Below are 55,680 nucleotides of genomic sequence, written 5' to 3' on the forward strand. Positions count from 1 at the left end.
GGGCGCCGGCGGACCACCCGGTCATCGGGGTCGTCTGGGAGGCGGCGACGGCTTACTGCCGGTGGCTCGGGGAACGGCTCGGCCTCGGTGTGCGGCTGCCCACGGAGGACGAGTGGGAGCGCGCCGCGCGGGGCGACGACGGCCGGGAGTTCCCGTGGGGCGAGGAGTACCGCACCGGCCTGGCCAATCTGGCGGACCTCGGTGTCGGTACCACGATGCCGGTCGGTTCGTTCCCCGAGGGCGCCAGCCCGTTCGGGGTGCTGGACATGGCGGGTAACGCCGACGAGTGGACCTCCACCCTCTACGCCCCCTACCCCGGCGCGCCCGCAGATGTGCCGAGCACCGAGGACTGGGCCTTCGACCGGCACATCACCCGAGGCGGCTCCTTCCGCCACGACCGGGACCTGGCCCGGTGCGCCCGCAGACACGGCGCCTACGAGCCGGATCTCGAAGCGATCGGCGTGGGCTTCCGCCTGGCGGCACCGGCCGCGTAGAACCGGACACGCGATCGAAGACGCGTGTCCACCGTCACGGGGGAGGCCCGACCTCGTAGCCCTGCTGGGGGAGCCGGCGGTCCTCCACCAGCATCGGGGCGTAGCGCGCGGGATCAGCCGGCCAGACGGCGCCAGCCTGCCGCATTCTCAGCTGGTGGCTGGTGGCTGGTGGCTGGTGGCGGGTGGCTGGTGGTGCCGGTCCGGGCGGTGGCGCCAGGTTGGGCGGGTGCAGTTCAGGGGGCTGTGTTCTGCATGAGGGATCGGGCTTGTGCGTGCTGGGCGGCGGCGACGGTGCAGGCGGCGCGCACGAAGGCGGCGACGGCCGGGGAACGGGCGTCCTGGGGCCAGGCGACGGCCAGGGTGAAGTCCGGGTGGTCGCTGACCGGCCGGTAGGCGATGCCGGGGCGCGGGTATCGCCGGGCTACCGAGAGGGGCGCGAAGAACACGACGCTGCCCGTCTCGACGAGGCTGAAGATCTCTGACAGGTTCGAGGCCGGCCTCGCCGTTCCGGGGCGAGGGGTGTGCTCGGCGGCCCGGTCGTGGTTTGTCGGGGAGCCGCCGGGCAGCTTCCGGCCGGCCAAGTCGTCCAGGCACAGCCGGGTCCGGGCGGCCAGCGGGTCGGCGGCGGCGAGAGCGACCATGACCGGCTCGGTCAGCAGCGGCTCGCTGTCCAGGCCGCGTTCGTCGAAGGGGGACAGGACGAGTCCCACGTCCGCGAGGCCGTCGCGCAGTGCCTGTGGCTGCTCGCCCAAGCCCCCGAGGACCAGTTCCGGTGGCAGGGACGCGTCGTCGGCGCCGTAGGCGTCCAGGATCTGCGGCAGCAGGCCGCCGTCGATGTCGGCCTTGAGCGCGATCCGCAGCCGCGGCGATGTGCTGCCTGCCTGTCTTGCCCGGTGGGCGGCCGCGGTGACCGCCTCCAGTGCGGTCCGGGCGTCGCGCAGGAGGACTTCCCCGGCTGCGGTGAGCCGCACCTGCCGGGTGGTCCGCTCGAACAGCGTCACGCCGAGCTGCCGTTCAAGCTCCCGGATCGCGCGGGACAGCGGAGGCTGCGCCATGCCCAGTCGGCCGGCGGCGCGTCCGAAGTGCAGTTCCTCGGCGACCGCGACGAAGTACCGGAGCTGCCGCACTTCCAGATCGCCCATACCTCCAGGGTATCAATGGCGACCAAGTCCGTCCTTCACCTGCGTCGTCGACGCAGGTTGACTCGGAAACCGGCAACGCCCCCCGGGCATTCCGCTCTCGACCGTTTCTCACGGAGGTAGATCATGATCGTCATCACCACCCCCACCGGTGACATCGGCCGGCAGGTCGTGGACCGCGTCCTGGGTGCTGGGGAAGCGGTGCGAGTGATCGCCCGCGACCCCTCCCGACTGTCGACGCACGTGCGCGCCCACGCCGAGGTGGTGCAGGGCTCCCACGGCGACGCCGACACGATCGCGAAAGCGCTTGAGGGCGCCGACCGGATGTTCTGGCTCGTGCCCCCGGCCGGATTCCGCACGAGCGACAGGGCCAAGGACCACTACCTGGAGTTCACCCGGTCCGCCGGCCAGGAGGCCGCGAGCCGCGGCATCCGGGTGGTGGGCGTCACCTCCCTGGGCCACGGACACCAGGGCGAGGCCGGACTCCTGTCGGCCGCACTGGCCATGGACGCATTGATCGAGGGCACCGGCGCGCACTACCGGGCGCTGGCCCTGCCGTTCTTCATGGAGAACCTGCTTCACCAGGCACGGGCGATGGCAGAGCAGGGGACGTTCTCCATGGCGAACGCCGCGGACCGGCCGCTGCCGACCGTCGCCACCCGAGATGTCGCCGCCGCTGCCGCGGAACTCCTCCTCGACACCTCCTGGAGCGGGCAGGCCCGGGTCCCCTTGGCCGGCCCCGACGACCTGACCCCCAACGCCATGGCCGAGGTCGTCTCCGACACCCTGGGCCGCACCGTCCACTACCGCCAGGTTCCGCTCGCCGACTTCCAGGCCGCGATGGTGCAGCGCGGCGCGAGTCCGGCGCTGGCGCAGGACATGGCGGACATGGTCGAGGCGCAGAACAACGGGATCTACGACGCCGAACCCCGCGACGCGCGCGCCACCGCCGCCACCGGGTTCCGCCAGTGGTGCCAGGACAGCCTCAAGCCGGCCGCCCGGTCCTGACAGCACGCCGGCCGATGTTCCGCCTGATGCTCGACGCTCCGGACGGCGGGCGACGTGCTCCTGGACGCCGCGGCGGTTGATGTCAGCGGCGGGGTTCAGCGCAGGGGGAAGCCGAAGGAGTAACCCTGCTCCTTGAGCCGGGGAAGGATCCGGCGCAGGGCCTCGACGGTCTGGGAGCGGTCGCCGCCGGCGTCGTGGAAGAGGAGCGTGGGCCCGTTGGGCAGTTCCCGTTCGACGGTGGCGACGATGGCGTCGGTGCCCGGCCGTTCCCAGTCCTTGGTGTCCACGTTCCAGCCCAGCGGGCGCATACCGCGTGAGGCGGCCAGCTCGCGGCTGTAGGGGGTGAAGGCGCCGCCGGGTGCCCGGTAGTACATGGGCCGTACGCCCCCGGACGCCTCGGTGATCATGCGTTCGGCGTCGAGTATCTGCTGCGACTGGTAGGCCTGGGACTCCTGGTCCATGGCGGTGTCGTGCGACACCGAGTGGTCGCACAGCCGGTGCCCGGCGGCGACCACCTGCTTCACGAGGTCCGGGTGCGCCTGCGCCTGTGTCCCCACCATGCAGAACGTGGCCTTCACCCCGTACTCCCGCAGCACGTCGAGCACCTGAGGGGTCCACACGGGGTCGGGGCCGTCGTCGATGGTGATGTTGACGCCGCGCGCCCCTTGGTCGGAGGCGTGCACGATGGTCGCCTCCACCGGCTTGATGTCACCGCCCGGCGTGGCCGACGCGGCCGCCTGGGGCGACGGGCTGTCCACGGTACCGGCCTGCGCGGTCCACACCGAGGCGCCGGCGGCCAGGACCGTCACCCCGAGTGCTGCCCCGACCATCTTGCCGTACCAACCCCGTCCGCCGCCGTGCCGTGCCATGTCCGCCCCGCTTTCCCGCAGTTCCTCGCCGGTCCTCGGTCGTCTTGCGACCACCTGGCAGGACGAGGGGCGGCGGCCAGGGGATGCGTCCGTTACCGATCAGGGACCATTCCGGGAGAGTCCGCGGACAACTTCGCGGGGGACAACTCGGCGAGCAGCGGCCGGAACGGGCCGACCTGGACGCCGTTGCAGGCCTGGCTGAATGGCCCGGTCCCCGCCGTTCGGAATCCGGCGTTCTTCCGAGGGCGAGCGCAGCTGCCGCGGGGCGCACTCCGCACCGTCACGGGCCGCGCCCGGTCCTGTACTTGCCGGGAAAGCCGTCGGATACGAGGTGCGGTCGGTCCTGTCCCTGATCACCTACCGCCTGAAGCCTCTCCGGCGACGCACGACCGAGGCGCCCGGCCGGGCAACGGCGGAGCAGGCGGACCGGCCCACGAACCGCCCGCCAGCACGCCGAGGCGGTCTTCGCCGCCGTGACCGCCGACCGCACCATCGGCCCGCTGACGACCTCGCCGTCCGCACCGAGGCGACGGCCGCGGCAGCCCTTGGCGGCGCGGCCACGTCCCCGCGCTTCCCGTCCTGGATCACCCCGCCAACTCCTCTGCCTGCAAAGGGAGATACATTCGCCCTCTCCGGTATCCACTTCCTGAAGCGACGAGGCCGTCATGACTCACCACACCCATGGGCCAGGATTCGAGATCGACACGTCCAAGCCGCACCCGGCCCGGATGTACGACTACTACTTGGGCGGCAAGGACAACTACCCGGTCGACGCGGAGGCCGCCGAACGCGTCCTGCAAGGGCTCCCGCACGGCCGCGGCCCCGCCCTCGCCAACCGGGCGTTCATGCACCGCGCCGTCCGTTTCCTGGCCGAGGAAGGCGGAGTGCGGCAGTTCCTCGACATCGGCACCGGCATCCCCACCAGCCCGAACCTGCACGAGGTCGCGCAGAGCACCGACCCGGCAGCCCGCGTGGTCTACGTCGACAACGACCCGATCGTCCTCGCCCATGCCCAGGCCCTGCTCCGCAGTGCTCCCGAGGGCTCCACCGACTACGTCCAGGCCGACGCCCGCGACCCCGAGGCCATCCTCGAGGCAGCGGCCCGCACCCTGGACCTGTCCCGTCCCGTCGGCCTGTCCCTGATCGCCCTGCTGCACTTCCTGCCCGACGACCACGCCTACGACAGCGTCAACCGGCTCCTCGCGGCCCTCGCACCCGGCAGCTACCTCGTGCTGTCCCACACCACCGCCGACTTCGACCCGGACAGCACGGCCCGCGCGCTGAAGGTCTACCGCGACCGCGGCGTCTTCCTCACCGTCCGCAGCCACGCCGAGCTCAGCCGGTTCTTCACCGGACTGGAGCTGATCGACCCGGGACTGGTCCCCGGCGTCCAGTGGCGGCCCGACCCTTCCCCGGCCCCGCCCACCACCGGCCCCACGGACCTGTTCTACGCCGGCGTCGCCCGCAAGCCCTGAGATGGTGACGGGCGTGGCCGGGATCAGGACCGGGGCCGGCGGAGCGCGGAGTCGACACGCGTGAGCCTGGCCGCCGCTCCAGCATTCACGGGCCACGGCCACGGCCACGACCGACGATGTCGGCCACGCCGTCAACTCCCCACGATCGACGTCCCCTCCCCGGCCACGCGCGACAGGCCCGGCCCGGTCGATCGCTCCGCCTCCGCAGCCCCCTACCCGAGATCAGGCCGTCCGTGAACGGCCTGGAACGTCCCCGCCGCGGTGAAGGCGTCGGTGATCGGGGCGATGAGCGAGGCGAGGCGGCGGGCACCTGCGTCGCCGATCGGCGCCCACAGCGCGGCGCAGTGCTCGTCCGTTTCCCCTTCGATGCGCTCGCGTGCCGCACGGCCGGCGTCGGTGACCGTGCCGTGGCAGTCGAGCCAGCCGCGCGCGACGAGACGTGCCGTCGCCGCGTTCCACTCCTCGTCGTTCCACTGACGGGTCGCTCGCGCGAGAGCTGCCGGGAGGCGGCCGGTCGCGGTGTGCAGGACGAGGCAGTCGCACGGCCCGAGGCCGTTGTCGGCGAGTACGACGAGATGGGCGTCGCCGCGCCACTCGCGCGCCACCGTGATCTGCTGCCACAGTGCGACAAGAGGCTCGGGGGGAAGCGCGACCGAGGCGTTCGCGGCGGCCAGCACCTTGCCGGCGTGGTCGGCACCGGCGACGACCGGGTCGATCAGTGAGCGCGCCTCGGCGAGGTGGTCGTCCGTGAGGTGCACGTCGACGCGCCGCATCGCCCGTCCGGCGGCCCGGAAGCGGGCGGCCTGCCACCGCTCGGGCGGCGCGGCGTCCCACACGCCCGCCATGGCCCGCACCGCCCGCGGGCTGAAGTTGTAGAAGGCCGCGGCCGTGACGTGCCACGGAACCGCGCCCATCGCGGCCGACCGGAAGGCCAGATACGCCGGCCCGCGGTCGGTCACGCCGAGCTCGGCCGCCTCCTGGGCGCTCTCGGGGACGAGATAGATGAACAGGTGGGCGGCACTGACGGCGCGACTGACGTCACGGACGGCGTCCAGGTCCATCGGGCCGTCGCCGGGGCGGGCGGAGTCGGGAAGGGCGTCGAGGCGCATGGCGGTGGTGTCTCCGGGAGTCGGGCGGCGCTGTCAGGCGGGTGTTTCGGCAGTGGCGGTCAACACCGCGCGTCCGAGGGTGTGACCGGCCATGGTGAAGCCGAGGACGGCCGGTGTGGCGTCGGCCGGGACGCCTGTCGAGGGGATGTCGAGGGCGTGCACCACGACGAGGTAACGGTGCGGGCCGTGTCCGGCCGGCGGGGCGGCGCCGAGGTAGCGGGCCAGGCGGGCGTCGTTGGGCAACTGGTAGGCGCCCTCGGGCAGCTGTGAGCCGGTGTCGTCGCCGGCGCCCTCGGGGAGCTCGGTGACGGTGGCGGGGATGTCGGCGACGGCCCAGTGCCAGAACCCGGACCCGGTGGGGGCGTCGGGGTCGTAGACGGTGACGGCGTAGCTCCTGGTGCCGTCCGGGGCGCCGCTCCAGGACAGCTGCGGGGATGTGTCCTTCCCGCCGGGCAGGCCGGAGGAGTGCTGCTCGGGCGGCCACGCGGCGCCGTCGGTGACGGTGGTGCTGGTGACGGTGAACGAGGCCGCCTCGGGGAGGCGGGCGAAGGGATCGTCGGCAGACACGGCGGTCGTTCCTTTCCGGACGAGGGCGTCCTCATCGGCTGCTTAATCGACTGTAACACCGATAATCGATTATCGAAGGGATCGTCTATCAGATCGTCTAGGATGGGCTCATGACTCAGACGGCGCACTCCCCGACCCCGCCGGGGAAGCAGATGCTCTCCGAGCAGGTCTACGCACACCTGCGGGACGCGATCATGCGCGGGGACCACCCCCCTGGCAGCCCCCTCAAGCCGCAGGATCTCGCCAAGGAGCGGGGCGTGAGCCTGGCCGTGGTGCGCGAGGCGCTCGTGCGGGTGGTCGGCGAGGGGCTCGCCGACCGGCTGCCCAACCGCGGTTTCGCGGTCCCGTCCTTCTCCGACCGCCGCTGGCAGGAGATCGCGGAAGCCCGCCGGACCGTCGAGCCGGTCGTCCTGCGCATGTCCATCGAGCGCGGCGACGTCGACTGGGAGGCCCGTGTGCGGGCCGCCCACCATCGTCTGGTGCGCACTCCGGCGTACGAGCCGGAGGAAGGCGAGTACTACACCGACGCCTGGGCCGAGGCGCACAGGGCCTTCCACCGCACGCTGCTGGAGGGGTGCGGCAACCGCGCACTGCTGGAGACCTTCGACCGGTTGTGGACCGCCAGTGAGCTGGCCCGCCGTTGGTCGGCGCACCGCAACCCCGGCCGGGACGGCGCCGAGGAACACCGCAAGCTGGAGGAGGCGGTGCTGGCCCGCGACGCCGACACCGCAGCCGCGGTCCTGGTCCAGCACCTCACCCTGACCGCGGCTGCTCTGACCGACGATCCCGGTCAGGCCACCTAGCCGGGCCTACGCCACAGCGGCGAGGCCGAGGTGGGAATCCATCTCCGGCTCGAACCGGCCGTAGAGGCTCGCGTGGGCCCAGAACAACGAAGCAGAGCCGGCCGGCCGGCGTCGGCGAGCCGCTTCTGCCACGTCTCCTCGCCGAGGACGTCCTGGAGCAGCAGGGTGTCGACGTGCACCAGCATGACGCCGGGGCCGAGGTAGCGCTGGTGCCACTCGGTCATGATGGTGGGCGGCCAAGAGCCTGATCAACTGTCGCCGGTTCCCGAGGACCCCGACCAGCTGGTGAGGGACTGTGGGCCGCCGCGGCGCATCGCTCCGGGGCCCACCGGTCTCGTCGCCGAGCCGGGTGGTGGTCTTGACGTGGTACCGAGCGAGTCCGCTACGACGGCCGCGGGGATTCGGCAGCGGGGAACCGGAGAACGGCTGCGAACGGCGCGGGTGTTAACTTCCTTCCCGTGGTGGAACACCAGGACGAGACCAGGGCGGCCTACGACGGGGTCGTCGAGCTGTACGCATCGATGTTCGCCAATCGGCTGGAGACGCAGCCGTTCTCGCGGAACATGATCGGCACCTTCGCCGAGCTGGTGCGCACGACGGGCAACCCGCAGACAGCCGACGTCGGGTGCGGGCCCGGACACCTGACGGCCATGCTGCACGACCTGGGGCTGGACGCCTTCGGGCTCGACCTCTCCCCGGCCATGGTCGACCACGCCCGGCGGGCCCATCCGGCGCTGCGCTTCGATGAGGCGCGCATGGAGGTCCTGCCGGTCGAGGACGGCGCGCTCGGCGGAGTGCTGGCCCACTACTCGATGATCCACACCCCGCCCGGGGAATTGCCCGCCCTGCTCGCCGAGCAGGCGCGTGTCCTGGCACCAGGTGGCCTGCTCCTGGTCTCGTTCTTCGCGACCGACGGACCGGAGCCGGTCCGCTTCGACCACAAAGTGACGCCCGCCTATAGCTGGCCGGTGGACCGGTTCGCCGAGTTGCTGGCCGGGGCCGGCCTCGTCACCTTCGCCCGGCTGCTCCACGACCCGGCCTCGGAGCGGGGCTTCCTCGATGCCCACTTGCTGGCCCGCCTCCCCTAGGGCCTGTTGCGAAAGTCCCGTCGTCCGCCCGGAGGGCGGGCCTGGCGGCGTCAGGTGCGTGCTCTCGGCGTGCCGGCCCCTGGCCCTCGTACTGGATGTACTTGGGTCAGGGGCCGGTGCGGCGAGAGTGCGTGCATGGCGTCGTCGGGCAGGCGGGACTTTCGCAACAGGCCCTAGAGCACGGCCTTCTGCCGGTGGGCTCGACTCCGCCGGCGCCGAGGAGTCCCTCCACGGGACTGCGGAGGAGGCGTCGTCCCGTGGAGCTGCGGAAGGACGGGCGACGGAAACAGCCAGGTGGTGCGTCACCGTGGACAAGGACCTGTGCATCGGCGGCGCGCGGTCCGCGTCGGTTCGCCCCCTGGCCGGCGACCAGCACGGCGGAGGCGTGCCGGTCGCCGTCACGGTCCGTTCTACGGGCGGCAGGAGCGTTCCGCCGCGGACCGCCCCTAGAAGGGTTCGGCGGCCCGCAGGAGGGCCGGCGGGAGGTAGGGGGATTCGACGCGGATGGCCCAGCCGCGGCGGCGGGCGTGGCAGGCCAGGGCGAGGACGTCGAGGTTGACGGAGGCATCCGGATCGTCGGCGCGGTCGGCGACTTGGTAGTGGGCGCGGTGGGCTTCGAGCGCGTCGGCCAGGGCCAGGTTGAAGCTCTCCTCGTCTCCCTCCACGAGCTGCGACAGCAGCACGGCCGGCGGCATGGCGAAGCCCCAGTTCTTGGCCTTCTCGTCCTGCTGCAGCGCCCGCCGCGCGGCCGGCTCGGGGTCGGCGCCCTTCAGGTAGGCGTGGAGGGCCTCGCGGTACGCGGTGAAGGCGGAGCCGTCCGGGCGGGCGAAGGCGGGCCCGGTCAGGACCAGCGGGGCGAGGTCCTCGCGCGCGCCGGTGATCAGGGCGAGGGCAGTGGCCCTCTGCCAGGTGTCGGCGCAGGCTTCCGCTCCCCGCTCGGCCGGGTAGCGCAACGTGCGGCCGCCGATGGTCACCTCGGCCTCGGTGCCCGGCTCGGCGAGTGCGATGCGGAACAGGGCCGCGCCCATCTGGGAGGCCAGCCGAAGGTTCGCGAGCTGGGCGTCCGTCACACCGCCGCCGGGGTCACCCGCGCGCCACTTGAAGAGGCGCTCCTGATCGCCCATGACCCACCCGAGCCGCGAGACGTCGAGGGGTTCTCCGTCGGCGGAGGTGAACGCCTCCCGGACATCGTTCTCGTACATGGCCGCGGTCTGCGGGTGCACGGTCCGCTCGCAGGCGGGCCGCTCCACCACCAGCGGGCCGACGGCGAGCTCGGCGACCGCGTCCGGCCGCCGGTCCCGGCCGAACCCCGCGACCCGCGGGCCTCGGGTCTCGAAGCCGGTGATCAGGGCATGCGGGAGGTACTCGGTGCGGACAGCGGGCGCCCAGCCCAGGGTCCGGTACGCGAGCGCTGCCAGGGCGATGGGGACCAGCGGCAGAAGGCTGCTCGGGGAGGCCGAAGGACCGTGCAGGGTGCTGTACCTGCTCAGCAGGCCGGCCAGTGCGGTGTCGAAGGCTTCCCGGTCCTCGGCCGCCAGCGCGCGCAGAGCGCGCAGCGCCATGCTGTCCGGCCGGTCCAGCAGCGCCTCGCCGGTCTCCTGGGCGCGGGTGGCGATGCGGTGCAGGGCGGCGTCGATGGCGGCGAGCTTGGCCTGCGCGCTCGGCGGATACTCCTCGTCGTCGCCGGTGTCGTCCAGGACCACGGCCATCAGTCCGGTGGCGAGTTCACCGGCGGGCGTCCCCTGCACCCGCCTGGCGAACTTGTCCCGGGCGAAGTGGAAGGCCTCCCCGTGCCCCTTCGCCCTGTCCCTCAGGAGCGCCAGGCAGAGCGCGTCGGTCCACTCCCCGACCGTGACGCTCTCCTCGGGGGCGTCCTCGCCCGGGTCGTAGCTCATGCCGAAGTTCACGTACTCCAGGAAGACCCTGAAGCCGCAGTGCGGGTGGTAGGCGCTGTAACAGACGGCGCCGGCCGCAGCCTCGGAAGCGTCCGTGAGGGCGGCCTCGGCCTCCGGGGTGTCGAGGCCGGGTGTCTCGACGGAGAGAGCGCCCAGGTAGGCGAGGAACTCGTCGGCGATCGACTGCCATTCGTAGGTGGCCATCCGGCCGGCCCGCGACATGGACCGCACCTGACTGCCGATCCGGTTCGTGAAGTCCTCGCGTGCCGCCGACACGGCGGCCCCGTCCACCTGATGACGCTTTATCCGCACTGCCCTGCTCCTTGATCAACTGGGGAGAACAGCCTAGGCGCCGGATCCGACAGGAGGGGCAAGGAACCCCGGAGCACATCCGCCCCCGCAGTGCGCTCCCGGGCCGCGTCGGCCCCTTCGCCGCGGCCGCGATGGTGTCCGCGCCGGTCGGGTCGTGTCCGTGGCGAGCCGGGGGCGTCGGCGGCGAGGACCTGGCGGATGAAACGTCGCTGCCAGGGCTCGACCGCACGGGGGCGGCAGTTCTGCTACACCTACGACTACAACCAGTACGGCAACAAGTGGTACTGGGTGAGGGACAGCGAGAACAACATCGGCTGGATCTACTGCGGCAACGTGACCGCCGGCTGCTGAGCCGGCCACCAGGAGAGTCGTCGGCCCGCCGGACACCGGCGGGCCGACACACCGTCACCACACCGGCCGGCACAGGGCGATCCGGCGGGCCGCCCCCTCCCGGTCGCCGCCGACGTGCGGCACGAACTCCCTCCCCGGTCCCTTCCATGCGCTCAACGGGCCAACCGGACTTTCCCATGGCGGCCCGGTCGACTGCCACGGACGCCCGCAGCATCGCCCCGTCGTCACCGTCGGCGGGACCGCGCCGGTAGTACAGTCGAAGCGCCCCGCCGCCGCGTCCTTCGAAGGACCGGTGTGAGTGTCCGGCCCGGGCGCCCTCTCGGACTGAACTGGCCGGTCACCTGGTAGGACTCCCTTGGGTTGCTCTGGCTTTTGGGCGGAGGACGAGAACAGCCCAGCGGCCGTCTCCGGATCGGGCTGTACCTGCCGCCGGGCCTTCTACGACCCGAGTTCGGGCTGCGCGCGCCGGCGGGCCGGCGGCGCGCGCGCAGGAGCCGGGCCCGGGCGGCGAGCACCGCCACGGAGTGCCGGACGGTGTCCGTTGCCTCGCGCGGCCCGGCCGTCAGCTAACGCACGGTCCGCCCTACGGTGTCGCGGCCGGGCGCCGGCCGAGGTGAGCGGCGGCCGAGGCGTCGCAGTCCTGGCACGCGAGGCATCGGTAACGGCCGAGAGAGTGATGGCCGGCCTTGCAGCAGCGAAACGGGGCAGCAGCACTGGATGCAGACCCAACCGCGTTTCACGCTGGCCGCGACCACTCTCGATGCGCCAGACGCCCATGAGTTGGCGCAGTTCTATCAAGGCCTGCTCGGGTGGCCGATGCGGAAGGAGGAACCCGGCTGGGTTGAGATCGCTCCGCCCGACGGCAGCGCCGGGCTGTCGTTCCAGACAGAGCCGCTCTTCACCCGCCCGCGGTGGCCTTCCACACGGTCCGAGCAGCAGATGATGATGCATCTGGACATCGAGGTGAACGACCTGTCCTCAGCCGTCGAGCATGCTCTTGCCCTGGGGGCGACGATGACGGACTTCCAGCCTCAGGATGATGTACGCGTCCTGTGCGACCCGGCGGGCCACCCGTTCTGCCTCTTCGTGCGCACCGGCTCGAGCGCCTGACAGGCTGGGTCAGGTGGTGAGTCGGCGGTAGCTGATGAGCGCTGCGGCGATGCCGGCGAAGGCGAGGAAGTGCTCGGCCTTGCGTTCATAGCGGCGGTGCAGGCGTCGGCATCCGGCCGGCCAGGACACCGTCCTTTCGACGACCCACCGGTGACGACCCTGCCGCTGTGAGGACTCGATGCCTTTGCGGGCAATCCGATGGCGGATGCCTCGCTTGCGGAGCCATCGGCGCAGGTGGTAGTAGTCGGTAGCCCTTGTCGGCATGGAGCTTGGCCGGGCGTCGGCGGCGTGGGCCGCGCCGGGAGCGGATCGGTGGGATTCCGCGCACCAGCGGCCGTTCGACCAGATCCGTCATGCACTGCTCAACGAACGGTCACACGTTCGGCGCAGGTCGGCGTGTACGCCCAGCGCGTCATCACCCCGCGCGGCTCCACGGCCGTGTCCGGGCTGGAGCTGATGACGGCGCTGCGCCCGCCGACCAAGCCGGAGCGCGACGCGGAGACCGGGAACTGGGTGTCCGGCTACAACCCGGGCTCGCTGGGGACGGAGCCGATGGACCCGGCGCCGCCGGAGGCCACCCCGGAGCACCCGGTCGTGGTGCACTCCGGCTGGACCGGAGGGTTCCTGAACGAGGAGGCGTACCAGTGGGTGCGGTCGGTGGACACGCTCACCGATGAGGAGTGCATCCTGCCCTTCGCGGTCGGCCTGGACCTGAACACCGCCTTCCTCGCCGCCGCGGCCCGCCTGGTCGTCGGCCTGTCCGCCCCGGACCACTTCCACGGCCCGACGTTCAACCCGAAGATTCCCGGGAGCTGGCTGGTCGACCTCTCGCACATCGAGCTGGACCCGCGCCTGCCGTCGCCGTTCACGCCGGACGGCACCCGTCCGACGGGCCCGGCCTGGTACCAGACGCACACCGTCGCCTACGCCCAGCAGCTCGGCTACGACGTCCACCCGATCGAGGCGTACCTGCGCCGCGAGACCGGCGCCTACCTGGACCCCTGGCACGACCGCCTCAAGACGGCCTACGCCGACACCCTCGCCGACCTCGGCGTCACCCCCGACATGGGCGATCGCGCCTTCCTCGCCGCGATGGAGCGGCACAAGCAGACCGACCCGGCCCTGGCCGCCGTCCTCTCGGCGATCAAGGCCACGGTCAAGGGCGGCATCGGCAAGCTCCGCGAGCGTCCCCAGGGCAAGTCCTACAAGGCGGGGGAGCGGTGGCCGGCCCTGGATCGGCCGACCTGGCGCCCCGACATCCGTGCCGCCGTCATCTCCAAGGCGCGGGTCAAATGCACCGCAAGCTCAGCAACATGGCGAAGATGACGGGGCTGTTCCCGCTGGCCGTGCTGTCCGACTGCGTTGTCTACCCCTCGCCGGGCGATTCGCCGCTGGACTTCCTGCCGTACGCGGCCTCGGGCAAGCCGCAGCCGGGCGGGTTCCGTCTCGGGCCTACGCCGGGCCTGGCGAAGCTGGAGGGCGTCCAGTCGATGCTGTGGGCGGTCGACCTGATGGAGAAGGGCCTCAACCCCGCCCGTCATATCAAGGGCGGCGACGCCGTCCTGGATGATGGCGAGTAGCCCCGTGGCCACCGACACCGGCCGGTCCGCCGCTTCGGGCGGATGCGTCCGAAGCGGCAGGTCGCCGCTACAGGCCGGCGAGGAACTGGAGCGGCCCCTGGACCGCCTGGAGGCGTGCACGGAGTCCCTGCGGGTTTCCATGCGCACCCTCCGCACCTTGCCGCGGTTCGGACTGTGGTGGCACGACCTGCGCGAGACGCGCGAGACCTGGTTCCGGCTGGTCGACCCCCACGGCCAGGACCCCACCTCCGAAGGGAGCTGAGTACCGCCGTGGAGATCCACGACGCCATCGAGCGGGCCGACCGGGAGGGCTTCACCCGCGAGCCACCCAAGACCCTCAAGGGCCAGATCGGCTACCTGCTCAAGCAGTTGGGCAGCGCGAAGGCCGTTGCGCAGGAGATCGGTGTCACCGCTGACTCCGTCAACCGCTACCGGCGCGGCGCCCGCAAGCACGCCCGCGCCGATGTCGCCGCGAAGATCGACGACGCAGTACGGCAGCGGTGGCAGCCGCAGGTGCGCAAGCGCCGGCAGCGCCAGGCCGCCACCACGGGCGGGATCACCGTGGAGACGAGGGCCCGGTTCGGCTACACCGCGCCGGTCGGCACGACTGATGACGGACGGTTCCGGCGACTCACCGTGCACCTCCCTCCGGAGTACGCCCGCCGTCTGTTCGAGGCCCGTGATGCCGGTGCCAGCGACCGGCAGATGCGTGGGATCATCGCCGAAGGGTTCAAGGACGTCTATTTCCAGGACGGCGGCGGTCGCGCCATGGGACTGTCGGACGTGGAAATCAATGACATCGACTACCTGGATATCGAATACTGATCAGGAGTGAACGCCTGATCCCTGAAGTTCCGCTGAGCCGAAGCACGATAGCTGTCACCAAGGCAGCGTGTCGTCACCAGGACCCTCAGCCGGAATGCACCGGGCTGGTGCGACTGAGCGACCAAGGTTGCCGGTGAGCTGCGAGTCGGCCGTTTGAGCGTTCCGATTCTTCGGCTTCGGGACAGGCGGTTTCGAGCCGCTGCGCCTTGTAGGGCAGTGGTCCGGATTCCCCTCGACCTGTCCACGCAACTGCTCAGGCGAAGCCGCGGGCAGCGTGGAGCACCTGGAGTTCGCTGTAGCAGCTCGCCCCAGGCCGCGAGCCCGGACCAGCTCGCTCGCGTATCCGCAGGTCGGACCGGCATGCACGTGATGCCAAGCTGTGACGGCGGCGGAGACAGGCGTCAGTACCGCGAAGAACAGGCCGGCGGTGGCGGCGGTTCAGACGGTCGCAGTGATCGCTCGGGTGACGGCCGTGATCGCCGGAGTGGGGTGGCCGCCGAGGCGTGCCACGAGCACACGACGGATCTCGGAAGGTGCGCCGTCGACGCGCAGCAGGCTTACCCCCGGCGGCAGTACCGGTGAGAGGGGGGAGGGCACTGTGGTCACGCCGAAGCCGCCGGCGACCAGATGGAGTTTGGTCAGCCAGTCGCGCGCGGAGTGGATGATGCGCGGCCGTCCGGGCAGGCCGGGCCAGACGCCGAGCAGCGGCTCACCGCCTGATGACGGGGTGGCGATCCAAGCGGCCTCGACCAGCTCGTCGACGTGCACCGTGGTGCGCCCGGCGAACTCTCCGGTCGAAGGCACCGCCACGACCAGTTCGGTGTCCGCGACGGCCTCGAGGTGCAGACGCGGCGAGTCGCCGTCGAAGGGCCGGTGGGGTGGGCGGGATGTCAGCACGGCGAGGTCGAGCGAGCCCGCGCGCAGCGCCCGGATCAGGATGGGCGTGGTGCCCTCGCGGGTGGTGACCGTGATCTGCGGGTCGGCCGCCGCGAGGTGTGCGAGTGCGGCGGGCAGGATCGCCGAACCCGCGCTCAGGACTGCCCCGAGCCGTACAAGTTCGGTCCGTGGAACGGTCCCGGTGAGCTCACGCTCGGCCGCCGCGAGCGAGGCGAGGACCGTGTGGGCGTGCCGCAGCAGGGTCAAGCCGGCGGGAGTGAGCCGTACCCCGTCCGGGTGGCGTTCGAACAGGGTGGTACCGACGCTGCGTTCGAGGGCGGCGGCCTGGCGGGAGACGGCCGACTGCGTGTATCCGAGCCGGGCAGCTGCCGCGGTGAAGCTGCCGGACTCGGCGATCTGCCGCAGGACCCGCAGTCCCGCGCTGGAGATGTCCATGCGGGATACGCATACCACAGATGCCAGATCCTCGCTTCCTGCATGCTGGTCCCGCTTCTAGTGTCGATCTCAAGAGCACGGACACACGGAGGTCATCACGTGCGAGCAGCAGTTCTGACGCGGTTCGGCGCCCCACTCGCGGTGCGGGAGGTACCGGACCCCGAGGCCGGGAGCGGTGAGGTGGTGGTCGAGGTCCTCGCCGCCAACGTGGCGCCCTACGCGGCCGAAGTCTTCAGCGGCAAGCGGAAGTACCCCCTTGTCCCCCCTGTCGTACCCGGTGTCGGAGCGGTGGGGCGGATCCTCCACGTCGGCCCGGACGCCACCCGGCTGAAGGCCGGCGACCTGGTGTGGTGCGACTCGACGGTGCGCTCGCGGGACGATGCCCTGACGCCCGACATCACGCTCCAGGGCTGGAGTTCGCGTGGCGAGGGCGGTGCGCGGCTCGCCGAGTACCTGCACGACGGCGCGTTCGCCGAGCGCATGCGGGTCCCGACAGAGAACGTCTTCCCGCTGCCCGCCGCGGTCGGGGAGGATCCGGCCCGCTGGGCCGCGCTCACCGTGCACACCATCTCCTACGGCGGGCTGCTGGCAGGCGAGTTCGCGGCCGGCGAGACGCTGCTCGTCAGCGGGGCCACCGGCAACCTCGGCAGCAGCGCGGTCGCGGTCGCGTTCGCGATGGGCGCGGGCCGCGTGGTCGCCCCCGGCCGCAACAAGGCCGCGCTCGACCTGCTCGCCGACCGGTTCGGTCCGCGTCTGCGCCCGGTCCCGCTGACCGGGGACGAGGCCACCGACCGCGCGGCGATGTCCGCGGCGGCCGACAGCCCGATCGACATGGTGATCGACCTGCTCCCGCCGAGCGCACCCAGCTCGGCCTCGCGTGCGGCGGCCATGACCGTGCGCGAGTACGGCCGCGTCGTCCTCATGGGCGGCGTCGGCATGCTCGGTGGCGACGACCTCGCCCTCCCGTACCCATGGATCATGCGCAACTCGATCACCGTGCGCGGGCAGTGGATGTACCCGCGCCCAGCCAATGTCGGCATCATCCGGCTCCTCGCCTCGGGCACTCTGGATCTCACCCCCGAACGGGTCCGGCCGTTCGGCCTCGATGCCGTCAATGACGCCATCACGTACGCCGCCGCGCACGGTGGCCCGTTCGACCGCACCAGCCTCACCCCGTCAGCCGGTTGATACGGCCCACTGATCCACACCACTCGCACGACCCGCCACCCTGACGGGCACAGGCAGCCATACTGCTGCTGTCTGACGTGCGCGATGCCGATGGGGGCAGGCCCCGTAGGCCAGCTCGGGCCTCTACCGCTTCGGCCGCGCTACGAACCCGCCGTTCAGGACCCCCCGCTTCCTTCGGCCCGGCGGCTCGGTCTCCAGTTGCGGCCCCTCGAATCCGGACGCGGCCGCGCATTCGGCCCGCAACGTCCCGTCCTCCAGCACCGTGGTGTTCCAGTAGTGCCGGGAGTCGGCGATGGCCGGGATCGGTGCTCGGCGTGACCTCGTGCAGGTTCGTGCGGGTGGCGGGTGGGGACGTCGGTGCCGATGTCGAGGATCGAACGGGCTCCGTGCCCCGCGTTCGTACTGGGCGGGACGGTCACCGTGGTGGCGGCCGGGAGCGGACAACTATCGTGGGCTCATCCGCCTTGTGCCGGGCGCTGTGCCCGGGCGGGGGTGGACGCGGATTGTCTGGCGGCCCCAGGGCCTGGTCCCGGCGCGGCTCCGGTCACGGCGCAGTCGCAGCCCTGGCTCCGGCCCCGGTCGCGGCTTCGGTGTGGTGCGGTGTCGGTCCCGGTGCCTGGTGGTGCGGCCGGCTGCCGCCTTGCCGTGCGGCTGTCGCCCGCACGGGGGCGTCGGATCGAGAGGAGGCCTTCGCCGGCGGTATCGACTGGCTACTCCTCGGGCTCCCAGGCGATCAGTTGCTCGAACACCTGCTGGTCGCCCTCGATCGTCAGGTCGCTCAGCGTGAGGCGGCCCCAGACGAAGAGGAGCAGCTGCTCGGCCGTGCCCGTGGCCGAGGCGGAGGCGGGCGCGGCGTCGTCCGTGAGGGGTGCGGGCCAGGCGCCGGTGCCGTCCAGCGCGAGGAGCCAGGAGTGGCCCTCGGTGGCGTGGTAGTGGATGGTGGCGGCCTCGTGCGGCCAGGGCGCCGGGGTGGAGTTGCAGGTGTCGAGGAACTCGGCCACGCCGTCGATCGCCGCGTCCGCCGGCATCGGCTGCACGGCGCCTGCGGCGAGCTGGGCGTCGTAGGTGTGCACCAGCACCTCGTGCACCCGGCGCCGGGCAACGCCCATTCGCCGGCGACACGCCGGCGCCCCACCACGCCCAGCACTCGCGCTCCGGGCCGGCCTCGCGCAGCGCACGCAGCAGCAGCTCGTTCGACTCGGCGTACCAGGCCAGCAGCGCGTCGAGCTCGCGCGGCACCTCTGCGGCATCCTTGGCCGGCGGAGCCTCGGCCGGGCCCGCGGCGACGATCGCGGCCCACCAGCGCCGGCCCGTACCCAGGTGCTGCACCAGATCGAACAACGTCCACTCGGGGCAGGACGGCACCGGCGCGTCAAGGCCGGGCGTGGAGGCAACCGCACTCCGGAACGCGGCCGACCGCTCGTCGATCAGTTGCAGCAGGGCGGAGTACTCAAGACTCTCTGGGTCCTCCGTGATGGTGCTGGACGACCTGTGGGGGAGGATCGGGCCGCTGCTGCCGGTCAGGCAGCGGCGTCCGCGCCGTCCCGGCCGGCTGCCACTGGACGACCGTGGTTGCCTGCCGGGCATCCTGTTCGTGCTGCCCACCGGGACCCAGTGGGAGTGGCTGCCGCAGGAGCTCGGCTTCGGGTCCGGGATGACGTGCTGGCGCCGGCTGCGGGACCGGCACGCGGCCGGGGTGTGGGACCGGCTGCACCAGGTGCTGCCGACCGAGCTGCACCCTGCCGGGAAGCTGGACCGGTCGCGGGCGGTGATCGACGGCTCTGCCCGCGCTCCCAGGACGGTCCGCGGTCCGGGCCCGGCCGGTCCCGCTCCCGGGCCTCGACGAGGGGAGCGCCGCCGTCGACACGCCGTACGGCAGGGCGGAGAGCGCCTGGCACCGCGAAGGGGGGGCGCTGCGCCTGGAAGTCGTCCTCCCGCCCAACACGCGGGGCACCGTCGAGTTCCCGGACGGCTCGGCCGCCGTCGCGGTCGCCGCCGGCCGGCACGTGTTCACCTGTGCCCTCGCCGAGGACCGCGCGCCTGCCCCGGTCGACCGGGAGACGACCGACCTGGCCTCGCTCATCGACGACGAACGCGCCTACGAGGTGTTCGGCGAGGCGGTCCGGTCGGTGGACGCGTCGCTGGCGGCACACCTCCTGGAGCACACCCGCTGGCGCCCGCGCGAGTACCTCTCCGCGGCCCTGATGTTCTGCCCGCCGGCCATCTGGTCCGCGGTCGACAAGGCGTTCGCCGAGCTGAACGCGGAGCGGGCGAAGCTTCCGGCCGCAGAGCCGTCGGCGGGCTCGTAGCGCCGGACGCGTGACCGGCGGGAAGGCAAGGGGCGTCGTCGCGGGTCGGCGACGCTCTCGCCGGCTGCCTGACCAGAGGGCCTCCAGGGGTCGGCGTGGACGCGAGCCCCGGACGCCGAACACTCGGGAGGCCCGGGTGCCCCGCCGGCCGGCGACCGGGCGGCCCCGCCCGGACCGGCGCGGCGCGTGCTCGACGACGGTACCGGCCCCTACCGCTTCGTACGAGCCCCGGTCACGGTGCCTCGTCCCGGGTGTCCGAAGGGCTCACGGAGTCTGTTCGTCCCGGCAGTCGACCCCGCCCGGCGGAGCCGTCGACTCGCGCCAGACGACTCGTGTGAGCAGGGAGCGGTCCTCGGGTGGCGGGGCGCCGTTCAGGGCGGCGAGGAGACGCTGCACGGCGCGCCTGCCCAGCCGCTCGTGGTCGACGGCGACCGTGGTCAGTGTCGGCATCATCTCCGCGCCCAGGGGATTGTTGTCCCACCCGGTGATGCTGAGGTCGTGCGGCACCCGCCACCCGCGCTTCAGGGCGCCGCGCAGGGCCCCGGTCGCCAGCAGGTCGTTGGCGGCGATCACGGCCGTGACACCGCTGTCGGCGGGGAGTTCGAGTATCGCCCGGCGGGCGCGCGCGGCCAGCCAGTCGCAGTCGATCACTCCGTGGGACTCGAGGCCCAGGCGCTGCACGGTTTCCAGGTAGACCTGTTTGCGGGCCCGGGCCGATGTGTGGGAGTAGTCGCCGGCCAGGTGCAGGAACCTCCGGTGCCCCTGTTCGGCCAGGCGCTCGATGATCTCGCCCGCCGTGGTGGCGTCGGCCAGTTCCCCGATGCTGCGCATCCGGTCGTCGTAGTCGGGGGAGACGACGATGACGGTGCCGCCCGAGGTCGCCCGGTGGGGGAGCCTGGGCAGGGGAGTGAGCGAGAGGATGCCCTCGAAGACACCGTAGTCGGCCAGTTCGAGCACGCGCTGCCCGTGTGACTCCATGGGGGCGCCGAGGATCACGACCTCCACGGAGTACCCGGCCTCGCGGGCGGCGCTGGTGGCGCCCGCGAGCATCTCCAGCGAGCTGATGGCGGTACCGGAGGGCATGAGCAGTGCCAGGCGGCCGGTCTTGCGGTTGCGCATGGCGCGGGCGGCGAGGTTGGGGCGGTACTCCAACTGTGCGATGGCCTGCCGGATGCTCTCGCGCATGGCGTCGTTGATGGAGGTGTCGGCGCGGAGATAGCGCGAGACGGTCTGGTGGGACACGCCCGCCAGACGTGCGACGTCCCTGATCGTCGGCCGTCGCGTCGGCGCTTCGCTCGTCATACGTGCCCCCCCTCCTCAGCCGCCGCGGGATCTGCTGGCCGGCCGTCCACTTGCGCGTGTACGGGCGCAGCGCGCGGTTTCCACAGCCTGAGGCTACCAAGAGCTGCGGCTGTCGTCCGGCTCCGAGTCATCGGTCACCGTGACCGGTCGGCTGCCGTGCGCGGAAGCCGATAGGTGATCGTTCACTCGACACGGGGCTGTGGCACGCGATTCATCTAAGCCCTTTATTGCGCGGGGTGTTGACGCGGTACTCGGTCGAGCCTACGGTCTCCCAACGAATCAGAGTGACCGTTCACTCAGGGAAGGACCGCCGCCCATGAGGAGGGAGCCCCGCCTCAAGGGGGGCTCGTGTCACGACTACAGCGGCACCAGGACACCAGCCGGCATCGGGAAGCCGGCCCGGGCCGGCGTGCCGACGCATGCCCCACCCCTCCGCAGTCCGTCAGCCGGACGAGCCTGCCCATCCGAAGGGACCAGAGCCGTGAAAGGCCCCGCTGCACCGAGCGCGCCACCCCCGCCCGCCGGGCGTGCGCACCCCCCGTGGCCGAGCTCCACCCCACCGCGTCGAGCCGTGGCCGCGACGGGGGACAGCCGATGAGCATCGCGGAACTGCGACGCGTCACCTCTCCGCGTACGCGAGGCACCGCCCGATCCGGCTCCCGCGCGGACGAGCGGGACAACAAGGCGGCGCTCATCTTCCTTCTGCCGTGGCTGGTGGGCCTGTTGGGCCTCACCCTCGGCCCGATGCTGGTCTCGCTGTACCTGTCCTTCACGGACTACAACCTGCTTCAGCCCGCGCACTTCACGGGCCTGGACAACGTGGTGCACATGCTGCACGACGCCCGGCTGCACCAGTCCCTGAAGGTCACCTTCGCCTATGTGGTCTTCGGGGTGCCCCTCCAGCTCGCCGTCGCGCTCGGTCTGGCGTTGCTGCTCGACCGCGGAATGCGCGGCCTCGCGTTCTACCGTTCGGCCCTCTATCTGCCCAGCCTGCTGGGCGGCAGCGTGGCGATCGCGGTGCTGTGGCGGACCATCTTCGGTGACGAGGGCCTGGTCAACGACGTGCTCGGGATCTTCGGCGTCGCCTCGCGCAGTTGGGTCGGCGACCCGGACACCGCGCTGGGCACCGTGATCCTGCTGCACGTGTGGACCTTCGGCTCGCCCATGGTGATCTTCCTGGCGGGGTTGCGGCAGATCCCGCGCGAGTACTACGAGGCCGCCGCCACCGACGGGGCCGGTGTCCGGCGGCAGTTCCGGTCCATCACGCTGCCGCTGCTCACACCGATGATCTTCTTCAACCTGGTGCTCGGCATCATCGGCGCCTTCCAGTCCTTCACCCAGGCCTTCGTCGTCTCCGGCGGCACGGGCGGCCCCACCGACTCCACGCTCTTCTCCACGCTCTACCTCTACCAGGAGGGCTTCGGCTCCTTCCGGATGGGCTACGCCTCCGCGCTCGCCTGGCTGCTGCTGATCATCGTGGCCGCCTTCACCGCCATCAACTTCTGGGCCTCCAGGTACTGGGTGTTCTATGACGACTGACCAGCTCGCCGCCGAGTCCGCCCAGCCGGCGCGCCCGTACGCGGTGCCTCCCCCAGCCGTCCCCGAACGGTCCCGCCCGCGCCCGCGCCTGTCACGGATCGTCCGGCACGCCGTCTTCACCGCGATGGTGGTCGTCGCCCTGTACCCCGTCCTGTGGATGGTGGTCAGCTCCCTGCGGCCGGACGGCAAGATCTTCACCCACTCCGGGATCCTCCTGGACACCTTCGCCGCCGAGAACTACACCAAGGGCTGGAGCGCCCTCGCCCACCCCTTCAGCACCTACCTGATCAACTCGGCGATCGTCGTGCTCGGTGCCGTGATCGGCAACCTGATCGGCTGCTCGATGACCGCCTACGCCTTCGCGCGCCTCAGCTTCCGGTTCAAGAGGACCGCGTTCGCCGTCATGCTGATCACGATCATGCTGCCGATCCACGTGCTGATCGTGCCGCAGTACGTGCTCTTCGCCCAACTCGGCTGGATCAACACGTTCCTGCCCCTCATCGTGCCCAAATTCCTCGCCACGGACGGGTTCTTCGTCTTCCTGATGGTGCAGTTCATCCGCGGACTGCCGCGCGAGCTGGACGAGGCCGCCCGCCTCGACGGCGCCGGCCACCCCCGGATCTTCCTGCGCATCATCCTCCCGCTCATGGCCCCGGCCCTCGCCACCACGGCGATCTTCACGTTCATCTGGACGTGGAGCGACTTCTTCTCCCAGCTCATCTTCCTGACCGACCCAGGCAAGTACACCGTCCCGGTGGCCCTGCGGTCCTTCATCGACGCCCAGGCGGACTCGTCCTACGGATCACTGTTCGCGATGAGCACCCTGTCCCTCGTCCCCGTGCTGCTGGCCTTCACCTTCGGCCAGCGCTACCTCATCCGCGGCATCGCCACGACCGGCGGCAAGTGAGCGACGCCCACTCCTCCTCACGAAAGGAATGACATGCTGCTCAAGCGCGGCACCCGCCGCAGGTCCGTCACGCTCCTTCTCGCCGCGGCCCTCACCGCCGTGTCCCTGACCGGCTGCGCGGTGGGCAGGGAGACCGGTGCCGACCGGCTCAGCGAGGCGTCCGTCACCATCCGCCTGGACTGGTGGGGCGCCGAGGAACGCCAGAAGAAGACGGCCGCCGCCGTCCGCCTCTTCGAGCAGAGGCACCCCACCATCCAGGTCGACATGGAGTTCTCCGACTGGACGGGCTACTGGGACCGGCTGGCCACCATGAGCGCCGCCGGCAGCTCGCCCGACGTGATCCAGATGGACGGGCTCTACCTGTCGTCGTACGCGGACCGCGGGGCGCTGCTGGACCTGGACCGGTCCAAGTTCATCGACCGGGACCGGCTGTCCCGCGAGGTGCTCGACACCGGCCGCTACAAGGGATCGCTCTACGGCATCCCGAGCACGGTCACCGTTGTCGGCCTCGCCGTGAACACCACGGTCCTCGACCGGCTCGGGCTCACACTGCCCGACACGAAGTCATGGACGTGGAAGGAGTACGAGAACTTCGCCGCCGAGGTGACTCGGGCCTCCGGCGGAAAGGTCGCCGGGACCCTGCCGCTGACCGGCTCGGCGGCGCTCGACCTCTTCGCCCGGCAGCGCGGTGACCACCTGTTCAGCAAGGACGGGCACATCGTGCTCGAGCCCGAGACGCTGACGGCGTTCTGGAACGCGACCGACCGGCTCATCGAGGCCAAGGCCACGCCGAGCCGGTCCCAGCTCGCCGACGCGGCCGCGCTGCCCCTGGACCAGTCGCCGCTGTCGACCGGCAAGGCGGCGATGTCGGTGATCTTCGCCAACCAGCTGTCCGCGTACGCCGCGGCGAGCGGCGGCGACACGTTCACCCTGGTCGACCCGCCCGCCGACCAGGACGCGGCCCCCGACAGCCAGTTCGTCAAGTCGTCGCAGTACTGGTCGATCTCGGCCCAGACCCAGCATCCGGCGGAGTCCGCCCTGCTGGTGAACTTCCTGACCGGCGACCGGGAGGCGGCGAAGATCCTCGGCGTCGAGCGGGGCCTCCCGGCGGTTTCGGCCCTGCGTTCCGAGATCCGAGGGTCCCTGACCCCCGAGGACCGCGGCGCGGCAGCGTTCGTCGAGTCCGTCGAGAAGGGGCCCGTCGGCTCCGCCCCGGCGGTCGCCCCCAGCGGCGCCAGCGACGTCGAAACCGTCCTGACCCGCTACGGCCAAGAGGTCATGTTCGGCCGGAGCGACGCCGAATCCGCGGCGAAGGCCTTCCTCAAAGAGGTCTCGGACAAGATCTATTCCGCCGGCTGAGCACGCTCGGCCGCCTCCCTGACTGGAGTCACGCACACTGATGGGTTCCCTCTCGTCGGCACCTGCCACCCCCGCCCACCCCACGACCGGCCCCGCCCCGCGCCGCTACGCCGTCCACGGCACCGGCCACCGCGCCTCGATGTACGTCGACGCGATGCTGGACGACTTCCCCGACCTGGCCGAGCCCGTCGCCTGGTGCGACCCCAACGACCGGCGCATGGCCCACTACACCGCCCGGGCCCGCCTCGCGGGCAGGACGCCCGCCCACTACCGCCCCGAACAGCTGGAGGCGATGCTCCGCGAGGAACGCGTGGACGTCCTGATCGTCTGCTCACCCGACCACACCCATGCCGACGCGGTGTGCACGGCCCTGCGCGCCGGCGTCGACGTCGTCTGTGAGAAGCCCCTGACCACGGACGCGGAGGGGCTGCGCCGTATCGAGGAGGCGGCGAGCGCTTCCGACGCCCGCCTGACCGTCACCTTCAACTACCGCTATTCACCGCGCAACGCGGCCCTCAAGCAGATCATCGCCGACGGCACCATCGGCACCGTGCTGTCCGTGCACTTCGAGTGGCTCCTCGACACGGTGCACGGAGCCGACTACTTCCGCCGTTGGCACCGGAACAAGGACGCCTCCGGCGGCCTCGCCGTGCACAAGGCCACCCACCACTTCGACCTGGTCAACTGGTGGCTGGACGACGCGCCCGAGACGGTCCACGCGCTGGGCGGCCTGCGGTTCTACGGCGAGCGCGGGGCCGGACGCCCCCGCGGAACACGCCCCGCCCTCGGCCGTCACGCCGCGGCCGACGACCCCTACGGATTCGACATGTCCGGCGACGACCACCTGCGCGGCCTCTATCTGGACGCGGAGGCGGAGGACGGATACCTGCGTGACCGGGACGTCTTCGACGAGGGCATCGACATCGAGGACACCCTCAACGTCCTCGTCGGCTACCGCGGCGGCGCCGCCATGACCTACGCGCTGACCGCGCACAGCCCCTGGGAGGGCTACCGCGTCAGTGTCAACGGAACGCGCGGCCGTGCCGAACTCGATGTGGTGGAACGGGCCCACGTCGCCTCCGGTGCGGCCACGCACCTCCTGGCCTGGCGCGCCGAGGACCCGGCCGAGGTGCCGCGGATTGGCTCACCGCGCCCCGCGGTCGACCCCAGCGTCGCCCCCGGCACCCAGGGCGCCGGGAGCGGTGCGCGCGCGAACGGCAGCCGCCTCGTCGTGCAGCGGCACTGGGACGTCGCCCGGGAGATCGCCGTCGTGGAGCACGACGGTGGCCACGGCGGAGGCGACAGACTCCTCCTCGCCGACATCTTCCGCGGCCCCGGCACGGATCCGCTGCACCGGCAGGCCGCCTACCGCGACGGGCTGCACAGCGTCGCCGTCGGCATCGCCGTGAACCACAGCCTGCGCACCGGGCACCCCGTGCGCATCACCGATCTGGGCCTGGACCGGCGATGAGGCCCACTCTCCAGCAGGCCGCCGGCGAAAAGAGGGGAACAGCAGTCATGACGAGACCAAGGCGCTGGACGACGCGCCTCCTCCTACCGGCCGCCGGTGTGGCGATGGTCATCGCCGCAGGGCCCGAGGCATCGGCGCAGACACCGCCGAAGACACCGGAACCGGCCTCCTTCTCCGGATACACCGACAAGGGCGCCCTCGAGGCCGAAGGCCGGGAGATCGTCGAGAACGGCGTTCTTCCCGTCGAGAAGGGTGCGGCTCCGACGAGCCGCCGGGGCTCCACGTACTACGTGGACTCCGCCGGCGGGAACGATGCCGCCAACGGCAGATCGCCGGCGACCGCATGGAAGACGTTCGCAAACGTCAACGCCAAGAGGTTCCGTCCCGGTGACCGGATCCTGCTCAAGGCGGGCAGCTCGTGGTCGGCCGAGGGCGACGAGGTCGCCAAGGAGGCCTACGACTACACCCGGTGGACGGACGGCGAGCCCACGGACGTCGTCGGCCCCGACCCGACCGCACTCCTCGCGCCGAAGGGATCCGGTGCGGCCGGCCGGCCCATCGTCCTGTCGAGCTACGGCCAGGGCGCCGCCCCCGAGCTCAACGGCCGCGGCGTCGTCAACGACGTGCTGCAACTGACCAACCAGTCACACTGGGACATCTCGAACATCGAGATCAGCAACGTGACCGACGGCTTCGACCCGTCGACGTTCGAACCCGGCGCGAACGAAGGCAAGCTGCCCGGTGAGGAGAACCCGAAGACCGGCGACCTGCGCGGCATCCACGTGCAGGCGGAGAACGCCGGGACGCTCACGGGCTACTCCCTTCACGACGTCTTCGTCCACGACGTCGGCGGTGTCATGTGGTCGATCGGCAACAGTGGCCTCGACCGCTCGAAACGCACCGGCGGCATCCTCTTCGAAGGACTCAAGGGCGACGCGCACACGGTCTCGCAGCTCTCCGACATCACGGTGCGGGACAACGTCATCGCCAACACCGCCTTCGCGAACGTCGCCTTCAAGCAGTTCTCCGGCATGGGCACGAACCGCTACAAGGACGTCGAACCCGGCTGGGGCGACCGTGCGGCGGGCAAGGCCGCGACCGACGGCACCGTCACCGAGGACCCGGACTGGCGCCCCCACCACGAGATCGAGATCTCGGGGAACTACCTGACCAACCGGGACACCCAGTACGGCTGGGACGCGCTCTACCTGACGAGCGTCCAGCGCGCGACCGTCGAGAACAACCTGATCGACGGTGCGGGGGTCTCGGGCATCGAGATGTACTACGCGGACAACGTCGTCGTCCAGAACAACGAGGTGGCCGAACTGGAGACGCGCGTCAACGCCGCCGACTCCAACGGCATCGATCCGGACCGCGGCGCGACGAACATCCTGGTCCAGGGCAACTACGTGCACGACTCCGGTGAGGGCATCCTGCTGTGCGGCTTCGGCTTCGGCACGGCGGTGGTGCGCTACAACATCATCCAGGACGTCGACAGGAACTACGTCAACCCGCACGGCGACAGCGGCGTGAACGTCATTCACAACAACCTCATGTACAACACGCGACAGCCCCTGAAGGACGACACCGTCGGCTTCTTCGAGTCCTCGGGCAGTGCCGGGACGTACCTGACCGCCAAGAACCCGCACCACGTCCTGAACAACGTGTTCGTCAACGCGCGCACGGACGTCGCCGCGGCCGAGTTCCGGACCGATCACCCCGGTGTCCGCTTCAGCAACAACGCGTACTACGGCCCGCAGGTCGTCGCACCCGACGCGGATGCCAACGGCATCACCGAAGATCCCCAGCTGGGCGGGAATCCGGCCGACGACATCACGAACGCGGCCCCCGTGTCCGGCAGTTCACCGCTGATCTCGGCAGGCATCCCCGTGGACCTGCCCACGATCGCGGCCGGGTTCGACGCGACCGGCATCGCCGACACCAGCCGACTGCCACTCGGCGTCGACTTCTTCGGCTCCCACCTGACCACGCCACCCACCGTGGGGCCGGCCTCGTAACGCCCCACCGCCACCTCGGTACTGGTGATCCGCATCCGGTAGTCGAAACGCGCCCCGCGCATCAGTGCCCGGCCCCGGACCGCCTTCTCGTACGTGGTGACGTCCCCGGGGCCGCGGGTCCACAGGGAGATGCCCACCGCCCCGGACGCGACGGGTGCCGCCGGGGAGGTCGCGCAGGAGGACAGGGCGGGGCCGGCCGGCATTCCGAGGCCGAGTCCGACGGTGGGGCGCAGCAGGACTCTGCGGCCGGGATCAGCCATGGCCGGCTCCGTCCGCGGCGCGTACGGTGGCCCGGTGCACGGGGACCAGGCCGACGTGGTCCACGCAGGCCCGGCCCCGGGCCGCCGCGAGACCGTCGCGCACGGAGGCGTCGACGTACACCTTGCTGTCCCCGGCCAGCGGCAGGACGCGTATCTCGATGCCGTGCTCGACGGCCGCGCCGGCGAAACGGCGCAGGCCGATCTCCCAGTCCGGGCCGTACCAGAAGTGGTCGGCGATCAGCCGGCCGCCGACATAGGCGCGGGCCACGTCACCGGTGTACGCCACCCGCAGCAGTACCTCGCCCTCGCCGGCCAGCGCCGCACGGGGAACCGCCACGCGGTACACGGCCGCCGAGTCGAAGTCCTCGTCGCGCGGGGCCGACGCCCGGTGGTGCGGCCCGCCCGTCCTCGCGGGCGGGACCGTGGCTTCGGCGCGCACACAGGTGAGTGCCGGCGCCGCCGTGCCGTCCGGGAGGGTGAGCGGCCACCTGGTGAAGGCGCCGTCGGCGGCCGGAGTGCCCAGACCGGTGCCGGTGAGCGCGTCCGGCGCGGGCAGGAGGGCCAGGGAGGTGGTGGACCCGGTGGTGTGCAGGCGGAGTTCGTCGCCGTCGGCCAGGACGAGACCGTCGCTCAGGACCAGCCGGTCCTCTCCCAGGACGCGGACCCGGTCGACGGCGAGGGCCTGCTGTTCGTCGAGGACGAGCACGCGCACGTGACCGTCGGGTCCGTGAACGGTGAGCAGGGCGTCCGTGCCCGGCTCCGGCACGGACACCAGGGTGCCGCCCGCGTCCGCCCGCACGTGCGCCGGACCCTCCACGCGCAGGCCCGCGGGCAGGGCGAGTGTCACCGGAACGCCGGCGGTGGCGGCCAGCACCGCCGTGGGGACGCCGTCCACCCGGAGCCGGGTCACGGGCTGGGCGGTGGCCCAGTCCAGGACGATCCCGCGACCGAGGTCGTGACCGATCGGCCAGACGAAATGGGCCCCCGACGGGATGGTCACCGGCCCGTCGGGCAGGGTGACCGCGCGCCCGTCCGCCAGCCGCACGCGGAAGCGGACGCCGTCGTGGCGGGGCAGGGGTTCGTGCGGCTGGTGGTTGTTGACGAACAGGAAGCCGCGCTCGCCGTCCGAGCGGACGGTCCAGCGCAGGGTGGTGCGGTCGTCGAGGCCGTCGGGTCCGGTCCCGGGCGGCGCCGGTTCCATCCGCGCCAGATCCGCACCGCAGTCCCGCAGGAAGAGGTGGTGGGCGCGCAAGGCGTGGTGGAAGGACGGGCGGACCTGCCCGTACTCGCCGAGGGGGGCCTGGAAGTCGTAGGTGACCACAGGGAGGTCGTTGGGGTAACCGGTGTCGTGCGACTCCTGGTTCGGCGTCTTGTGGTCCAGGCGCTGGGAACAGCCGTGGTAGAGGTAATAGCCCTGCCACACCGAGCCGCTGCCCAGTTTGGCCAGGGCCAGCGAGGTGATGTCGGCGGCCGGTACGAGGGGCCTGCGGTGGTAGGCGATGGCCATCCCGCCGCCCAGCTCGCAGGTGGCGTACGGATGGCGGCGGTCGTCCGGACCGGTCCCGGCGGGGGCGTGGGACCTGAGGTCGGCGCCGATGGCGTGGTCGTCGCGGATCGGGGTGAAGAAGTAGTGGCGGCGCATGTGCCGGGCCCAGCCGTCGTGCGCGTCCTCCCAGAACGCCTCCGGGTAGCCGCCGTACAGCGGCAGCAGCACGTCGGCGGGGAGGTCGGCCGCGCCCCAGGCGGTCGCGGTCCACAGCGGTGCCCGCAGGCCCGCCTCCTCGGCCGTCCGCCGCAGCGTCGCCAGGTGGGCGGGCTGGTCGTACAGCTCGTTCTCGATCTGCACGGCGACGACCGGACCGCCCTCGTCGTGGGACAGGCCCCGCAACTCCCGCGCGATCCGGGCGTAGTAGGGGCGGACCAGGTCCAGATAGGCGGGATCGTCGGTGCGCGGCACGCAGCCGGTCTCCGCCAGCCAGTCGGGGAAGCCGCCGTTGCGGCACTCACCGTGCGCCCAGGGGCCGATCCGTGCGACCACCGCCAGTCCCATTTCGCCGCAGAGTCCGACGAAGCGGCGGACGTCGAGCCCGCCGTCGAACCGCCGACGTGCTCACCTTCGGCGAGACCATGCTCGCCGCGCAGTTGCCCGGCCCGCTCGCCGTCGGCGCCGAGGCCCGCACCACCATCGCGGGTGCCGGGTCCACCGTGGCCATCGGTCTGGCCCGGCTGGGTCACCGCGCCGCCTGGGCCGGCCTGGTCGGCGACGACGAACCCGCCGCATGATCCTGCGCACGCTCCGCGGCGAAGGCGTCGACACCACCCACGCCGGCGTCCGCCCCGCGGCACCCACCGGCGGCATGCTCCGCGAGCGGCGCGTCGCCGACCTGGTGCGCGTCCAGTACTGGCGCAGCCACTCGGCCGCCTCCCTGCTCACCCCCTCCGACCTCGCACCCGCCCTGGACACCGGCGCCCGTGTCCCGCACCTGACCGGCATCACCTGCGCCCTCGGCCCCGGTCCGCTCGAGACGGTCCGCGCGGCCGCCGCCCACGCGCACGCCCACGGCTGGACCGTCACCCTCGACGTCGACCACCGCCGGCGGCTCTGGACGGCAGAGGACGCGGGTACGGCGCTGCTGCCGCTGCTGGAGCACGTCACCGTCCTGATCGCCTCCGACGACGAACTCCCCGTCGGCACCGCAGCCTTCACCGACCGCTCGCCGAGGAGGCCGCCGTCGACGCGCTGCTCGCGGCCGGGGTACGGGAGGTGGTCGTCAAACGCGGGGGAGTGGGGGCCGCCTTCCACGACCGGAACGGCGCCCGGCACACGGTTCCGGCTCTGCGGGTGCCCGTACGGGACACGGTGGGGGCGGGTGACGCCGCTGGGCCGGCGGCAGGCTCGTCTGCGCCGACATCCTCACCGGCCGTCTCCGCACCGAACGCGACACGCCAGGAGCACACGGTCCGCGTGCGCCGCGCGCCGCACCGTCGCAATCTGGACGCATGACGTATCGGTGCGCGACGAAAGGTGGCCCATGACATTCGCAGTCATCGGTGGTACCGGCCTGATCGGGTCGCGGGTCGTGAAAAAGCTGAAGGCCGACGGGCACGAGGCCGTGCCGCACTCGCAGTCCACAGGTGTCGACGTGATCACAGGGCAGGGCCTGGCGGAGGCGGTGGCCGACGCCGACGTCCTCGTCAACCTGACGAATTCTCCGACCTTCGACGACGCCTCACCGGCTTTCTTCCAGACCTCGATGGACAACCTGCTGGCCGCCGCCCAGAAGGGCGGGGTGGGCCACGTCGTCATCCTCTCGATCGTCGGCGCGGACCAGGTACCCGGCCTCGACTACTACCGGGCCAAGGTCCTGCAGGAAGACGTCCTCAAGGCCGGGCCGGTCCCCTACTCGATCGTCCGCGCCACCCAGTTCATGGAGTTCATGGACGCCATCCTGTCCTGGACCACCGAGGGCGACACCGTCCGCCTGCCCACCGTCCCGCTCCAGCTGATCGCCGCCCAGGACGTCTCCGACGCGGTCGCCGAAGTCGCCGCCGGTGCCCCTTTGAACGGCACCCTCGACATCGCCGGGCCCGACGTCCTCCCCCTCGACGAACTCGGCCGGATCACCCTCGATGCCCATCCCGACGGCCGCACGGTCGTCACCGACGACACCGCCGGCATGTTCGCCGCCGTTCAGGGCGATGCTCTGATCGCCAAGGGTGACGCCCGTATCGCCCCCACTCACTACCGCGACTGGCTCTCCCGAACCACGACCGGCCGGCCCGCCGCTGGAGGCAGGCGAGCCTGAGCGTGTGATCGAGGCCGGGGAGACGTTCTGGGAGCCGGGGCGGCGATGTCATCCATTACCAGGACGGGAACAACCGGACGGACTCTCGGCGCCGCTTCCTCGTCACCATGATGTGTGCGCAGGGTCAGCCCATGCTCACCCTGGTCGACGACGAAGAGTCGGCAGAGCGTCCTCCCGCTGCTGGCGGTACTGTTCGCCCGGCTCCGCCTTCACGAGCTCGTCTGCCATGGGTCGTCCTTCCGCTGCCGGCGTCGCTGGGCCCGAGACCGGGACGGGGGGGCTGATCGGACGAGTCCTGCTCCAACTCGACGGCCGGCCACCGGAAATCGCCGAGTCCGTGCCGTTGCAACCCACCGACGTCGCCACCAGCACCGCGGCGCCCGCCGCTGCCCGGATGGCATGTGCTGCACGGATGGCATGTGTAGTACGCAAGCTTGGGCGCGGTCGCCTGGGCTCGACGGAGTGCGTGGCACGGGGCACGTACGCGCTGTGATGAAATGGCTACTGATCAGCGGTCGTGGAGGGGGAGAGATGACGGCAGACGCGGAGCGGTTCCGCCGGGATGGGCACCAGGTCGAGAAGTGGTCGATCGGGTGGATGCTGTTGTCGCTGGCGATGTGGGCGTGGTTCGGCTACCGGTTCCTGCTGGAGGACGACCGGGGACTCTACGCACGCGCCGAAGACAGCCGCACCCTGGTGGGCATACTCGCGCTCGCGATCATCCCGACGATCATCACGGCGGCCACCCTCGTGTACGCCCGGGTCCTGTTCCGCCTGGCTCGCCGGACCGGGGCTGAGGCCGGGTGAGGGATCCCGGGGCGAGACGTGCGGCGGATCGCCCGCACACCGCACGGGCAGCCGGGGGATCACCGCCCGGCGCACCGCCACAGGGAGGCTGAATGCTGAACTCGGCGCCCGGGCCGGGTGAGTGAGCAGGCTCCTTGCGGACCCGGGCCACCCGTGGAGCTGCCCGGCCCGCTGGTCCTCCGGAGTCCGCGCGGTTCGGGAGCCTCTGGCCCGCGTCCAGCACCGTCGCAAGGCCCTCCCCGCCTCCCAGAGGCAAAAGCAAAGGTTTTCGCGTTAGAATGCCGTCGTGGTAGACCGCTCACAGACCTCCCGCCCGGGTGGCAGGACCGCCCGCGTACGCGCCGATGTGTACGGTGCTGTGGAGTCGTTGTTGCGGGAGCGGCCCGTCGCGGAGCTGACCATCGCCCAGGTCGCCGAACGCTCGGGCGTGCACCTGGGCACCCTCTACCGTCGTTGGGGCACGCTGGACGCGATTCTGCTCGATGTCGTCACCGAGCGGCTCAGCCGGCGGTCGCCCATGCCGGACACCGGGACGCTGAGCGAGGATCTGCGGGAGTACGCGCGGCAGGCAGCGGCGGATCTGGCCGGGCCGGAGGGGCAGTTGCTGCTGCGGACCCTGGTCGCCGTGCGCCTGGGGGCGAACGGGGAGACCGAGTCGTCGCCCGCGCTCAGTCGGCGGTTCGACGAGCTGGGGGAACTGCTGGACCGGGCCGCGGCGCGCGGTGAGAAGCCGCCGACGGTGCAGGAGGTCTTCGAGGTCGTCATCGCGCCCCTGATCGCCGGGCTGCTCTTCGGCGCGGAGCCGCAGGGGCTGGAGGCGGTCGACCGGCTCCTCGGCCGGCTGGACCTGATCAGCGGACAGGGCTGAGGCAACGGGCGACGCCCGGCGAAGAATGCGGGGCGGGACGCCCTGACTGTCCGGCCGCTACCGGGGCCCGGCCCCGGGTGGCCGACTCGGCGACCCTTCGCACCCTCACAACTGCCATGTCTCGGTGAGCCGGAGGAGCCTCTCGGCGAGGGGGCGGCGGACTCGGGGCCGCTGTCGCTGCCGGGGCGCGCGGCGAAGACGAGTGAGACACGCAGCGGCGCCGGCGCGATCTCGTAGAACGCCCGTGCGCTGGGCGCGCTTCCGCAGGCGGCGGCTCGGTCGAGTACGGCCCGCAGGGCGGCGAAGCGGTCAAGCAGGGCCGGCGGCGGGAGCCGGGCGGGTCGGCCATGCACTCCACGCTAACGCGAAGGGTTTCTCTTTTGGTGGGGACGGTGCTACTTTCAGGGTTCTAACGCGAAAATATTCGCCTTAAGGAGCTCCGTGATGCGTCCTGTGCTGTTCGAGGACAACCCGTCCTTCTGCCTCGAGACCCTGCGGTCCTTCGGCCACCTCGCCTACGGCGGCGCCGACTTCGGCGAGGTGCTGACCACCGCGCAGCGGATCCGCGGCGAACACGGCTACCACGCGCTGTCCCGCGACGGCCCCGGCCAGCCCGACCCGATGCACCGCGAGAAGCGGCCCTTCCGGCCCGACTGGGTCCGGCGCGCAGCGCCTGGCCTCCGCGCGGATCGCCGACCGGCTCGACGACACCCTCCGCTACGCCGCCTGAACCGACGCGGGGACGACCCACCTCGCCGCCGGCCGCCATGCGGCGGCACGGCCGCACCAACCCCTTCACCCAGAAAGCAGAAAGAGTCATGACCGGCACGATCACCACCACCGCGCACGGCGACACCGTGGACGACGACGCCGTACGGTCCGCCGCGCGGCGGACCTTCAGGAACCACCTGGAGTACCTGTCCTCCGGGCGGATCGGCGAATGGACGGAGCTGTTCACCGAGGACGGTGTCCTGGAGTTCCCGTACGGGCCCCAGGGCTTCCCCTCCCGGATGGAGGGAAAGGAGGCGCTGTACGCGTACATGAAGAACTTCCCGGAGCACTTCGACGTCGCATTCGTCGATCTGCACTTCCACGGGACGACTGATCCGGCGCTGGTCATCGCGGAGTTCAAGAGCGTGGGCACCGCCCGCGCCACCGGCCGGCCGTACCACCAGACGTACATCTCGGTGGTGACGACCGTAAACGGCAGGATCAGCCGTTACGTCGACTTCTGGAACCCGCTGGTGGGCATGGAGGCTCTCGGCGGCGGCGCCGACACGGCCGTCTCGGCCTTCGGCGACGACTGACCCCGCGCCCCGCCGGGCGGCGGGCGGGCCACGCGCGCCCGCCGCCCGGCCGTCCCCCCTCTCAGGCAAGCGGCCCGCCGCTTCGAGCGATTCGGGCAAGCGGTCCACCGCTCCCTGCTCCATCGCTCCCGCGCTCCACCGGAAGGTTCCCCCTGTCATGCCGTCTCCGTCCCAGCGCCGCGGGACCGGGCTTCTCCTGGCCCTGCTGGCCTTCTCCCAGTTCATCAGCGCGATCGACTGCAACATCGTCTACGCGGCCCTGCCGGAGATCGGCCGTGAGGTCGGCTTCGACGGGCACAGCCTCCAGTGGGTCGTCAGCGGCTACGCGGTCGCCTTCGGCGGCTTCCTGCTGCTGGGCGGCCGGGCCGCCGACCTCGCCGGCCGCCGCCGCACCTTCGTCACCGCCCTGGTCCTGTACGGCCCGCCTCGCTGGTCGGCGGCCTGGTGAACGAGCCGGGGCTGCTGGTCGCCGCCCGCGCCGTGCAGGGGGTGGACGCCGCCCGGTCCGCGGGGCTGGTCGGGCCGGTCTCCCTCCAGTTGCAGTACAACCTGCTGGTGCGGGAGGTGGAGTGGGAGCTGGTGCCGGCCGCCGAGTCCACCCGGCTCGGCCTGATCCTGTTCTCCCCGCTGGCCGGAGGCGTGCTGACCGGCAAGTACCGCCCCGGCACCGCGCCGGGGTCCGGCTCGCGGCTCGCGCACCCGATGTACGGCGCCGTCTTCGGCGGCAAGATCCGCGACGAGCGCACCTGGGAGGTGCTGGCCGCCCTTGAGAAGCTCGCCGCCGGGCACGGCCGCACCCCCGCGCAGCTCGCCCTCGCCTGGGCGGCCGCCCGGCCCGGCGTCGCCTCGGTCCTGGTCGGGGCGCGCACCGCGGACCAGCTCCGGGCGAGCCTGGCGGCGGCCGAACTGACGCTGGGCCGCGAGGACACCGAGTTGCTGGACCGGGTCAGCCTGCCCCGCGTCGACTACCCGTACGGCCCGATGGCTCAGGGGCTGCGCAGCCGCGCGGTGAACGCGGCGGCCTGACCGGACCTGTCCTCCTAGGGGGCAGGCGGCCGGGTGCGGGTGACGGTCCCTCAGGAGCGCCGTGACCGCTTGGGGTGATGCGCGTCGAGCCGGACACAGTTTCACCCTGAGCCGAGCGGTCATCGCGCAGGGAGCGGCGGCGCACCTGTTCGGCGGCCCCGGCCACCCGATGCCCGAGGTGCCGGACGAGCCGGCCCGCGCCTGGGTCTCTTCCCGCGGCGCGGTCCGAGCCGACCCTCGACCACGTCGTCGGCGAACTCCGGCCGGCGGGAGTCACCTTCGGTCATCTCTGGCGTCTCCCTTGATCATCAGATCCGCCGTCGATCAGCCACTGCCCGGCGGATCATGTGGCCGTGATGGCGCCGAGTCAGTTCTCGTGGGCCGGACTGCGCTCGGTCGCGAGGCGTTTCCGCCCCTCGGGCACGGGCAGGACCGCCAGTGCGGTGTCTGCAATGTTCCGCAGCGTCTCCGGGGCCAGGCCGGCCTTGCCCACCGCCTCGATACCGCGGACCACCGTCAGCAGCAGTGCCGCCAACCGCTCCGGATCCGCGGCGCTGTCGATGTCGCCGTGGCGCTGGGCGGCGCTGATCTCCGTCCGCAGCAGGGTCAGCAGTGCCGTCATGGTCTCGGCCGACCGTCCGGCGACCGTCGGATCGTGCTGGGCCAGTTCCGCCGCGCCCTTGGCCAACAGGCACCCGCGGCGCTCGGTGTCGGAGGCGGTGTTCTCCGCCATCAGGCGCACGTATCCCGACAGCCGGGCCAGGGCCTCTGCGTCCGGGCCGCCTGCCAGCCGCGCTTCGGCCACCTCGACGACTGCGGTGCACCAGTCGCCGAACACGCGGTGGAACAGCTTGCCCTTGTCGCCGAATGCGCCGTACAGGCTGCCCTTGCCCAGGCCGGTCGCCCGGGCGATGTCGTCCATCCGGGTTCCGGCATAGCCGGTCGCCCAGAACTGTTCCCGGGCCCGCTCCAGGACTTGGCGTTCGTCGAATGCGCGTGGTCTCGGCATGGTCTCAGCCTAGCCATTCTTGACTCGATCGTCCATTACCGCCTACGTTATGGACGATCCATTCCACAACCGAGGGGGTTCGACATGCCAGGCGTGCTGCGGGAGAAGGTGGCCGTCATCACCGGAGGGACCAGCGGGATCGGGCTGGCCATCGCCCACCGCTTCGTCCGGGAGGGCGCACGGGTCTTCGTGACCGGCCGGGACATCGCCCGCCTCGAAGCGGCGGTCAAGGAGATGGGCCCGGCGGCCACCGGCGTACGATCCGACGTCTCGGTCCTGGCCGACCTGGACGCGCTCTACGCGCGAGTCCGCGAGGAGGCCGGCCGCATCGACGTGCTGGTGGCCAACGCGGGAATCGTCGCGGACGCCGCGCTCGGCGCCCACACCGAGGCGAACGTCGACCTGACGCTCGCCGTCAACGTCAAGGGCCCACTGTTCACCGTTCAGAAGGCGCTTCCGCTGCTGGCGGAGAACGCCTCCGTCGTCGTCGTCGGCTCGAGCAACAGCGTGCGGCCCAATGAGCACCTCGAGGTCTACAGCGCCTCGAAGGCGGCGGTGAGCAACCTCGTGCACAACTGGGCCCGGCAGTCGCGGGAGCGCCGATTCCGGGTCAACGTCCTCAGCCCGGGACCCACGCGGACCCCTGGCCTGCTGGGCGCCGCGGGGCCGGACGTCGACCGGTTCGCCGAGGCCGTCGTGCCACTGGGGCGGCTGGCCGACGCGGAGGAAATCGCCGAGGCCGCCCTCTTCCTGGCCTCGGACGCCTCGTCGTTCGTCACCGGCGCCGAACTCTTCGCCGACGGCGGCTACACCCGGGCCTGAACGACGGCCGGTGGTGCGCACCCGGCTCCCTCGAAGCGATGGGACGCACCACCGGCCGCGCATGTGTGTCGTACGAGGCCCAGTGCGCCTGAGGCGTCGTCTCATGAGTTCGACGCCGACGAGCCGGTCGGCGTAGACGTGGAAGGTCTCGCGGGGCCCCTGCTCGGAACCGCTCGGGGCGCCGCCGAGGGATCGGCGGCGCCCCCTTTCCTAGCCCGTCAGAGCCCGTCAGAGCCCGTCAGGGCCCCTCACAGCCCGTCGGACGATCCGGCAGTCACCCGAACGCGAAGGCCCGGATCGTGGTCTGCTCGACGGAGTTCCCGGAGGTGTCGACCCCGGTGATCTTCAAGGAGACGTGACCTTCACCGCGGGGCCGCGGTACGTGCGCTCTCCAGCCGGCCGCGATGCGCACCAACGGTTCCGTCGCCCACGTGGCACCGTCGTCGAAGGACACCTGCGCGGTCACCGTCCCGATCTTCTCACCGGTGGCGTACCCGGGGTCGAGGGTGATGTCGACGGTGGCGGACGGGCCACGGACCCGGCCGGTGAGGTCGGTGTGCGCGTCGGCCCGGACGGTGTACAGCGGCGCGTACGCGGCGGTGGCCGCCTGCGCCGAGTGGAACGTCCACCGTGTGTGGACGCCGGTCGCCAGATCCGTCCACGCCGCTTGCCGCGTGGCGGTGCCGGTGAGCGTGTACGTACCCGCGCTCGCCGGGACGGTGAAGCTCGCCGAGGTGCCGCTGGAGGTTCCCAGCGTCACGCCGTCCCGCGCCAAGGTCAGCGATCTGGTCGCCGTGCTCGTGCCCATGTGGGCGGCGGTGAAGGACGAGAACGGCGCGTACGCCACGGTGAGCCTGTCTGCACCGGCCGCGCGACTGGCGTACGCCGCACTGGTCTGCGGCGAACCGAACCAGTCGACCTGGCTGTTTCCCTTCGCTCGCTCCGTGAAGGGCGTGCTCTCGGACGCCAGCTGGGCGCCTTCGCCGTCGTAGTAGCTCACCTGACTCGCCCACGACGTACCGGGCTCGGTGCTGTAGTAGTGCACGACGTCGTCGCCGTAGGGCACGACGTGCGGGAGGGTGGGGAACGAATAGCCGCCGAAACTGGGGTAGTCGCTCTGCCGTCCGAAGGCGCTGGCGGGCGTTGCGGGCGCGTGGTAGTTCTCGCGCACGGCCGCCAGATCCCGGTTCTGCCGGCGCAACGTGGCCTTGGCGGGCACGCGGTTGCCGAAGGAGTGGATCAGGTTGTAGGCGTACCGGCCGGCGACGGGTTCGTCGAGGTACGGATCGGCCGGCGGGTCGATTTTGTTCGTGCGGTAGAACACCTCGTACCGCCGGTCGGTCACCGCGGGGGTGGGGGTGGCCGTGAGGTTGTTCCGGGTTCCGCGGATCCCGGTCAGATGGACACCGCCTCCGTACACCGTGCCGTTGAGCGTCTGGAGGGCGTAGAAGGTCTGGTAGGCGTCGTATGCCTCGGGTCGGTCGACCTTGATGGACACCGGGGTCGTCTCGGACTGGTCGAAGGCGACGTCGATGTCGTCGTCGACGACGACGCTCGGCTTGAGCGTGTACCCGACGTCCCTGGTGTTCTCCTCGTCCGTCGGGTAGTAGGCGTATCCCTCGAAGCTGTAGGTGCCCTTCGGGAGCCTGGCGTAGAGCTGTCCGGCTTTGTAGTCGATCCCGAGGGTGTGGCGTTTCCCGGTGGTCAGGTTGAGCGGACGGCTCATGGCGATGCTGCCGTAGGACACCGCGTCACCGTTCTTCGCGGTGATCGGAAAGTGCACGGTGTGGGTCTCGACCTCTTTGTAGGCGCCGACGGCCGTGAGGATACGGGTGTCGCCGTCCACGGCCGTGACGACGCCCCCGTACACGCCGAAGTCGTCAGCGGACGGGTCCATCGTCAACGTGACGTCGGCGGTGCCGTGCGCGGGCACCACCACCGCGGTCCGGTCGAGGCCGTACAGGTCGGTGGCGGCGCCGGTGGCGTTGTTCTTCGCGGCGAGGCTCAACGCCAGGTTCAGGTCGCTGTCACCGTCGTTGTGATACGTGACGGTCTTGGTCACGGGCTTGTCGGCGGGGTACTCCAGGTACGTGGAGATGCTCGCCGGGGACGCGTACGCGGACTGCGTCACACCGCGGGTCAGGTCGACGCGGCCGGTGCCCTGCTGGAACACCGTGTAGGCGCCGGGGACGGCTGTGGAGGTCAGGAACGGCTTGAGCTGCCTGGCCGTCCAGTCCGGGTGCAGCTGCTTGAGGATCGCCGCGGCCCCGGCCACGTGGGGCGTGGCCATCGAGGTGCCCGACATCTTCGTGTAGTACTGGTTCACCGGGGTGCCCGCGGATCCGGTCGAGGAGCGTCCCGCGATGACGGCGACGCCGGGTCCGGTGATGTCGGGTTTGATCGCGCCGTCGAACACCCGGGGGCCCCGGCTGGAGAACGACGCCAGCGCGTTCCCCGAGTCGACCGCTCCGACCGTCAGCGCCGCGTCGGCGGAACCGGGTGATCCGACGGTCTCCGCCGCGCCGGCGTTGCCCGCCGCCACGACGAACAGGGCGCCGGTCTGCTCGGTGAGGGCGTCGAGCGCCAGGGACTCCGGGTCGGTGCCGTCGGAGGCGTAGCCGCCGAGGCTCATGGAGATGATGTCCGCGCCCTCGCCCGCCGCCCACTCCATGCCGTCGATGACGCTGGCCTGTGTGCCGCTGCCGCTGTCACCGAGCACCTTGCCGACGATGACGGTGGCGCCGGGGGCGACACCGACGTACTTGCCGTCGGAGGCGGCGGCGTCACCGGCGATCGTCGTGGCCACGTGCGTGCCGTGGCCGTGCATGTCCTGGGTGCCGTTGGGGCTGCCGGTGAAGTCCTTGGCGTCGGCGACCCGGCCTGCCAGGTCCGGGTGGGTCCGGTCGTACCCGGTGTCGAGCACGGCGACCGTGGTGCCCGTACCGTCGTACCCGGCTGCCCAGGCGTCCGGAGCGCCGATCTGCGGCACGGAGACGTCGTCCCGCACCTCCATACGGCCGTTGAGCCAGACCCTCGACACGTGCGAGCCGAGGTCGAGAGTGGATGCCGTCTCGTCGGTGACGAGGGTGTCCCACAACGCGCCGGCGCTGGACTTGTCCTGGTCCAGGGCGACGGCGTCGATGCTTTCGAGGGTGTGGGTGACGTGGGAGCCGCCGGCGAGCGTACGGTGTGTCGCGCCGGGCTGGTCGTAGCTGACCAGCAACGGCAACGCGTCGGTGTCGGCGTCGGTGTAACCCGCGGCGGCCAGTTCGGTGAGGTCGAACAGGCGCGCGTCGAGTTTCCCGGCGTGGACGAGGGCCTCGGCGTCGAAGGGGATCAGGCTGACGTGGTCGGTCCCGTCGGGACCCGGGCCGCGCTCCTCGCGGTAGCCGATGCCGCGGCGGCCGGGCGCCGGGTCGATCGTGTAGGTCAGCTGACCGTCCACATGGGCCACGGTCACCACGTCACCGGTGATGAGCGTGATCGTCTCGGCCGAGTCGAACGCTTGGCTGACTCCGCCGCTGAAGACACCGTCGGCGACCGGACCGGCGACCGGACCGGCGGCCGCTGACGGCGCGGGCAGGAGCGCGGCCAGAGCGACGCTCAGAACGACGGCGGACGGCAAGCCGCGTCTTAACTTCACCAACATGAAGTTGTCTCCCCTCCTGCACCCGCCACATTGACGGGTACACGACAGGGATCCTAAGTGTTCCCGGCTTGCTCGGGAAGGTCTAGACCTTACCGTGTGAAGAGGCGTGCCGGTCCTCGACGTCGGCACGGCCGGCCGACCGTGCCGACCGTCGGTCTCGGCAAGCGGCCGTCCTGGTGGGCCGGCGGCGAGCAGCGGCCGCTGCCGGGCAAGTGGTCCCAGCCGGGCAGCAAGAGGCGACACCATGCGGGCCGGACGGGAGTACGCCGCTGTGCGGGGACAACGTCATCGGGCACTTGCGCAGGCGGTCAGGAGACGTCGTGGACAAGGCGTTCCGAGGCCTCCGCCGCGCGCAGGCGACGGTCGAGGGTGTAGCGGCGCTGGACGAGGAGGGCAAGCAGCATCAGGGCCGCCGGCAGCAGTCCGAAGCCCAGGCGCAGGGCGGTGAGGGCGGTGCCGGGCTGGGTCACCGCCTGGCCGGCCGCGCTGGCGGTGAAGCCGCTGAGGGCGAGCAGTCCGGCGTAGAGGTAGGGGCCGAGCGCGGCGCCGGTCGCCTCGGCCGCGGTCCAGACCCCGGTGTAGGCGCCGGCCGTGGAGGTGGCCCCGCTCGCCTCGATCACGTCCGGCATCATCGAGAAGGGCAGCAGTTGCATCGCCGCGAACGCGACACCCAGCACCGCCACCGCGCTGACCGACGCGGGCAGTCCGAGCGGCCGCCCGACGGCGAGGATGAGTGAGCCGAGCGCGAAGACCCCCTGTGCGACGAGGAGCAGCGGCTGCTTGCCGAAGCGGCGTGCGGCGGCGACCCAGGCCGGGGTGGCCACCAAGGCCGGCGCCACGAAGGCGGCGACCAGGACAGTGGTGAGCCGGGGACGGCCGAGTTCGTACTCGGCGTAGTAGGGCACGGCGGCGAGCACCAGGTGGCTGGTGGTGGACATGGCCAGGTACGAGCCGGTGAGCAGCCGGAACTGGCGGTCGCGCAGCGCGCCGCGCAGGGCGCCGAGCCCGCCGGGGCGGGCAGCCGGAACCGGTGCGGGCACCGCAGCGGTGAGACGACGTACCCCGCGGATGCCCAGCGCCATCGTGGCCAGCATGCCGAGGCCGAGCATCACGCCCATCCGTGCGTAACCCCGGCGGGTGGGGTCGTCCTGCCCGGTGATCAGCGGCGCGACCAGGCCGCAGACCAGGATGCCCGCGGTGAGCACCACCATCCGGAAGCCCATCAGGCGGGTGCGCTCGGCGTAGCCGATGCCGAGGTCGGCCGGGGCGGCGAGGTAGGGCACCTGGTACAGGGCGAAGAGCAGGTTGCCGCAGACGAAGGCGACGGCGACCCAGGCCGCCGCGGCCGGACCGGTGATGCCGCCTGGCGGTGCGAAGAGCAGGGCGAAGGCGACCGGCAGCGCGCAGGCGGCGGCCATCAGCAGGCGCCGGTGGCCGCGGCGGGCCAGGTCCGCGTCGGACAGCCGGCCCACCCACGGGTGGAGCAGCACATCGGCGATCTTCGGCAGCAGCAGCACCAGCCCGGCCAGGGCGGGGGCGACCGCCAGGACGTCGGTGAGGAAGTAGAGCAGCAGCAGGCCCGGCACGGTGACCCAGGCCCCCATGGCCAGCGAGCCGCCGGAGAACATCAGCAGCCCGCTGAGGGGCAGCCGGTTCCCGCGCGTGGGCGCGTCATGCGCCGCTGTCCGGTTCGCCTGCGACACGTCTCCACCCCTGCCAGATAATCCAACACTCGCTGGATAGTTTCGCTGGATAGTAAGGCAAGATGGCGGCTATGACGACTCCCCGCCGCCGCCCAGGGCGGCCACGCCTCGCCGAGCAGCGCGCCACCGCCGATCTGATCGTGGAGGCGGCCACCGGGCTGTTCGCCCGGCACGGCTTCGATGCGGTCGGGGTCCGCGACATCGCGACGGCGGCCGGAGTGGACGTGTCCACCGTCCATCACCACGTGGGCACCAAGGCCGAGCTGTACGACGCCTGCTTCGCCCGCGTGTTCGAGGCCGAGCGGACCGCACTGCGCGAGGCCGCCGATGCGGCGCTGGGCGCGGTGGCGGCCTACGGTGAGGCCCCCGGGGACGCGGCGGCCCACGCCGCACTCGCGGCCCTGCACGAACTGCTCGACACCTTCGTCGACTTCCTCGAGGACCGTCCGGAGACCACCGCGCTGTGGCTGCGCCGCTGGCTGGAGCCGGAGCGGCACGCGGAGTTCGACGCCCGGTACGCGACCCCGCTCTACCGGCAGGTCGAGCAGGCGCTGGCGGAGGCGGACGCGGCGGGCCTGCTGACCGAGCCGGTTCCGTACATCGCCGTGCGCAGCCTGGTCTGGGCGGTGCACGCGCATGTGGTGAGCCTGCTCTCCGGGCGGGCGGGCGCGCGGGAGCGCCGGGAGCTGCGGGCCTTCCTGCACCGCTGGATGGACCGCATGTACGGGCCGGGCGCCGACCGGCCCCGCCCTTCCGGCCCCTAGGGCCTGTTGTGAAAGTCCCGCCTGCCTGGCGACGCCATGCACGCACTCTCGCCGCACCGGCCCCTGACCCAAGTACATCCAGTACGAGGGTCAGGGGCCGGCACGCCGAGAGCACGCACCTGACGCCGCCAGGCCCGCCCTCCGGGCGGACGACGGGACTTTCACAACAGGCCCTAGCGTGCCTTGACGCGCCGGCCGGCGCGGCCGCATGATGCCTGGGCCATCAATCCAACGACTGATGGATTAACTGCCACCAAGTGCGTCAGGGAGGCCGGCATGCTCGGGGAGCCCCGGGTCGTGGTGATCGGTGCGGGACCGGCCGGACTGGCGACGCTCAAGGCGCTCGCCGACCGGGGGGTGCCCGCGCTCTGCTTCGACTCCGGCGACCGGCCCGGCGGCCTGTGGGTCTTCGGAGCGCCGGGTTCCTCCGCGTACCGGACCCTGCACCTCAACACCTCCAAGCGGCGCACGGAGTTCGCCGACCACCCGATGCCCGTCGAGTGGCCGGACTATCCGGACCACACCCGGATCGCCGAGTACCTCGCCGGCTACGCCGACCGCTTCGGGCTCGGTGACTCGATCCGCTTCCGGCACACCGTGCGGCAGGTCACCCGCTGCGACGACGGCTCCTGGCGGGTCACCGCCGACGGCCCGGACGGCCCGGTCACCGTGGCCGCCGAGGCGGTCGTGGTCGCCAACGGGCACAACAGCACCCCCCGGCTCCCCACGCCGCCCTACCCGGGGACGCCCGCGGTCGAGCAGATACACAGCCACGACTACCGGGGCCCGGAGCAGCTCACCGGACAACGGGTGCTGGTGGTCGGAGGCGGCAACTCCGCCATGGACATCGCGGTCGACGCCTCGCACACGGCCGCGACCACCCTGCTCTCGCTGCGCCGAGGGGTCTGGCTCGTCCCCAAGTACCTGCTCGGCAAGCCCTCCGACAGCCTCAACGGCGCGCTGGCCCGGCGGCTGCCCTGGCGGGTACGCCAGCGGATCAGCCAGGCCATGATCACCGCGGCGGTGGGGCGGCCCGAGCGCTACGGGCTGCCGGCCCCCGCCCACGGATTTCTGCAGGACCACCCGACCCTCTCCGACACGGTGCTGAGCCGGATCACCCATGGCGAGATCGGGGTCCGCCCCGGGATCAGCCGGATCGACGGCTCCACGGTGACCTTCACCGACGGCCGTACCGAACCGGTCGACCTGGTGGTGTGGTGCACCGGCTACCGGGTGGAGATCCCCTTCCTCGACCCGGCGCTGCTGAGCCCGGGCCCGGACGCGCTCCACCTCTACCGGCACGTCTTCCCGCTCGACACCACCGGGTTGTTCTTCGTCGGGCTGATGCAGTCGACCGGCTCCGCGCTGCCCGTGGTCGAGGCGCAGGCCCGGCTGGTCGCCGCCCATCTGGCCGGCGAGTACGCCCTGCCCGACCCGGCCGCCCAGCGCGCCGACTGCGCGGCGGACCTGCGCGCCGCCACCGCCCGGTGGGGCGGACGCCGGCCCGCCATGCGGATCGACTTCGACGCCTACCTCGCCCTGGCCGCCCGGGAGCTGGCCGAGGGTCTCCGACGCCGTCGCGCGGGCCGCGGGGTGGCGTACGGAGCGCCGCCGCGCCCGACGGCCCCGACCGCTGCCGTGGCCACCACCCAGGGAGAATCCGCATGACCACTCTCACCGGCCGCCGCGTGATCGTCACCGGCGCGGCAGGCACCTTCGGCCGACTGCTGTGCGAACGGCTCACCGCCGCCGACGCCCGGGTGGTCGGGCTCGACCTGCGGGACGGGGCGGTCGGCGAAGTGCCCGTACTCGGCGCCGACCTGACCGACCCGAAGGCCGGCCCGGTCGCCGTGGCCGCCGCCGTGGAGCGCCTCGGCGGACTCGACCTCCTGATCAACAACGCCGGGGTCGGCGGCCCGGCCCCGGCCGAGCTGCCCCCGGACGCGGCGGTCCACCAGCAGTTGGAGGTCAACCTGCTGGCCGCCTGGCGGACCACCGCCGCCGCGATCGACGCGCTGGAGACCTCGCGCGGACGGATCGTCTTCGTTGCCAGCCGGATGGCCTTCATGGCGCTGCCGCTGGCCGCCGGGTACGGCGTCAGCAAGCGTGCGGTCACCGCCTACGCCGATGCACTCCGACTCGAGGTCGGCACGCACATCGGGGTGAGCACGGTCCATCCGAGCATGGTCGCCTCGCCGATCCACGACGCCTCGGCCGCCGCCGGACTCTCTCTCGACGGCGTCTCCCGGTACGAGCCGCTGGAGGGCGTGGTCGACGCGATCCTGCGTGCCGCCACCGCCCGCAAGGCGCCGCGCGACGTGGCCACCACCCGTCGCGGCCGGATCGAGATCGCGCTCGCCCGGCACTGCCCCGGTCTCGCCGACCGGCTGGTCCGGCGCACGGTCGCGGGCCGGATCCGGGCCGGCGACCTCGACCGGTCACAGCTCGCCGCAGGCATGGTCAGGCGGCACCGCGCCACCGCCTAGGGGTGCTGCCCGGGCACCCGCCAGGCGGGCCGGTGTCAGTCAGGGATCCCCGGCATGCCCCACCGGGCGTTCCTGCCTTGACATCGGCTGTCGGACACATCTCCCGCCACGGGGCCGCTCAAGCGGATGGTCCAGAGGGTGAACGGGCCGAGGGCGCGAAGATTCGCCGTGCCCCGCAGGTGCTCGGCGAGCAGGGCGGCGCGTCGATGGTCAGCGCCGGGTCCGCGGCCGGGGGCGTCCTGCTCCGACGGCCGGGCGCTGGGCGGCGAGCCGGGCGAGGTGGGTCTGGCGCAGTTCCTCCCACGGCGTGCAGTCGTCCACGGCGGGCAGGCCGTTGACGGCGATGTCCTCCAGGACGGCGGCGAGCAGGTCGGCGCTCTCGCGGGTCCGTGCCGCGTACGCGCGCAGCCCGTCGGCGGCGGGCTCCAGCTGCTGCCGGGCGGCGGTGCCGGCGCGGGCCGGCTTCTCGCTCGTCGGGGCCTCCAGGACGCGAACGGGCGTGTGTGACCCCGGTGTCGGGCGGGAGCGGGGGCCGGGGAGCCTCCGCACCACCCGGCCGGGAGCGGGCCGGCCGCGGTGTCACATGCCGAGGGAGGACCTCGACGTCGCCGATGATGTTGCGGGCCGGCTCGGTCAGGGCCGGCTCGGTCAGGGCCGGCTCGGCTCGTCGGCGTCAGTGACACATGGTGCTGCAGTTCATCGGCGCGCCGCTCAGGGTGTGAGGACGACCTTCTCGCAGCGGTCCTTCTTGTTCTTGAACAGGTCGTAGCCGGTCGGTGCCTCGGCCAGGGGCAGGCGGTGGGTGATGACCCGGGTCGGGTCGATCTTGCCCTGCTCGATCAGGCCCAGCAGCGGTTTCATGTACTTGTGCACGTGGCACTGCCCGGTGCGCAGGGTCAGGGACCTGTTCATCCAGGCACCCGCCGGGAACTTGTCGATCATCCCGCCGTATACGCCGATGACCGACACCACGCCTCCGCTGCGGCAGGACAGGATGGCCTGGCGCAGGGCGTGTGGCCGGTCGGTCTCGGAGCGGACGGCCTGCTTGGCGCGGTCGTAGAGGTGGACGTGGGAGGCACCGTGTGTGGCCTCCATGCCGACCGCGTCGATGCACTTGTCGGGGCCCCGGCCGCCGGTGAGTTCGAGCAGTGCCGACCGTACGTCCGTGTCCTCGAAGTCGATGGTGGTGTAGCCCTGGGCGGCGGCCATGTCGAGCCGGTAGGTCTCCTTGTCGATCGCGATGACCTTCTCGGCGCCCAGGACCCGTGCGCTGTCCATGGCGAACTGGCCGACCGGACCGGCACCCCAGACGGCGACGACGTCACCTTCCTGGATGTCGCACATCTCGGCGCCCATGTACCCGGTCGGCAGGATGTCGGACAGGAACAGCACCTGCTCGTCGGTGAGCTCCGGCCCGATCTTCAGGACGTTGGCGTCGGCGAGCACCACGCGGGCGTACTCGGCCTGGCCGCCGGCGAAGCCACCGGTGAGGTGGGAGTAGCCGTAGATGCCGGCGGTGGGGTGGCCGAAGAACTTCTCCGAGATGCCGGCGTTGGGGTTGGTGTTCTCGCAGCACGAGTACAGCTCCGCGTGGCAGGACGCGCAGGCGCCGCACGCGATGGGGAAGGGTACGACGACCCGGTCGCCGACGCGGAGTTTGTCGCTGACGCCGGGGCCGACCTCGACGATCTCTCCCATGAACTCGTGGCCCAGGATGTCGCCCTTTTCCATGGTGGGGACGTAGCCGTCGAGCAGATGGAGGTCGGAGCCGCAGATCGCCGTGGACGTGATCTTCACGATGGCGTCGCGGCTGTTCAGGATCGACGGATCGGGAACGTCCTGCACCTCGACCGAGTTGCGTCCCGTCCAGCAGTTCGCCTTCATGCCAGGGCCTCCTTCAGTTCGTCCTCGGTCAGCGGTCGGGCCGGGTGCTGCGGGAACTCGCCGCGGGCCCGCTTGCCGCCGGGTGCGCCCTCGGAGCGGACGACCTCGCCGATCTCCGCGATCTGCTTGAAGCGGCGCAGGTCGTCGTCCAGCTGCTGGTGCGGTTCCTCGCCGAAGTAGCGCGCCGCGGCCTTGCCCAGCGCCCCGCCGGGCAGGTCATAGCGCAAGGCCACCCGGATCTCCGTGCCCCGGCCGCCGGGAGCGGGCACGAAGCGGACCTCGCCGGAGTTGTCGATGTCGGCACCGTCCACCGACCGCCAGGCGATCAACTGGCCGGGGACGTCCTGCGTGGTCTCGGCGTCCCATTCGACCGCCTTGCCGAACGGCGCGCCGGCCCGCCAGTGACTGGTGTGCGGGCCGGTGACGCGGACCTCCTCCAGGTGCGCCATGAAGTCCGGCAGCCGCTTCAGGTCTTTCCAGAGGGCGTAGACCTCGTCCGGCGATCGGGTGACGGTGGTGGCCGCGGTCAGTTCCATGGGGGCGCTCCTACGGGTGCGGGTCACGGCCGCGTAGACGTCCGTGGCCGTGATGGCGGTGACCGCGGCGGTCGCGGCAACGGTGCGGCCCAGGCCGCGGCCGTTGTGGTTCCTCAGGGCCCGGGTCAGCATCGTGAGATCCATGAGGTCGCCGCCGACGCGGCCCCAGAGCCAGACGGGATGCGGCCGTCCCAGCAGCCCGGTCGCCGCCGCCAGCTCCCGCACACCCACGGCGGTCGTGGCCGAGCGGTGCCGGAAGGTGTCGTCCACGCCCAGGGCCCGGGCGAAGCCCGCCGGGGCGACGACCTGCGGCACACCCAGGAGCGCACTGGCCCAGCCCAGGCCACGCACGAGAGGATCGTGCCGTAGGCGGGAGGTGGAGCTGTTGTCTGTCTTCATGAGTGCTCCCCGCGTGCGGTGAGGTGAACGGAAGACGGGCGACGACGGCCCGTCCAGCCCCGGCCGAGGACGGGGTTCGACGCCGCTCGTCGGACCAGCCCGGTCCTGCTGGAACAGGCGGGCCGCGGCCCTGTGCTCCCTTACTGTTTGTGGCCGTTGCCGTGTCCGTCGGGGTGCAGGACCACCTTGGTCCAGCCCTCGTCACGGGCGTCGAAGTGTTCGTAGGCGGTGGGGGCCTCGTCCAGGCTGAGTTCGTGGGAGACGACGAAGCTCGGCTTCGCCTTGCCGCCGGCGATCAGATCCCGCAGCGCCCGGTTGTACTTCTTCACCGGCGCCTGCCCGGTGCCCATGTGCTGGCCCTTGAACCACATCATGCCGAAGTCGATCGGGATCTTGCCCTGCGCCTCCAGCGGCCCCTGGGCCTCGGCGCCGCCGGGGTCCTCGGGCAGGAACACGCCCACCACGCCGATGTCGCCCGTGAACCTGACCGACTCGATCAGGCCGTTGAGCGTGAGGCTGGCGTCCTCGTGTCCCTGGGGGTCGTGCGCCTGGTAGCCGACGCACTCGCAGCCGTTGTCGGCGCCCAGACCGAGGGTGGCCTCCTTGGCGACCTGCGCCGGGTCCTGCTCGGCGGTGTTGATCGGGATGGCCCCGATCTCCTCCGCCTTGCGCAGCCGGTCGGGCTGGTGGTCGGCCGTCCAGACGCGGCCGGCGCCCTTGAGGAGGGCGGAGTAGGTCGCCATCAGCCCGACCGGACCGGCCCCGAAGACGATCGTCTGGTCGCCGGGCTTGACGTGGGCCATCTCGGTGGCGTGGTAGCCGGTCGGGAAGATGTCGGCGAGCATCACATAGTCGGTCTGCCGCTCGGCGGCGTCCTCGCCCAGCCGCAACGCGTTGAAGTCACCGTAGGGCACGCGCAGCAGCTCCGCCTGGCCGCCCTGGTAGGGGCCCATGTCGGCGAATCCGTAGGCGGCTCCGGCGAGGGCCGGCTCCGGCTGCATGGTCAGGCAGTAGTTGGTCAGACCCTGCTCGCACTGCTTGCAGAAGCCGCAGGCGATGTTGAAGGGCAGGACCACGTACTCGCCGACCTGGACCTTGCGGACGGCCGAGCCGACCTCCACCACCTGGCCCATGTTCTCGTGTCCCAGGGTGCGCCCGGACTCGAAGGAGGTGCGGCCCTCGTACATGTGCAGGTCCGAACCGCAGATGTTGGTGGTGGTGATCTTGACGATGATGTCGCAGGGGTGTTCGATCTTCGCGTCCGGCACGTCCTTCACCGTGACCGTTCGCGGTCCTTCGTATACCGCTGCCTTCATGATGACTTCCCTCGGTGCCGCGGCACGACCGCGGCACGATGATGATGAGACGGCGCAAAGGCCCGACTCTCGGAAGTTGCTACGACGGGGTCTGCTGCGGCACGCCTCTGCGGGCCGTTCGCCCGGATCAGGTGGAACGGTGGTTCTGCCGCCGGCCCGCCAGGCGGAGCCTCGGCGATCCGACGGCTCACCGTGCGGGTCCCCGTCGGCCTCCGACGCGAAACAACCATGTGCCGATCGATCAGCCCCTTCTTCACACTCGGCCGGCCACCAGCCGAAGACGCCTCTCCGACTCAGGTCACCAACTGGTCACCGTGGTCGTCCAGCATGCGGCGACGCTCCTGTTCGCGCTTGGAGTAGGCGGCTGCCCGGATCGCCTCGTCGCTCTCCAGGCCCGATCCCAGCGCGCCGCCCACCGTGGCGACCGAAGCGACGAACCAGGACAGCGTCCAGTACTCCGTGGGGTGCAGCGGGGTCCGTGTCATCGAGGCGAAGACTTTGTCGTTGAGGATGAAGAACGCCCACACCGAGTTGATGACCAGCAAGCCCACGTAGCAGACGATCACCCCGATACCCACGGTCACGACCGTGGACGCGTTGTACAGAGCCGCCCTCTTCCTCGCCTCCGGCGAAACCTCGTCCGGTCGATGCCACAGGTGCGCGTCCACGATCAGCCAGCCGATCATGAGCGTGACGGACCCGACCATGGCGATCACGAGGCGTGGCGTGCTCAGGGCCTCGGACAGGCTCCAGATGGTCGAGTTGACGGTGGCGACCGCTCCCGTGGCGAGTGCCGCCGCCAGGGCTTTCGACAGACCCGGCACCAACCGCCACGGCCGGTTGGCGCGGACCATGCCGAAGAGCAGTCTCAGGTAGCCGCGCGGCCCGCTGACGACGTACCGGAGATCAGCGGTCTCCTCCTCATCGATCGGGCCCGGGTGAATCGGCGCAAGACGACCGGCGAAATGCCCCAGCGACTGACGCCGCGGTGGCTCTTCGGCCCCAGCGGCTCGCGGACTCGCCAAGCTGAGAACGGCCTCTTCCACCGCCCGCAGGGCCCTTCTCTCGAAACGCAGGCCCCCCAGCGACGGAAGGGACAGCAGCGCCAAGCCGTGTTCGTGACTCAGATCCACCACGAGCTTGCGCCCGTGTGAGTGCAGTGGAAGGTCGGTGAGGGCCACGACGATGTCCCAACGTTCCGCACGCCCGCGGTCCATGATCCGGCGCGTCAACGTGGACAGGTCCTCGGTCCCTGCGGTGAAGGGCTCGCTGACCACCTCGACGTCGAACCGCCGCCCCTGTCCTGACTTGCCGGCGAGCCGATCAGGGAGCACCCGGGCCATATGCTGCGCGATCTCCGTCGGTACGTCCGGATCCGCCAGGAGAGCCACGACCGTAACGCCCTGAGACGACACCCGCATGTCTCGACCCTTCTCTTCGGCGGCCCCGCGATCGCAAGTGCCCACAGGTGCCCTCGAGTAACGTCGACGCCGCGTGACACGCAGGCCCCCGCCAGCGCATGCGGGCGGTACGGCCGGATCTCTCGTCCTCCGGTACAGGGCCTGTTCCCACCACCGGCCACGATCGCGTGCACCACCGCGAACACCCGCTCCGGCGCCACCCCGCCCGCACCGCACGGCCGCGCCACGGCCACCCCGTCGGCGTTGCCGGACTCCGGCACGCTGCCTGAACGCCGGGGGCCGTTCCCCTCAGCCGGTAGGCGACGCGGATCAGACCGAGCATGGACAGCGACCGCAGTGCCGCGTTGGGAGGGCGCTGCCGCCGCGACCGGAGCCCGGTGGTGCGGCACGGGGCGGAACTGCGGAGGCGGGCCTCGGCGGACCCCGCGCATGGCCGTGAGCCGCACACCCCTGGGACGGGACGTCGGGGCCGGTCGCGAGGAGCAGCGGGTGCGGGCGGCCACGTGACGGATCATGACGCGCGCACCGGGGTGGGTGAGGGCTCCGGCGGCGGGGAGCGCCGCGGCTCCTGGAGCGGGAAGTAGTCTCCCGGCCGCGTGGAGCGCCGCCACACGTACACCGCTGTCGCCATCACGAGGATCAGCCCCGCGAGGATGAGCAGTTCGATCCCCTGGACATTCCACCGGAAGGATTTCTCCGCCTCGGCCGTCACGATGAGCACCTTGCGGATGCCGGCGATCAGGCCGACGACGAGGAACGGCTCCGCGTCGAGGGTCCGGTTCCTGATGGTGAGGCGGACGGTGTGGAGCAGCTCGGCCACGATGAACAGCACCAGGCTGCTGTCCAGGGCGGAGAGGACGACCGTCTCCTCGCGGTACGGCCCCTGGATCGACCGGATGACGTCATGGACGACCCCGACGGTCAGGATCCCCGCGAGCAGTACGAGGAGCGCCGCGACGACGAGGTGGATGCCATCCTCGATGAGCTGCAGGAGGCCCTGTACCCGGCCGCCCTCGATCTTCGGGAGAATGGGTCGCACAGTCAGCATGCTAGGGGTGCCCCGGCCTGCGGGCGCGGCGTGCTGGGCGAACGGGTGGACGAGCGGATCCCTCCCCGTGGTGGCAGCCCGGCGCGGCGAGGCGCGACATCGTCCAGGCCCACCCGCGGCAGGACAAGGGTGACGAGGTAGCCCGACGCGCGGACGCGAACGCCAGAAACCTGCGGTCCGTCCTCGTCGCCGACCCGGGCCTGCCCTCCGAGACGGCCTGGCTCGCCCCCGCCTACCGGAGGAACCGCGCCGCCCCATCGCCAGGGGCATCCGCTGCCAGGCGGACACCGTGCCAGCGCCCCTGGTGGCGGACGAGCAGGTCGACGTGTCCGACGTGGCTGAAGTCGTCGGCACCCGTCAGGAGGACGGCGACTGGGACATCGGCGTCTTCCTCACCGACCTGCCGAGCCGCGCCTTCTATCGTGGCGGCGCTGTCCACCCCCGCCTCATGATGGAAGAAATCCCGTTCAGATGGGCTACTCCGCCGAACTTGCCGTGTCCGGTCCCGGCTGGTCCGCGCCGCCCGAGACGGCCGTCGGAGCGAGGGTCAGTGCCAGCTCGCCGTCCTTGACATCGGCGATGACGGTGTCGCCCGGATGGACCGAGCCGCTGAGCAGCATGTTCGAAAGGCGGTTGTCGAGCTCCGTCTGGATGGTGCGGCGCAGCGGCCGGGGGCGATGCGGTTGACTCGGGCCGGAAGTGCGCCTGCAGTTCGGCCATCAGGTCATCCCTGATGTCCTCGACCGCCCCCTGGTGGTCCAGGATGCGCTTGGAGGCGATGTCGCTGGTCATGATGACCACGGTGTGCCGGAAGTCGATCGTGCGCCCCTGGGCGTCGGTCAGCCGGCTGTCGTCCAGGACCTGCAGCAAGAGGTTGAAGACGTCCGGGTGGGCCTTCTCGACCTCGTCGAACAGCACGACGCTGTACAGCTTGAGGCGCACCGCCTCGGTGAGCTGCCCGGCCTCCTCGTAACCGACGTACCCGGGCGTGGAGCCGACGAGCCGTGAGACGGTGTGCTTCTCCTGGGCTTGAGAATGTTGCCGGCGTCCATGGCCCCTTCGCCGCCTCCGCCCGCGCCGACGACCGTGTGCAGCTCGTCGATGAACACGATGATGCCGCTCTTGGCATCCGTGACCTCGTCGATCACCTTCTTCAGCCGCACCTCGAACTCCCCGCGTTACTTGGATCCGGCGACCAGACCGGCCATGTCGAGGCTCACGACGCGGCGGTTGCGCAGTGCCTTCGGGACCTCCTCGCCGACGATCCGCTGCGCCAGTCCTTCGACGATCGCGGTCTTGCCGACGCCGGGATCGCCGATGAGTACGGGGTTGTTCTTGGTGCGCCGGGAGAGGACCTCCACGGTCTGCTCGATCTCCTCGGCCCGGCCGATCACCGGGTCGAGACGCCCGCTGCGGGCCTCGTCGGTGAGGTCCCGGCCGTACGCGTCCAAGGTCGGGGTGTCGCTGTGCTCGCCCGACGCCGCCTTCCGGCCGGCTTCGCCGCCACTCAGCAAACCGGAGGACACTCCCTCGCGTCCCAGCGTGCGTGCGAGGCTGGAATCGTCCAGCACGCGGCGAGGATGTGCTCCGGACCGATGTACGAGGCACCGGTCGCCTGGGAATGGGCGTGGGCGGCAAGCAGAGCGCGCTTCACCGCCGGCGTGAGCCCGGGGTCGCCGGTTCCGGTACCGGTGGGAAGGTTCTCCCGCAGGTCCGCAGCCAGCTGGTCCGGATCCGCGCCTGCCTGCTCCAGCAGCTGCCGGCCGGCCGGCACCTGCGGGGCGGCCCACAGCAGGTGCACGGTGTCGAGATCGGACCCGTCCTCGGCCGCCCGGCCGGCGACCGCTGCGAGGCGCGCTCGTACGGGGGCAAGGAGTCACCGAACCCGGGCGGTCTTCCAGAGGGGCAGCCCTCAGTCGCTCGTCGCATCGCGGCCGGTTCCGGGCTTGCTGGCCGTGCAGGACATCCGGCTGCCGCGCCCGGCCCGCAGAGGCGAGCCGGAGCGGCCCGGAGCCTCCCTGTTCAAGCCGTTGCGGCAGGTCATCGAGTCGGTCACGGCCGGTCGCTGGGCGGCGAGCCGGGCGAGGTGGGTCTCGCGCAGTTCCTCCCACGGCGTGCAGTCGTCCACGGCGGGCAGGCCGTTGGCGGCGATGTCCTCCAGGACGGCGGCGAGCTGGTCGGCGCTCTCGCGGGTCCGTGCCGCGTACGCGCGCAGCCCGTCGTCGGCGGCGGGCTCCAGCTGCTGCCGGGGGCGGTGTCGGCGCGGGCCGTGCTGGTTCACCGGGAGGACTGCTGGTCTGCGGATCCTCGTTGGAAGGTGGCGTACAGCAGCCACAGCGACGGGACGAGCAGGACCGCCCCCACGCCCAGCGCCACGAGGACCGCCGACAGCACCGAGGCGTTCGCCGCGGCCGCCGTCACCGTGGTGCTCCCGACCAGCAGGGCCGGGTACTGCGCCGCGCCCCAGGCCCACAGGATCGCGGCGACTGCCAGTGCCGCGGCGGCGCGGGCAGCCACGA

48 protein-coding genes and 8 pseudogenes (2 of these 56 running past the window's edge) are annotated in these 55,680 nt (G+C 71.8%); 33 read left to right on the forward strand and 23 right to left on the reverse strand.

Going from position 1 to position 55,680, the window contains the following annotated elements:
- Window positions 1-494, forward strand: the 3' portion of a protein-coding gene (locus tag ACZ3KJ_RS24820; RefSeq protein ID WP_467530140.1) for a formylglycine-generating enzyme family protein. Its footprint begins 241 nt before the window's first position; the window shows 494 of its 735 coding nt (coding positions 242-735); its start codon lies beyond the left edge, outside the window; the stop codon is at window positions 492-494.
- A gap of 233 nt (window positions 495-727) precedes the next feature.
- Here ACZ3KJ_RS24820 and ACZ3KJ_RS24825 read toward each other — a convergent pair whose 3' ends face one another.
- Window positions 728-1,636: a LysR family transcriptional regulator gene (locus ACZ3KJ_RS24825; protein WP_467530142.1), complete on the reverse strand. Its 909-nt coding sequence runs from the start codon at window positions 1,634-1,636 to the stop codon at window positions 728-730.
- A gap of 123 nt (window positions 1,637-1,759) precedes the next feature.
- Between ACZ3KJ_RS24825 and ACZ3KJ_RS24830 the strand changes: the two genes are divergently transcribed.
- A complete protein-coding gene (locus tag ACZ3KJ_RS24830; protein ID WP_467530144.1) occupies window positions 1,760-2,641 on the forward strand; it encodes an NmrA family NAD(P)-binding protein in 882 nt (293 codons plus the stop codon).
- 95 nt (window positions 2,642-2,736) lie between these two features.
- On the opposite strand, the gene ACZ3KJ_RS24835 is transcribed toward ACZ3KJ_RS24830, so the two are convergent.
- Complete coding sequence (locus ACZ3KJ_RS24835; protein WP_467530146.1) at window positions 2,737-3,510, reverse strand: polysaccharide deacetylase family protein; 774 nt, start codon at window positions 3,508-3,510, stop codon at window positions 2,737-2,739.
- A 665-nt stretch (window positions 3,511-4,175) separates the two neighbouring features.
- Between ACZ3KJ_RS24835 and ACZ3KJ_RS24840 the strand changes: the two genes are divergently transcribed.
- Window positions 4,176-4,985, forward strand: a complete 810-nt coding sequence (locus ACZ3KJ_RS24840; protein ID WP_467530147.1) for an SAM-dependent methyltransferase — start codon at window positions 4,176-4,178, stop codon at window positions 4,983-4,985.
- Window positions 4,986-5,197: 212 nt separating this feature from the next.
- Here the strand turns inward: ACZ3KJ_RS24840 and ACZ3KJ_RS24845 are convergent, their stop codons facing one another.
- Window positions 5,198-6,094 (reverse strand): SCO6745 family protein, encoded by an 897-nt coding sequence (locus tag ACZ3KJ_RS24845; protein ID WP_467530149.1) that lies wholly within the window; start codon window positions 6,092-6,094, stop codon window positions 5,198-5,200.
- Window positions 6,095-6,127: 33 nt separating this feature from the next.
- Window positions 6,128-6,661, reverse strand: coding sequence for a YbhB/YbcL family Raf kinase inhibitor-like protein (locus tag ACZ3KJ_RS24850; RefSeq protein WP_467530151.1), 534 nt, complete (start codon window positions 6,659-6,661; stop codon window positions 6,128-6,130).
- A 110-nt stretch (window positions 6,662-6,771) separates the two neighbouring features.
- Here ACZ3KJ_RS24850 and ACZ3KJ_RS24855 point away from each other — a divergent pair, with 110 nt between their 5' ends.
- On the forward strand, window positions 6,772-7,464 hold the full coding sequence (locus ACZ3KJ_RS24855) for a GntR family transcriptional regulator (RefSeq protein WP_467530153.1): 693 nt from the start codon (window positions 6,772-6,774) through the stop codon (window positions 7,462-7,464).
- On the opposite strand, the gene ACZ3KJ_RS24860 is transcribed toward ACZ3KJ_RS24855, so the two are convergent.
- The gene (locus ACZ3KJ_RS24860) at window positions 7,461-7,688 is read right to left on the reverse strand and encodes a hypothetical protein (protein ID WP_467530154.1); all 228 of its coding nucleotides are present in this window, start codon (window positions 7,686-7,688) and stop codon (window positions 7,461-7,463) included. The two genes, ACZ3KJ_RS24855 and ACZ3KJ_RS24860, sit on opposite strands and share 4 nt — an antisense overlap.
- A 234-nt stretch (window positions 7,689-7,922) precedes the next feature.
- Between ACZ3KJ_RS24860 and ACZ3KJ_RS24865 the strand changes: the two genes are divergently transcribed.
- A complete protein-coding gene (locus ACZ3KJ_RS24865; protein WP_467530155.1) occupies window positions 7,923-8,552 on the forward strand; it encodes a class I SAM-dependent methyltransferase in 630 nt (209 codons plus the stop codon).
- A gap of 446 nt (window positions 8,553-8,998) precedes the next feature.
- On the opposite strand, the gene ACZ3KJ_RS24870 is transcribed toward ACZ3KJ_RS24865, so the two are convergent.
- Window positions 8,999-10,738, reverse strand: coding sequence for an immunity 49 family protein (locus tag ACZ3KJ_RS24870; RefSeq protein WP_467530303.1), 1,740 nt, complete (start codon window positions 10,736-10,738; stop codon window positions 8,999-9,001).
- Between the two features lie 219 nt (window positions 10,739-10,957).
- Here ACZ3KJ_RS24870 and ACZ3KJ_RS24875 point away from each other — a divergent pair, with 219 nt between their 5' ends.
- Window positions 10,958-11,110: a hypothetical protein gene (locus tag ACZ3KJ_RS24875; protein ID WP_467530156.1), complete on the forward strand. Its 153-nt coding sequence runs from the start codon at window positions 10,958-10,960 to the stop codon at window positions 11,108-11,110.
- Window positions 11,111-11,827: 717 nt separating this feature from the next.
- Window positions 11,828-12,220 carry a VOC family protein gene (locus ACZ3KJ_RS24880; RefSeq protein ID WP_467530158.1) on the forward strand — a complete coding sequence of 131 codons (393 nt, stop codon included), beginning with the start codon at window positions 11,828-11,830 and terminating at the stop codon, window positions 12,218-12,220.
- Between the two features lie 9 nt (window positions 12,221-12,229).
- Here ACZ3KJ_RS24880 and ACZ3KJ_RS24885 read toward each other — a convergent pair.
- Window positions 12,230-12,551: pseudogene (locus tag ACZ3KJ_RS24885) on the reverse strand (transposase); the annotation flags it as partial.
- A 59-nt stretch (window positions 12,552-12,610) separates the two neighbouring features.
- Here ACZ3KJ_RS24885 and tap point away from each other — a divergent pair.
- The 3 genes and pseudogenes from tap to tpg form a co-directional block, all read left to right on the forward strand.
- A pseudogene (gene tap / locus ACZ3KJ_RS24890) lies at window positions 12,611-13,800 on the forward strand (telomere-associated protein Tap); the annotation flags it as partial.
- Window positions 13,801-13,804: 4 nt separating this feature from the next.
- Window positions 13,805-14,062: a hypothetical protein gene (locus tag ACZ3KJ_RS24895; protein ID WP_467530159.1), complete on the forward strand. Its 258-nt coding sequence runs from the start codon at window positions 13,805-13,807 to the stop codon at window positions 14,060-14,062.
- An 8-nt stretch (window positions 14,063-14,070) separates the two neighbouring features.
- Complete coding sequence (gene tpg / locus ACZ3KJ_RS24900; protein ID WP_467530161.1) at window positions 14,071-14,625, forward strand: telomere-protecting terminal protein Tpg; 555 nt, start codon at window positions 14,071-14,073, stop codon at window positions 14,623-14,625.
- A 438-nt stretch (window positions 14,626-15,063) separates the two neighbouring features.
- Here tpg and ACZ3KJ_RS24905 read toward each other — a convergent pair whose 3' ends face one another.
- Window positions 15,064-15,957, reverse strand: coding sequence for a LysR family transcriptional regulator (locus tag ACZ3KJ_RS24905; protein ID WP_467530162.1), 894 nt, complete (start codon window positions 15,955-15,957; stop codon window positions 15,064-15,066).
- A gap of 99 nt (window positions 15,958-16,056) precedes the next feature.
- Here ACZ3KJ_RS24905 and ACZ3KJ_RS24910 point away from each other — a divergent pair, with 99 nt between their 5' ends.
- On the forward strand, window positions 16,057-17,145 hold the full coding sequence (locus tag ACZ3KJ_RS24910; RefSeq protein ID WP_467530163.1) for an alcohol dehydrogenase catalytic domain-containing protein: 1,089 nt from the start codon (window positions 16,057-16,059) through the stop codon (window positions 17,143-17,145).
- Window positions 17,146-17,855: 710 nt separating this feature from the next.
- Here ACZ3KJ_RS24910 and ACZ3KJ_RS24915 read toward each other — a convergent pair.
- Window positions 17,856-18,582, reverse strand: a pseudogene (locus ACZ3KJ_RS24915) (maleylpyruvate isomerase family mycothiol-dependent enzyme).
- A gap of 37 nt (window positions 18,583-18,619) precedes the next feature.
- Between ACZ3KJ_RS24915 and ACZ3KJ_RS24920 the strand changes: the two are divergent.
- The 3 genes and pseudogenes from ACZ3KJ_RS24920 to ACZ3KJ_RS24930 form a co-directional block, all read left to right on the forward strand.
- Window positions 18,620-18,799 (forward strand): annotated as a pseudogene (locus ACZ3KJ_RS24920) (transposase); the annotation flags it as partial.
- 127 nt (window positions 18,800-18,926) lie between these two features.
- Window positions 18,927-19,124: pseudogene (locus ACZ3KJ_RS24925) on the forward strand (alpha-L-rhamnosidase C-terminal domain-containing protein); the annotation flags it as partial.
- 27 nt (window positions 19,125-19,151) lie between these two features.
- A complete protein-coding gene (locus ACZ3KJ_RS24930; RefSeq protein ID WP_467530165.1) occupies window positions 19,152-19,454 on the forward strand; it encodes a hypothetical protein in 303 nt (100 codons plus the stop codon).
- A 264-nt stretch (window positions 19,455-19,718) separates the two neighbouring features.
- Here ACZ3KJ_RS24930 and ACZ3KJ_RS24935 read toward each other — a convergent pair whose 3' ends face one another.
- On the reverse strand, window positions 19,719-20,756 hold the full coding sequence (locus ACZ3KJ_RS24935) for a LacI family DNA-binding transcriptional regulator (protein WP_467530166.1): 1,038 nt from the start codon (window positions 20,754-20,756) through the stop codon (window positions 19,719-19,721).
- A gap of 594 nt (window positions 20,757-21,350) precedes the next feature.
- On the opposite strand from ACZ3KJ_RS24935, the gene ACZ3KJ_RS24940 reads away from it, so the two are divergent.
- From ACZ3KJ_RS24940 to ACZ3KJ_RS24960, 5 genes are read left to right on the forward strand one after another with little or no spacing between them, the layout of a single operon-like run.
- Window positions 21,351-22,295, forward strand: coding sequence for a carbohydrate ABC transporter permease (locus ACZ3KJ_RS24940; protein WP_467530167.1), 945 nt, complete (start codon window positions 21,351-21,353; stop codon window positions 22,293-22,295).
- Window positions 22,285-23,202, forward strand: coding sequence for a carbohydrate ABC transporter permease (locus ACZ3KJ_RS24945; RefSeq protein WP_467530169.1), 918 nt, complete (start codon window positions 22,285-22,287; stop codon window positions 23,200-23,202). The genes ACZ3KJ_RS24940 and ACZ3KJ_RS24945 overlap by 11 nt, the downstream gene beginning before the upstream one ends.
- A 33-nt stretch (window positions 23,203-23,235) precedes the next feature.
- On the forward strand, window positions 23,236-24,561 hold the full coding sequence (locus ACZ3KJ_RS24950) for an ABC transporter substrate-binding protein (protein WP_467530170.1): 1,326 nt from the start codon (window positions 23,236-23,238) through the stop codon (window positions 24,559-24,561).
- A gap of 40 nt (window positions 24,562-24,601) precedes the next feature.
- Window positions 24,602-26,032, forward strand: coding sequence for a Gfo/Idh/MocA family protein (locus ACZ3KJ_RS24955; RefSeq protein ID WP_467530172.1), 1,431 nt, complete (start codon window positions 24,602-24,604; stop codon window positions 26,030-26,032).
- Between the two features lie 47 nt (window positions 26,033-26,079).
- Complete coding sequence (locus tag ACZ3KJ_RS24960) at window positions 26,080-28,050, forward strand: right-handed parallel beta-helix repeat-containing protein (RefSeq protein WP_467530173.1); 1,971 nt, start codon at window positions 26,080-26,082, stop codon at window positions 28,048-28,050.
- Between the two features lie 252 nt (window positions 28,051-28,302).
- Here the strand turns inward: ACZ3KJ_RS24960 and ACZ3KJ_RS24965 are convergent, their stop codons facing one another.
- Window positions 28,303-30,360, reverse strand: coding sequence for a beta-galactosidase (locus tag ACZ3KJ_RS24965; protein WP_467530174.1), 2,058 nt, complete (start codon window positions 30,358-30,360; stop codon window positions 28,303-28,305).
- A 56-nt stretch (window positions 30,361-30,416) separates the two neighbouring features.
- On the opposite strand from ACZ3KJ_RS24965, the gene ACZ3KJ_RS24970 reads away from it, so the two are divergent.
- From ACZ3KJ_RS24970 to ACZ3KJ_RS25015, 10 genes and pseudogenes are all read left to right on the forward strand, one after another.
- Entirely contained in the window at window positions 30,417-30,593 is a 177-nt protein-coding gene (locus tag ACZ3KJ_RS24970) for a PfkB family carbohydrate kinase (RefSeq protein ID WP_467530176.1), read from the forward strand.
- 502 nt (window positions 30,594-31,095) lie between these two features.
- Window positions 31,096-31,314, forward strand: a complete 219-nt coding sequence (locus ACZ3KJ_RS24975) for a hypothetical protein (protein ID WP_467530304.1) — start codon at window positions 31,096-31,098, stop codon at window positions 31,312-31,314.
- Window positions 31,315-31,342: 28 nt separating this feature from the next.
- Window positions 31,343-32,116: an SDR family oxidoreductase gene (locus ACZ3KJ_RS24980; protein ID WP_467530177.1), complete on the forward strand. Its 774-nt coding sequence runs from the start codon at window positions 31,343-31,345 to the stop codon at window positions 32,114-32,116.
- Window positions 32,064-32,286: pseudogene (locus ACZ3KJ_RS24985) on the forward strand (cupin domain-containing protein); the annotation flags it as partial. The gene ACZ3KJ_RS24980 and the pseudogene ACZ3KJ_RS24985, both read left to right, overlap by 53 nt.
- Before the next feature lie 361 nt (window positions 32,287-32,647).
- The gene (locus ACZ3KJ_RS24990) at window positions 32,648-32,923 is read left to right on the forward strand and encodes a hypothetical protein (RefSeq protein WP_467530178.1); all 276 of its coding nucleotides are present in this window, start codon (window positions 32,648-32,650) and stop codon (window positions 32,921-32,923) included.
- Between the two features lie 286 nt (window positions 32,924-33,209).
- The gene (locus ACZ3KJ_RS24995; RefSeq protein ID WP_467530179.1) at window positions 33,210-33,791 is read left to right on the forward strand and encodes a TetR/AcrR family transcriptional regulator; all 582 of its coding nucleotides are present in this window, start codon (window positions 33,210-33,212) and stop codon (window positions 33,789-33,791) included.
- A 444-nt stretch (window positions 33,792-34,235) separates the two neighbouring features.
- Complete coding sequence (locus tag ACZ3KJ_RS25000; RefSeq protein WP_467530180.1) at window positions 34,236-34,613, forward strand: hypothetical protein; 378 nt, start codon at window positions 34,236-34,238, stop codon at window positions 34,611-34,613.
- On the forward strand, window positions 34,610-35,098 hold the full coding sequence (locus tag ACZ3KJ_RS25005; RefSeq protein ID WP_467530181.1) for a nuclear transport factor 2 family protein: 489 nt from the start codon (window positions 34,610-34,612) through the stop codon (window positions 35,096-35,098). The genes ACZ3KJ_RS25000 and ACZ3KJ_RS25005 overlap by 4 nt, the downstream gene beginning before the upstream one ends.
- A gap of 157 nt (window positions 35,099-35,255) precedes the next feature.
- Window positions 35,256-35,546: an MFS transporter gene (locus ACZ3KJ_RS25010; protein ID WP_467530182.1), complete on the forward strand. Its 291-nt coding sequence runs from the start codon at window positions 35,256-35,258 to the stop codon at window positions 35,544-35,546.
- A complete protein-coding gene (locus ACZ3KJ_RS25015; protein WP_467530184.1) occupies window positions 35,543-36,124 on the forward strand; it encodes an aldo/keto reductase in 582 nt (193 codons plus the stop codon). The genes ACZ3KJ_RS25010 and ACZ3KJ_RS25015 overlap by 4 nt, the downstream gene beginning before the upstream one ends.
- A 367-nt stretch (window positions 36,125-36,491) precedes the next feature.
- On the opposite strand, the gene ACZ3KJ_RS25020 is transcribed toward ACZ3KJ_RS25015, so the two are convergent.
- Entirely contained in the window at window positions 36,492-37,133 is a 642-nt protein-coding gene (locus ACZ3KJ_RS25020; RefSeq protein WP_467530185.1) for a TetR/AcrR family transcriptional regulator, read from the reverse strand.
- Window positions 37,134-37,217: 84 nt separating this feature from the next.
- Between ACZ3KJ_RS25020 and ACZ3KJ_RS25025 the strand changes: the two genes are divergently transcribed.
- Window positions 37,218-37,955 (forward strand): SDR family NAD(P)-dependent oxidoreductase, encoded by a 738-nt coding sequence (locus ACZ3KJ_RS25025; RefSeq protein ID WP_467530187.1) that lies wholly within the window; start codon window positions 37,218-37,220, stop codon window positions 37,953-37,955.
- Between the two features lie 274 nt (window positions 37,956-38,229).
- Here the strand turns inward: ACZ3KJ_RS25025 and ACZ3KJ_RS25030 are convergent, their stop codons facing one another.
- Both ACZ3KJ_RS25030 and ACZ3KJ_RS25035 read right to left on the reverse strand, forming a co-directional pair.
- Window positions 38,230-41,580: a S8 family peptidase gene (locus ACZ3KJ_RS25030; RefSeq protein ID WP_467530189.1), complete on the reverse strand. Its 3,351-nt coding sequence runs from the start codon at window positions 41,578-41,580 to the stop codon at window positions 38,230-38,232.
- Window positions 41,581-41,912: 332 nt separating this feature from the next.
- Complete coding sequence (locus ACZ3KJ_RS25035; protein WP_467530190.1) at window positions 41,913-43,307, reverse strand: MFS transporter; 1,395 nt, start codon at window positions 43,305-43,307, stop codon at window positions 41,913-41,915.
- Between the two features lie 71 nt (window positions 43,308-43,378).
- Here ACZ3KJ_RS25035 and ACZ3KJ_RS25040 point away from each other — a divergent pair, with 71 nt between their 5' ends.
- From ACZ3KJ_RS25040 to ACZ3KJ_RS25050, 3 genes are all read left to right on the forward strand, one after another.
- Window positions 43,379-44,071 carry a TetR/AcrR family transcriptional regulator gene (locus ACZ3KJ_RS25040; RefSeq protein WP_467530192.1) on the forward strand — a complete coding sequence of 231 codons (693 nt, stop codon included), beginning with the start codon at window positions 43,379-43,381 and terminating at the stop codon, window positions 44,069-44,071.
- A gap of 276 nt (window positions 44,072-44,347) precedes the next feature.
- Window positions 44,348-45,739, forward strand: coding sequence for a flavin-containing monooxygenase (locus ACZ3KJ_RS25045; RefSeq protein WP_467530194.1), 1,392 nt, complete (start codon window positions 44,348-44,350; stop codon window positions 45,737-45,739).
- Window positions 45,736-46,557: an SDR family NAD(P)-dependent oxidoreductase gene (locus ACZ3KJ_RS25050; protein ID WP_467530195.1), complete on the forward strand. Its 822-nt coding sequence runs from the start codon at window positions 45,736-45,738 to the stop codon at window positions 46,555-46,557. Before ACZ3KJ_RS25045 ends, ACZ3KJ_RS25050 begins: the two co-directional genes overlap by 4 nt.
- 210 nt (window positions 46,558-46,767) lie before the next feature.
- On the opposite strand, the gene ACZ3KJ_RS25055 is transcribed toward ACZ3KJ_RS25050, so the two are convergent.
- The 9 genes and pseudogenes from ACZ3KJ_RS25055 to ACZ3KJ_RS25095 all read right to left on the reverse strand — a co-directional run.
- Window positions 46,768-47,043: a hypothetical protein gene (locus ACZ3KJ_RS25055; protein ID WP_467530305.1), complete on the reverse strand. Its 276-nt coding sequence runs from the start codon at window positions 47,041-47,043 to the stop codon at window positions 46,768-46,770.
- A 225-nt stretch (window positions 47,044-47,268) separates the two neighbouring features.
- A complete protein-coding gene (locus tag ACZ3KJ_RS25060) occupies window positions 47,269-48,441 on the reverse strand; it encodes a zinc-dependent alcohol dehydrogenase (RefSeq protein ID WP_467530197.1) in 1,173 nt (390 codons plus the stop codon).
- Window positions 48,438-49,376 carry an SRPBCC family protein gene (locus ACZ3KJ_RS25065; protein ID WP_467530198.1) on the reverse strand — a complete coding sequence of 313 codons (939 nt, stop codon included), beginning with the start codon at window positions 49,374-49,376 and terminating at the stop codon, window positions 48,438-48,440. The genes ACZ3KJ_RS25060 and ACZ3KJ_RS25065 overlap by 4 nt, the downstream gene beginning before the upstream one ends.
- 140 nt (window positions 49,377-49,516) lie before the next feature.
- Window positions 49,517-50,692: a glutathione-independent formaldehyde dehydrogenase gene (locus ACZ3KJ_RS25070; RefSeq protein WP_467530199.1), complete on the reverse strand. Its 1,176-nt coding sequence runs from the start codon at window positions 50,690-50,692 to the stop codon at window positions 49,517-49,519.
- Window positions 50,693-50,985: 293 nt separating this feature from the next.
- Complete coding sequence (locus ACZ3KJ_RS25075) at window positions 50,986-52,113, reverse strand: hypothetical protein (RefSeq protein ID WP_467530201.1); 1,128 nt, start codon at window positions 52,111-52,113, stop codon at window positions 50,986-50,988.
- A gap of 511 nt (window positions 52,114-52,624) precedes the next feature.
- A complete protein-coding gene (locus ACZ3KJ_RS25080) occupies window positions 52,625-53,161 on the reverse strand; it encodes a phosphate-starvation-inducible PsiE family protein (protein ID WP_467530202.1) in 537 nt (178 codons plus the stop codon).
- 476 nt (window positions 53,162-53,637) lie between these two features.
- Window positions 53,638-55,013 (reverse strand): annotated as a pseudogene (locus ACZ3KJ_RS25085) (AAA family ATPase); the annotation flags it as partial.
- A gap of 201 nt (window positions 55,014-55,214) precedes the next feature.
- Window positions 55,215-55,442: pseudogene (locus ACZ3KJ_RS25090) on the reverse strand (hypothetical protein); the annotation flags it as partial.
- Window positions 55,439-55,680, reverse strand: the final stretch of a protein-coding gene (locus tag ACZ3KJ_RS25095) for a cytochrome d ubiquinol oxidase subunit II (RefSeq protein ID WP_467530306.1). Its footprint extends 769 nt past the window's final position; the window shows 242 of its 1,011 coding nt (coding positions 770-1,011); the start codon falls outside the window, past its right edge; its stop codon occupies window positions 55,439-55,441. The gene ACZ3KJ_RS25095 and the pseudogene ACZ3KJ_RS25090, both read right to left, overlap by 4 nt.

The sequence above is a fragment of the Streptomyces sp. NPDC003248 genome, assembly GCF_055563235.1.

Coding starts and splice junctions, on each gene's coding strand:
- ACZ3KJ_RS24905 (WP_467530162.1), bottom strand. CDS start 15,957: ATGGACATCTCCAGCGCGGGACTGCGGGTCCTGCGGCAGATCGCCGAG.
- ACZ3KJ_RS24940 (WP_467530167.1), top strand. CDS start 21,351: ATGAGCATCGCGGAACTGCGACGCGTCACCTCTCCGCGTACGCGAGGC.
- ACZ3KJ_RS25045 (WP_467530194.1), top strand. CDS start 44,348: ATGCTCGGGGAGCCCCGGGTCGTGGTGATCGGTGCGGGACCGGCCGGA.
- ACZ3KJ_RS25050 (WP_467530195.1), top strand. CDS start 45,736: ATGACCACTCTCACCGGCCGCCGCGTGATCGTCACCGGCGCGGCAGGC.
- ACZ3KJ_RS24950 (WP_467530170.1), top strand. CDS start 23,236: ATGCTGCTCAAGCGCGGCACCCGCCGCAGGTCCGTCACGCTCCTTCTC.
- ACZ3KJ_RS24880 (WP_467530158.1), top strand. CDS start 11,828: ATGCAGACCCAACCGCGTTTCACGCTGGCCGCGACCACTCTCGATGCG.
- ACZ3KJ_RS25080 (WP_467530202.1), bottom strand. CDS start 53,161: ATGCTGACTGTGCGACCCATTCTCCCGAAGATCGAGGGCGGCCGGGTA.
- ACZ3KJ_RS24980 (WP_467530177.1), top strand. CDS start 31,343: ATGACATTCGCAGTCATCGGTGGTACCGGCCTGATCGGGTCGCGGGTC.
- ACZ3KJ_RS24840 (WP_467530147.1), top strand. CDS start 4,176: ATGACTCACCACACCCATGGGCCAGGATTCGAGATCGACACGTCCAAG.
- ACZ3KJ_RS25065 (WP_467530198.1), bottom strand. CDS start 49,376: ATGAAGACAGACAACAGCTCCACCTCCCGCCTACGGCACGATCCTCTC.
- ACZ3KJ_RS24855 (WP_467530153.1), top strand. CDS start 6,772: ATGACTCAGACGGCGCACTCCCCGACCCCGCCGGGGAAGCAGATGCTC.
- ACZ3KJ_RS25025 (WP_467530187.1), top strand. CDS start 37,218: ATGCCAGGCGTGCTGCGGGAGAAGGTGGCCGTCATCACCGGAGGGACC.
- ACZ3KJ_RS25010 (WP_467530182.1), top strand. CDS start 35,256: ATGCCGTCTCCGTCCCAGCGCCGCGGGACCGGGCTTCTCCTGGCCCTG.
- ACZ3KJ_RS24955 (WP_467530172.1), top strand. CDS start 24,602: ATGGGTTCCCTCTCGTCGGCACCTGCCACCCCCGCCCACCCCACGACC.
- ACZ3KJ_RS25075 (WP_467530201.1), bottom strand. CDS start 52,113: ATGCGGGTGTCGTCTCAGGGCGTTACGGTCGTGGCTCTCCTGGCGGAT.
- ACZ3KJ_RS25020 (WP_467530185.1), bottom strand. CDS start 37,133: ATGCCGAGACCACGCGCATTCGACGAACGCCAAGTCCTGGAGCGGGCC.
- ACZ3KJ_RS24835 (WP_467530146.1), bottom strand. CDS start 3,510: ATGGCACGGCACGGCGGCGGACGGGGTTGGTACGGCAAGATGGTCGGG.
- ACZ3KJ_RS25070 (WP_467530199.1), bottom strand. CDS start 50,692: ATGAAGGCAGCGGTATACGAAGGACCGCGAACGGTCACGGTGAAGGAC.
- ACZ3KJ_RS24825 (WP_467530142.1), bottom strand. CDS start 1,636: ATGGGCGATCTGGAAGTGCGGCAGCTCCGGTACTTCGTCGCGGTCGCC.
- ACZ3KJ_RS24860 (WP_467530154.1), bottom strand. CDS start 7,688: ATGACCGAGTGGCACCAGCGCTACCTCGGCCCCGGCGTCATGCTGGTG.
- ACZ3KJ_RS24960 (WP_467530173.1), top strand. CDS start 26,080: ATGACGAGACCAAGGCGCTGGACGACGCGCCTCCTCCTACCGGCCGCC.
- ACZ3KJ_RS24935 (WP_467530166.1), bottom strand. CDS start 20,756: ATGACGAGCGAAGCGCCGACGCGACGGCCGACGATCAGGGACGTCGCA.
- ACZ3KJ_RS24945 (WP_467530169.1), top strand. CDS start 22,285: ATGACGACTGACCAGCTCGCCGCCGAGTCCGCCCAGCCGGCGCGCCCG.
- ACZ3KJ_RS24965 (WP_467530174.1), bottom strand. CDS start 30,360: ATGGGACTGGCGGTGGTCGCACGGATCGGCCCCTGGGCGCACGGTGAG.
- ACZ3KJ_RS25060 (WP_467530197.1), bottom strand. CDS start 48,441: ATGAAGGCGAACTGCTGGACGGGACGCAACTCGGTCGAGGTGCAGGAC.
- ACZ3KJ_RS24830 (WP_467530144.1), top strand. CDS start 1,760: ATGATCGTCATCACCACCCCCACCGGTGACATCGGCCGGCAGGTCGTG.
- ACZ3KJ_RS24845 (WP_467530149.1), bottom strand. CDS start 6,094: ATGCGCCTCGACGCCCTTCCCGACTCCGCCCGCCCCGGCGACGGCCCG.
- ACZ3KJ_RS24990 (WP_467530178.1), top strand. CDS start 32,648: ATGACGGCAGACGCGGAGCGGTTCCGCCGGGATGGGCACCAGGTCGAG.
- ACZ3KJ_RS25040 (WP_467530192.1), top strand. CDS start 43,379: ATGACGACTCCCCGCCGCCGCCCAGGGCGGCCACGCCTCGCCGAGCAG.
- ACZ3KJ_RS25000 (WP_467530180.1), top strand. CDS start 34,236: ATGCGTCCTGTGCTGTTCGAGGACAACCCGTCCTTCTGCCTCGAGACC.
- ACZ3KJ_RS24875 (WP_467530156.1), top strand. CDS start 10,958: ATGAAACGTCGCTGCCAGGGCTCGACCGCACGGGGGCGGCAGTTCTGC.
- ACZ3KJ_RS25005 (WP_467530181.1), top strand. CDS start 34,610: ATGACCGGCACGATCACCACCACCGCGCACGGCGACACCGTGGACGAC.